Consider the following 57,671-nt stretch of genomic DNA (forward strand, 5'->3'; position numbering starts at 1 on the left):
GTATAACCTCCTTCGCCACGTAAATATGCATCTACAACTTTCTTTTTAAACTCATAACTGTATACAGCCATAAAAATACCGACCTCCAATCGTTAGATTTTTGGTCTAACTTTTGGGGGTCGGTACAGTGTGAAGTGTTTTTTTATTTATTCAGATAATCCAATACAAATTTTTTAAAGGCATCACTTAAAGGGGATAGCTCTCTGTTTTTATTGTATACGAAATAAAAATCCCTTTTAAAATTAAGCTCTTCTATGGGAAAAACCCTTAGTAATCCAAAGTGCTTTTCCACCTTAACAGCCTTTTCCGATACTATGGAAATTCCCAAACCTTTTTTTACCGCTTCCTTTATGGCTTCAGTACTTTGAAGATAGCATCTCACAGGTAAATCATCAATGGAGTAGCCAGATTCTAATAGAACTTTTTCCAATAGTATGCGCGTACCAGACCCTTTTTCTCTGAGAATAAGAGGGGTTTTGACCAATTGATCCAAAGTAAGAACGTCGGGCATATCTTTCCAATGACTGGGGGCAATAATAACCAATTGATCTTCCATTAGATTTTTATAAGCTAATCTTGAATGATCTAGTTTTGTTCCCACCATCCCAAATTCTAATTCATAATTACATATTTTTTCAATAGCTTCGGTGGAGCTAAAATGTTTAATATCAAAAACAACATCAGGATATTTTTTCTGAAAGGCAAAGATTAATTCAGGAAGTAAATATTGTTCAGGAATACTACTCGCTGCAAGGGTGAGAGTTCCTTTGATTTTTCCTTGATAGGCATCTAGAGAAAAAAGAGCCTTGTCCTTCAGGTCTAAAATATTTAATGCATATTGATATAAAATTTTCCCACCAGGGGTGAGGGTAATCTCTTTGCTAGAACGATTTAATAAGATCATGCCTAACTCTTTTTCAAGAGACTGTATATGACTAGTAATAGTAGGTTGAGTGAGAAAAAGCTTATCGGCAACCTTAGAAAAACTTTTTAGTTGGACAACATATACAAAGGTTTTAAGTTGTCGAAAATCCATGGTATCACCTCATAAAAATATAGTTAATAAACGTATTGAAGCTTTGCTTGTATAATATTTATCATTAATTTGCATTATATCATAGATATCATAAAAAAAAAGGATGTTTAATAAAAGAAAAGTAGGATAAAAATGAGAAAAATACTAAAAAAATATAAATAGTACACAGGAAAGAGGGGAAGAAAGAAATGGGTATAGTCATTATAGGAAATGGCATTGCAGGATTATCTGCTGCCGAAGAGATTCGCAAGGGGAATAGTGAGATATCTATAGATATTATTACCGATGAAAAATATCATACATACTATAGAACACAATTATCCCACTATTTGGGAAAGGATTTTAAAAGGGAGGATGTTTATGTACATCCAGAAAAATGGTATGAGGATAAAAATATTCAGGTTCACTTAAAGGAGAAGGTAAAAAGGATTGATAAGGTAGAGAAAGAAGTTTATTTAAATAGCGGAAAAAGCTTGAAGTATACCAAATTGTTATTAGCCAATGGTGCCCACAGCTTTATGCCTTCGGTAGAGGGCAGTGATAAAGAGGGGGTATTTGTTTTAAGAGATCTAGATGATGTACAAGCTATCCAACAATATGTAAAAAATCTTAAAGAAGGTATTGTGGTTGGTGGAGGTTTATTAGGTTTAGAAGCTGCCAGTTCATTACAAAGACTAGGCTTAAAGATTACTGTTATTGAATTTTTCCCTAGGCTATTACCCCGCCAATTAGATGAAGAGGGATCAGAAATTATTAAAAAAATTGTGCAGGATCAAGGTATAGATTTAATGTTAGGTGTTCAAGTGGAAAAGCTATTGGGTGAGAAAAGGGTTGAGGGTTTTAAAATTAAGGATGGCGAGATAGAGGAGACTTCCTTTGTCTTGTTTTCTGCTGGAGTACGCTCTAATATACAATTGGCTCAGGAGCTACAGTTAGAGGTGGACAGAGCGATAATAGTAGATCAGTACATGCAGACCAGTGAAAGAGATATCTATGCAGCCGGTGATGTCTGTGAATTTAATAAAATGAACTTTTCCATTTGGCCTATTGCTATAGAGCAGGGGAAAATAGCCGGAAAAAACATGTTGAAAAATAAAGAAACTTATCAAGCAATAACCCCTTCCAATATGCTAAATATTATGGGAAATAGCATTTTTTCCATAGGGGATATCGGAGAAGGAGAGGGAGAGTATTCTACATTAAAATATAAAGATTCTAAAAAGGATGTTTATAAGAAAATTTTCTTTAAAGATAACAAGGTGGTCGGGGCCATCTTAATTAACGATGTAACTATGGCAGGAAAATTAAAAAAACTGCTAAAATCTGAAAAAGATTATTCTGAACTTCTTGGTAAAAATCTTTCTGATGATGAAAAGATTCAACAATTATGAATATAGGAAATGAGAAAAAGTAGTCCTAGAATAAGGACTACTTTTTCTTATATGACACTAACACTTTGATTTAAACTATAAGGATGAAATAGTCCTTCTAAAAGCTCCAGTTCCCCCGAAAGGATTGCTGTAGCGTGGTGAAGAAAATCATCCTTTATAAAGTATCTTAAATCAGTAAAGGTCACATAATAATATCCATTTTTTTTCTGTATATCAATATGGTAAATAGGAGTAAAGCTTTGGAAAAACTTTCCTATGGCACTATTGGTGATTTCATCCATAAAAGGAATTTCTTTTTTTTCTAATTCTTTTAGGATTTTCAACTTATTGTTAAATATATTTATTTCTCCAACAATAGATTTTTCCTGACTATCAATAATGAAATGCCATTTATGCATGCCGATCATAGAAGGAAGTAAATTCACCCTCATAATGTGAATGTCCTTTCCAAACTTATCAATAATTTTATCATATATTCTATTTTTCATAATTATTCTAATGAAAAGATAAATCACAAAGATTAAACCTACCTTCATAGAAAGCAGGGTCTTGGGTTCCTTTGAAAATATCAGATATAGAGACAATATAATGACCATGGGATCGTACACCAGGAGCAAACTTCCTGAAAATCTTTTTTTGCTAAGAGGCCAAAATATCTGGGCCCCATAGGAGTTTAAAATATCCAATAGGGTATGGGACAATGTTCCCATAAAAGTCCATAACAATATCTGTCCAAAGGCAGTTGCAGGAAATATAAAATGTATAACGGTTGAAATAATCCCAGCAATACCAGCTAAAAAGGGAAGTGAATGTGACATTCCCCTATGATTTTTCAAATATGCATAGTGTCCCTTAGATTGCATTACGATATCCAAGTCTGGTGCCATGGCCCCTAAAGTAGTCCCTAAACTTACTGCACCCAATATAGGTTCACCACTAATAGTAGCAATAGCAAGACCAACCATTCCATGTGTTATAGGATCCATAGGAGTCCTCCTTTCGTCAACAACTACTCTCCATTATAACATATAATGCCCCATAATAAAGTAGTAATTTTATGTAAACCAATTTCCCAAGATTAGACAAAAATACATTTGCCCTTGAAAGAGATAAAAAAATTCCCTATTGCATTACACAAATAATTGTGCTAATATAGTAAAGTACTAATTATGAAGTGCCGAAGTGGTGGAATTGGCAGACGCGCTGGACTCAAAATCCAGTGGTAGCAATACCGTGTGGGTTCGAGTCCCACCTTCGGCACCATTTTTATTTTTTGAAGAAATAAAAAATAGAGATAATATTAAAAATTAATATAAATATATATAGGGTGGGAGGAGAACCCACTAAAGCCCGAGGTATATAGAAAAATTAAATAAAATAACTAGCCAGCAAAAAAATCTACTGTGCAAGAAGAATGGGAAAAAGCCCGTCGGGCACGACTTCGAGTCCCACCTTCGGCACCATTTTTATTTTTTGAAGAAATAAAAAATAGAGATAATATTAAAAATTAATATAAATATATATAGGGTGGGAGGAGAACCCACTAAAGCCCGAGGTATATAGAAAAATTAAATAAAATAACTAGCCAGCAAAAAAATCTACTGTGCAAGAAGAATGGGAAAAAGCCCGTCGGGCACGACTTCGAGTCCCACCTTCGGCACCATTTTTATTTTTTGTTCGAAGAGAGAATATATTATTTTACAATGAAGACAATAATATAGAATCTATCTATAGGAGGAGGGTTTATATCATGCGAGAAGGCTTAATACCAACCGCCTTAGGGACAGTAGTTACTGGAGCAGCTTTGGCATCTAGAATGTCAGATATGAAGAAAAAGGGTTTTAAAAATGAAGATATGAGTTCTATGGTTGCAACAGGGCTATTAGGATTTGGTCTGGCTCATGTGGTATTAGGAAGTATAGACTTAATTCAAGATAGATAGATTAGGCAGGGAGAAATCCCTGCTTTTTGTATAAATTTTCTCTAGATGAGCAAGTAAAAAATTTTAGATTTTATACTTACAAGAAAAATTAATTGAACAAGCCAAGAATTTAAGGTAATATAGAAAGAAACAGTGACTAGAGTCACTGTTTCTTTCTATATTAAAGCACGATTTAGAGAATTTAATACGAAAAAATATATAAGAGGTGAAGAGATAACCATGGAGATGAAGGTAAAAGAAATATTATTTTCACCAGAGGAAATTGCCAATACAGTGAAAGAATTAGGGGAAAAAATTACTAAGGATTATAAAGAAAAAAACCTACTGGTCATTTCAATACTTAAGGGAGGATTTATCTTTGCAGCAGACCTCGTAAGAAATATCAATCTACCCCTTAAACTAGAATTCATTTCCACTTCTAGTTATGGACATGACACAAAAAGTAGTGGACAAGTACAATTAAAAGTAGATATAGAGACTGATATATCAGGTTATGATGTATTAGTTGTAGATGATATTGCAGACTCAGGTCTTACCATGGATTTTATATTAAATCTTTTGAGAAAGAGAGAACCATCTAGCTTGAAATGCTGCACTCTTATTGACAAGCCCGAACGTCGAAAGGTAGACTTACAACCTGATTATATTGGTTTCACCATTCCTGATAAATTCATTGTTGGATATGGCCTTAACTATGGCGATTATTATCGAAACGTTCCCTATGTATTTGTTTGGGATACTGAAAAGTAAAATTTCAAATTATTCCTTTAGTTTAGTAGTCCATTGAATATGGGCTATTTTTTTTATGAAAAAGAGGGAAAATCCCAGTAATGAAGAAATGAGATAAGAAATACATTTATACAATAAGTGGGAACTTTTTAGGAGATTTTATCGTCAAAAGATTAAAGGAGGGAAATTAATGAATGACATGGAAAAGATGCTTATCCATCGTTGTAAAAAAGGGGATCTTACTGCCTACGAGATTCTTATTTCCAACTATGAGAAAAAAGTTTTCAATATCGTCTATGGCCTAATAGGCAATGAAGAGGATGCTAAAGATATTGCTCAAGAAACTTTTATTAAGGCTTATAGAAAAATAAAATCCTTTAAAGAGGAAAGTTCATTTTCTACCTGGATATATAGAATAACTGTAAACACCAGTAAAGACTTTCTGAAAAAAGATAAAGACACCCTGTCCATACATGAATTGGAAAATGAGATTGGGAGTAGGGCCATTGATAACCCTCAAGAACAATATGAACGCTTTGAAGAAGGACAGCAGATCCGAGAATTATTGGAAAATTTAAAAGAGGATTATAGAAATGTCATTGTACTCAGAGACATTCAAGGATTTTCCTATGAAGAAATTGCAAAAATTCTTGACATAAATCTAGGGACAGTAAAGTCAAGAATTAGTAGGGGAAGAGGTCAGCTTAAAGCCCTATTGATAAGCGGAAAGTATAAAATATAAATATTGAAAGGAGGAAAAAATATGCAATGTGAGCGTGTAGAAGAAATGATTTCCCTTTATATAGATAACCAACTAACCCCTGAGGAAAAAATGGAATTTGAAAAGCATATTAAGGAGTGCAAAAAATGTTATGATGAATATTTGTCCCTTCTAGAAATGGTCAATAGCATAAATAGCTTGGTAGAAAAACCCTTACCTTCTGGATTTAAAGAAGAATTGCGAAATAAATTGGAGAAAGTTCATAAGGAAAATAACAGGAATAGACCGACTAAAAAAATTTTTATAAAATGGGCATCTATAGCGGCGATATTTATCTTAGGAATGTTTATAGTAAGCCCAATTTTAAACTTCAATTCTCCACTAAATAAATTAGGCAGTAAGGATGCAGGACTATCGGTAGGAAAAGAAGAGAGTCCCAAGGAATACTTAGAAATGGCTTCAGATTCTATAGCAGCAGAAGATCAGCAAAATATAGAAGAAAGCGCGGTAGAAGATCAACAAAATGTAAAAGAAAGCAAAGAGAATTTTTCCTTTCAGAAAGATATGCAAGAGAAAATTATATACTCCGGCGGCATAACCTTGCAGGTAAAGGATACCAATAAAGTTCTGGATGAGATTACTCAATATACACAGGATATCGGTGGATTCATACAACATTCTTCCATGAATCATCCAGAAGCTAATAGCTCTAGTAGCAATCGTTCTACAGCAGGGGGAGGGTACATCTATTTGCGAGTACCTGCAGATAAATTTGATATAGCCATGGAGGAAATAGGGAAAATGGGCAATGTGCAGGAAAAGCAAAGGTCAGGTGAAAATATCACGGCCCAATATAGAGACATGGAGATAGAAGTAAAAAGTCTAGAAATACAAGAAGCAAGACTTTTAGATATCTTAAAAAAAGCCGATAAGGTACAGGATATCGTGGAAATTGAAAAGGAAATCAATCGTGTGCGGACAGAAATCAATCAACGAAAAACTATGTTAAAAAATTGGGATCAGATGGTAGACTATTCTTCTATAGAAGTAAATATTATACAGGAGAAAGTTCCTAGCACAAGTATAGAGGGCAATCCCTTTAAAGACTTAGGACAGAAAATTCAAAGAGGATTCACACAATCTATTAATTATATTGTAATAGGCGTAGCTAATATTGTTATATTTATTTTCAAAGCACTGCCTTTTATTGCGATTATTGTCATAGGATATATTGTTTACAGAAAATGGTTAAAAGATAGATTGATCAATAAAAATAAATAAATTTAATAAAAATAAAGACATAGCAGATGAAGGCATTTGTTATGTCTTTATTTTTGGTATAATATTATAGATGATATAATGACAATCTAAACAATAACCAATAATATAGAGGTGAATATAATGCCAAGAAAAAAGTGGATGATTATTGATGGGAATAGCTTAATTAATAGAACTTTTTATGCACTACCTCCTTTGACCAATTCAAAGGGCGTACATACTAATGCTGTTTACGGATTTGCATCTATTTTATTAAAAATTATTGAAGAAGAACATCCAGATTATGTCGGTGTAGCTTTTGATGTCAAAAGACCTACCTTCCGACATGAAAAGTTCCAGGAATACAAGGCAGGTAGATTAAAAATGCCTGAGGAATTAGCAAGCCAATTGCCCTTACTCCATGAGATGCTGGAGGCTTTTGGTATTCAAAAAATATCCCTAGAGGGTTATGAAGCAGATGATCTTATCGGGACTCTCTCCAAAATCGGAGAAGAAGAGGGAATTGCAGTGAATATTATTACCGGGGATAGGGATGCTTTTCAGTTAGCTTCCCCAACAACCTGCGTTTGGTATACCAAAAGAGGTATTACAGATTTAGACAAAATGGATGAAAAGGCAATCCTAGACCATTATGGGGTAACTCCTCAGCAGTTAATTGATGTAAAAGCTTTAATGGGGGATAAATCTGACAATATTCCAGGAGTACCAGGAATAGGCGAAAAAACAGCTCTAAAGTTAATTCAACAGTATAAAAATCTCGAGGAAGTATATAACCATATAGAAGAAATAAGGGGAAAAAAGGCAAGGGAAAACTTAGAGATGTATAGAGAGCAGGCTGTATTAAGCCAAAAATTAGCCACCATTGTTAGAAATATTCCTTTAGATATAAATATAGAGGATTTTAGATTAGATAATCCCTATAATGAGAGACTAATCCAACTATTCCAGGAACTAGAATTCCATTCTTTATTGGAAAAAGTAGGAGGGCAAAGCAGTGAACCAGTGGAAGAAAGAGAAGAGGTAGAGTTTAAAACCATTACAGAACTTTCACAATTACAGAAATTAATCCAAGACATTAAAAAGGATCAGATCTTATATTTGCAATGGCAATTAGAAGGTGCAGAACATTATAAAAGAGAACTTTTAGATTTGTCCATAGGGCTTAAAAATAAAGAATGTTTCTTTATTTCCTTTGATGAGTTGTCCTTGGATATTCTATTAAAGACAATGAAAGAAGTATTTGAAGATAAAACCATTAAAAAAATTGGGCACAATATGAAGGATCTATTTGTTTTCCTTCAAACTCAGAGCATACAGTTAGAAGGAATAGATTTCGACACTTATATTGCGGCTTATTTACTAGAGCCCTCTGATAACAACTATGACATTAGTGTATTATCTTCTAAGTACCTCAGTAAACAGTTAACTAGCGAAGAACAATTACTAGGTAAGGGAAAGAGCAAAAAATCCTTTAATGCCTTGACTATAGAAGAAAAAAGCCATTATCTTATGAGCAATCTCCAGGCATTAATTCGCTTGCATGAAGAATTTAGTGATAAAATAAAGCAACAGAAAATGGATAATTTATATTATGAAATAGAACTTCCCCTAATCACCGTGTTGGGCAGTATGGAAAACTTAGGTTTTAATGTGGACCAGCGGGAGTTGGAGGATCTTTCCAAAGAATTCGGGGAAAAAATTGATCAATTAACCATGGAAATTCATCAGTTTGCGGGAGAGAAGTTTAATATTAATTCCCCTAAACAATTGGGACAGATATTATTTGAAAAATTGGAACTGCCAATTATCAAAAAAACAAAAACAGGTTATTCTACTAATGTTGAGGTTCTAGAAAGATTAAAGGATAAACATCCTATTATTGAAAAAATAATGGATATTCGCCAACTCACAAAATTAAAATCTACCTATGTGGACGGTCTGATGACTATTATAGATAAGGATACTCATAATATCCACTCTAGCTTTAATCAAACCATCACCAGCACAGGACGCATTAGTAGTTCAGAACCCAATCTGCAAAACATTCCTATAAGATTGGAACTGGGAAGAAGAATAAGAAAGGTCTTTGTCCCACGAAAACCTGAGCATTATCTTGTAGATGCAGATTACTCTCAAATTGAATTAAGAATTTTGGCTCATATTTCCCAGGATAAAAACCTAATTGAGGCTTTCAATCATAACCAGGATATTCATACTAGAACAGCTTCCCAGGTTTTTGGAGTTCCGATGGAAGAAGTAACATCTTTAATGCGCAGCAGGGCCAAAGCAGTAAATTTTGGGATTGTCTATGGGATTAGTGACTTTGGTCTAGCTAAAGACTTAAATATTCCCCGTCAAGAGGCGAAGGAATATATTGATAGATATCTGGAAGAATATTCCGGAGTCAAATCCTATATGGAAAACATTGTGAAACAGGCTCAGAAAGATGGGTATGTCACCACTCTTTTTGGTAGGAGAAGATATTTACCAGAGCTCCAATCCAGGAATTTCAACATTCGATCTTTTGGTGAAAGGATTGCTCTAAATACTCCTATTCAGGGCACAGCAGCCGATGTAATCAAGATTGCTATGGTCAAAGTTTATGATAGATTAAAAAAGGAAAAACTAAAATCTCAGCTTATTTTGCAAGTGCATGATGAATTGATTGTAGAATCACCTCAGGAAGAATTAGAGCAGGTAAAAACCATCATGATAGAGGAAATGGAAAATGCCGCATCCTTAGATGTAATCCTAAAAGCCGATATCAATTGGGGAAAAAACTGGTATCAAACCAAGTAATAAGGACGGTGTGATAATGAAAGTCATAGGTTTAACGGGGGGCATTGCTAGTGGAAAGAGCACTGCCTCTTCCATACTGAGAAAATTCGGTGCCACCATTATCGATGCCGATCTATTAGCTCGTGAAGTAACTGAAAAGGGTCAACCAACCCTGGAAAAGATCATAAAAACCTTCGGAAGAGAAATTCTCAAGGATGATGGTACATTAAATAGAAAAGCTTTGGGAAAAATCGTATTTGATCATAGAGAAAAGCTATTAAAACTAAATGAAATAATACATCCAGCGGTTAATCAAAGGGCAAAAACATTATTTCAGCAAGAAAAAGAAAAGGGGAAAAAAAAGGTTGTCTATGATTGTCCCCTTTTGATGGAGGAAAATTTATATTCTATGGTGGATACTGTGTGGCTTATCTATGTAGATGAAACTACTCAGCTATCTCGTCTAATGAAAAGAGATGGATTTACTAGAGAAGAAGCCATCAAGAGAATAAAAAGCCAAATGCCCTTAGATGATAAATTGAAGTTAGCAAATATTGTTATTGAAAATAATGGAAGTGTAGAAGAGCTAGAGAAAAAATTAAGGAAGTACTGGCATGAAAAATAAGATTTTTACATAGGGTTCTATGAAGTCATTAATCTATTGGAGGTTCTTATTTGCAAAAGGGAAGATTTCTTATTTTATTGGTATTTTTTATCATAATTCTATATTTTTTACACCCCTGGATGATAAAAAAAATATTTCCCATTCCATATAAAGAGGAAATAATAAAATACAGTACAATATATGGGGTTGACCCTGATCTTGTAGCTGCTATTATTAAGACCGAAAGCAACTTCGATCCCTACGCGATCTCCAGAAAGGAAGCTAGAGGGTTGATGCAAATCAGTCCCATTACCGGCAAATGGGCGGCAAAAGAACTGAAACGTAAAAACTTTTATCTAGAGGAATTGTTTGTAACAGACATTAACATCCAAATGGGTTGCTGGTATGTACAAAAACTCAATCAGCAATTTGATGGTGACATTAGATTGATTCTAGCTGCCTACAATGGGGGTAGCGGCAATGTATCCAAATGGCTAATGGATAAAAGATACAGTACAAATGGAGAACAACTAGAATATATCCCCTTTCCCGAGACTAGAAATTATGTTGAAAAAGTTTTATTTTATCATAAATTATACAAGAGAATTCACCATTTATCGGAGATATTGTAAAGTAATTTTTTGAGGAGGAAATACCAATGAAAAAAGGGAGAAAACAGATAGTAATCCTAGTAATCATAGCACTTGCCCTTATGATTACATCCTGCACAAGTCAAGATATTGACCAACCAACCCAAGAACCAACTGAAAAGCAAGTTACCCCTGTAAAAGGGGGAGCCATATCCCTCTCCATCTTATCCCCTGATCATTTAAATCCTTTGCTAGATTTGCCTGAGGATACTTATCATTTAATGAAACTGATCGTTGAACCCCTATTTTCCCTTGATGAAACTTACAAGATAAAAGGGATGCTAGCGGAAAAATGGAATATTGAAAACCAAGGTGAAAAAGTAACCATAAATCTGCGTAAAGACGCATACTGGCATGATGGGGAACCCTTTACTGCTCAGGATGTAAAGTTTACTTTAGATGCTCTAAGACATAAGAATACCCTATCTCCTTATAAAAGCTACATTGAAAATATTTCTGGTTATCATGTTATCGATAATCACACCATTGAAATAAGTTTTGCTAATGGATATATTGGAAATTTAGAAGCCTTAATTTTCCCCATTATGCCTGCCCATAAGTATAATAAGCTAGAAGAGGTAATGAGTGCTCATAAATGGAGTCCTATAGGAACAGGACCCTATCAACTGCAAAGCATACAGCAAAATAAAGTAATCTCTTTACAGAGCAATGAAAAATACTGGGGGAAGATACCCTATATAGACAATATTACTGCAAAAATAATGAATAAAAGACAGGATCTTATTAAATCTTTTGAGGCTAAGGACGTAGACCTATTTAGGGCTATTAATAGAGACTGGAATAGATATGGTGAAGATGAGCAATTAAGCATATATCCTTATGATACACAAAAATACAATTTCTTAGCATTAAACTTGGAAAATGAATTGTTTAAAAATCATCAGGTAAGAAAGGCCCTCCAATTGGCTATAAATCGTCCAAAGATGTTGGAAGAAATACACTATAGACAGGGGGAAGTAGTAGACATTCCATTATCCCCTACTTCTTGGTTGTATGACAAAGAACAAAAAGTTCACCCCTACCAACCTGAGGAGGCAAAGGAAATATTAAAGCAGATGGGTTGGGTAGATACCAATAATAATGGTTTGGTAAATAAAGAAATAGAGAATAAAAAATATGAATTTACTTTTGAACTTATTACAAATGGAGATAACGAAAATAGAAAACAGGAAGCTGAAATAATTAAAGAGAATTTAAAAAAGGTAGACATAGGAGTAGACATAAAATACCTTCCCCAAGAAGAAATTATAAAGAGAATACAATCCAAAAAATTTCAAGCCATACTCACTGGGTGGAACTTATCCTTCAATCCTGATCTATCCTTTGCCTTTCACTCTAAGGAGATTGAAGAGGGAGATAACTTTATTTCTTACAGCAATGCTGAAATGGACAAACTATTCATAGAAGCTTTAAGAACTAATGAGGAAGAAAAAAGCAAAGAGATATATTCCAATATCCAAAGAAAATTATCCCAACAACTTCCATACATTAGTCTATATATGGAAAAGTCGGCGTTAATAACTAATAATAGAATTAAAGGTCCCATTAGCCCCACAGACTATAATATATTTAATAATATAGAACAATGGTATGTGGAATATAAATAAACAATGGGTGAATCTCAAGATAAGAGGAAATAGGATAAGGAGAATGAACAGATGAATATTCCAAAAAAATCATAAAAGCCTAAATCCTTACATTGACAATTTTGAAAAACCCCAATATAATATTATTTAGCAATAAAAAGTGCGAGGGTGGTGGAATTGGCAGACACGCAGGTTTGAGGGACCTGTGGCGCTAACGCTGTGTGGGTTCGAATCCCATCCCTCGCACCATTTTTTTATTAAAGCACAAATCAAACTATAAAATATAAAAAAAGGCTAAAGATAGGATATTAAAAGGGATGGGGTGAGAACCCACTATAGCCCGAGGTATATGATTAGATAAACTACATACATTAACCATCAGATAAATTTACAGTGCAAGGAGATCAAGGGAAAAAGCCTGTCGGGCACGACTTCGAATCCCATCCCTCGCACCATTTTTTTATTAAAGCACAAATCAAACTATAAAATATAAAAAAAGGCTAAAGATAGGATATTAAAAGGGATGGGGTGAGAACCCACTATAGCCCGAGGTATATGATAAGATAAACTACATACACTAACCATCAGATAAATTTACAGTGCAAGGAGATCAAGGGAAAAATCCTGTCGGGCACGACTTCGAATCCCATCCCTCGCACCATTTTTTTATTAAAGCACAAATCAAACTATAAAATATAAAAAAAGGCTAAAGATAGGATATTAAAAGGGATGGGGTGAGAACCCACTATAGCCCGAGGTATATGATAAGATAAACTACATACACTAACCATCAGATAAATCTACAGTGCAAGGAGATCAAGGGAAAAAGCCTGTCGGGCACGACTTCGAATCCCATCCCTCGCACCATTTTTTTTTATTAATATTTTTTCTTTTTTCCATTGATTACTAATGAATAAATTACCAGAATAGTTGCATGGAGTGTGGTAATACTAAGAGTAATCCAAAAGAAAAGGAGGGGAGAAAAAATGGCTAACAATAATACAGGAAGAAATAGAGTATTAGTTCCAGAAGCTAAAAAAGCATTAGATAGCTTTAAATTAGAAGTTGCTAATGAATTAGGAATTTCTAATTATGATTCAGTAGATAAAGGAAACCTAACAGCTCGTGAAAACGGCTATGTAGGTGGAACTATGGTTAAGAAAATGATAGAACAAGCTCAAAATCAAATGAAGTAACAACCATAGATAAAGCAGAAAAATGTAAATAACTTAACTAAAAATAAAAAGCTGTGGGTAAATAAAGCAATAATTTTACCTTGCAGCTTTTTATTTTGTGTGTGTGTGCTGTTGTTGAAAATTGTAGAAAATTGCAGAAAACTTTTAAAAAAAATTGAAAGAAAACTCTTTTTATTAAAGGTTTTTTTTCTAAAAAATAGAATTTTATTAGAATAGGGACAATCTTATAAAAACTAATTTTAAAAAGGAGTTTGCCATGAGATTCAATAGAATAAGACGTAATTTAGCACAGATAAATATAAAAAAAAATAATAAAATATTATTCTTTATAGTATTACCGGTTATGGCTATTGTATTTGGCTACAGCTTATCCAGATTTATTATTATCCCTGCATATTATTCTGATTTCTATGCTATAAACTCTAAAGAAAAAGCATCCACAGAAAAAACCTCGACAGAAAAAACCGCTACTTCTCATGTAGAATATGTTCATGCTGAAAGAGAAGTTCAATACTTTCAGTTGGGATCTTTTTCCACAAGAGAAAACGCCGAAGTATTTTGTAATGATTTAAAGAAAAAGGACATACCTTGCATTATAAGAGAAGAAAAAAAGTTTTTAGTACTAACAGGAGGAGCTTTAGAAGATTCCACAGCCAATAGAGTAAAAAAGCAGTTGGATGACCAAAGTATAGAGTTTTTCAGCAAGACCATGAAGCTTGCATCATGGAATACTACATTTACTCAAAATGAAGAAAAAGTAAAATTAGAGAAACAGATATCTGCAATATATGATTGGCTGGATAAAAGCTTGGAGTACATATGGAAAAATGAAAGGAAAGATGGAGACAAGGAGGAATTCCTCAACTCCATAGAAAAACTCAGAAAGGAAATGCAGGTAGAAATAAGCTTTGCTAGCGACAACAAACAATGGGATCAATTCACTAAAGGCTTAGACAAGGACTTAAAATCCATAGAGCAGCAATCAGAGGATCTTCATAAAGTCTATCAAAGTTATGATAAAATCTTTGAGAGTCTAGTCAAAGTATACAATTCATTTTAAGGGGGTGAAAAAATGCAGTTAAAAGAAGTCATGAACATTTTAGATGCCCAACTATTTTTAGGAGAAGAAAAATTAAAGGAACATGTATACTCTGCTTGTGGATGTGACCTTATGAGTGACGTCTTAAGTTATGCCAAGGAGAATGTAATACTACTGACAGGATTAGTCAATACCCATGTCATTCGAACTGCTGAAATGGCAGGTATCTATACTATTGTATTTGTTCGAGGGAAACAACCAACCAAAGAAATACTGGACCTTGCTGAGGAATTAGAAATATCCATATTTTCTACCAAACTACCTCTTTATGAGGCGTGTGGATATCTTTACACCAAGGGATTAGGCAGGGGGAAAGTTGAGAGGTGATAAACTATGGAAGAAAGTACAATGAAACTAAATTTTCCAGTAGATAGAGGAGAATTTGCTAGTGCGGGGAAAGCATCTAGTAGAATAAAAAAGATATTGCAAAATATAGGACTCAATAATGCATTTGTTCGCAAAGTGGCCATTGCTACCTACGAGGCCGAAATGAATCTCGTTATTCACTCATTAGGAGGACAAATTACCATTTCCATAGGAGAAGGCAAGGTCATTATAGAAGTAGAGGATAGAGGACCAGGAATAGAAAATATTGAATTAGCAATGACAGAAGGGTATTCAACGGCAACAGAAGTAATAAGAGAGATGGGATTTGGCGCAGGAATGGGACTACCAAATATAAAAAAATGTTCCGATGATTTATCTATACAATCCAAGGTAGGAGAGGGTACTAAAATGATAATGAGCTTTAATTATCAATAGAAATAGGTGATCAAATGGAAAACTATTTTCACTCAGTAACTTTAAATGATTCAAAATGCATGGGCTGTACCAATTGTATAAAAAGTTGTCCCACTCAAGCTATAAGAGTGAGAAACGGTAAGGCCATTATTATAAATGAAAAATGTATTGATTGTGGGGAGTGTATAAAAATCTGTCCCCATCATGCCAAAAATGCTATTACAGATTCTATGGATAAGGTAATGGAATATCCATATAAAGTAGCCTTGGTAGCCCCTTCTTTTCTCAGTCAGTTTCATGACGAAGTAAGTATAAATGCTATTTTAACTGCAATAAAAAATATGGGCTTTGATCAAGTATCCGAAGTAGCCTATAGTGCTGAGATACTAGGCAAAGTCATAAATGAAGAACTAAATAAAAAGGGGATGAAAAGACCTCTCATTTCTTCAGCCTGTCCTGCGATTACAAGGCTTATCCAGGTACGTTTTCCAGAGCTGATTCCCCAACTCGTTACCCTGGAATCCCCTATGGAAGTGGAAGCAAGATTGGTAAGAAAGCAATTAGTGGAAAGGGGATTAAAGGATAAAGAAATAGGGATATTTTTTCTCACTCCTTGTCCAGCTAAGGTTACCAGTATTAAAAAACCCATTGCTCCAAAGGGAAAAAAATCAGCCCTAAATGGGGCTCTTGCCATAAATAAAATTTATATGGAAGTGCTTAGCAACATAAAATCTTTAAAAAAGGTAGAAAATCTTCAGAGAGCCTCCAATATAGGAATAAGCTGGGCAAGAACAGGGGGAGAAAGTAGTTTTCTCAATAACTCCAACTATATCAATGTTGATGGGATACAGAGTGTAACGAGAGTATTAGAGGAAATAGAAAGAAATAAGTTAAAGGATATTGCTTTTTTTGAAGGATTGGCCTGTAGAGGAGGATGTGTAGGAGGTGCTCTCACTATAGAAAACACCTTTATTGCAAAGCAAAGGATTAATAGAAGAGCAGAAAACAGTAAATATGAAAATGACTTTGATCCTAGGGAAATAAAAAAATTATACTTTAGTGGCATTTTACACCATGAGGGTCCCATACTACCTCGACCAATGCCACCGTTGGACGAAAAAATTGCCGTAGCCATACAAAAGGCTGAAGAAATTGAAAAAATTACCCGTAGATTACCAGGGTTAGATTGTGGAGCTTGTGGTTCCCCAGGATGTGCTGCTTTAGCCGAGGATATTGTAAAGGGCAATGCTTTGGAAGTGGATTGTATTTTTTTATTAAGAGAGGAAATCCAAAAACTATCAAAGGAGATGTTCGCGCTTTCTGACAAAGTGCCACCGGTTATGCAAAATAAAGAAAAAGTTAAGGAGGAGAAAAATGAAGGTTAAGGACTTATGCAAAATGCCCCAGTTTACACTACTTACATCAGAAATAGATACAGAGGAAGTAATTACTGGAGGATATTGCGGAGACTTATTAAGTTGGGTAATGGCCCATGCTCAAAAGGGAAATGCATGGATTACGGTGCAAACCCATGTAAATATTATTGCTATTGCCACTCTATTAGAACTATCCTGTATTATTGTACCCGAGGATATAGAAGTAGATGAAGATACCCTCATCAAGGCTCAACAAGAAAGCATGCCCATATTGAGAAGTCACCTTAATTCCTTTGAAATTTCAAATTTATTGTATGAAGGGGGAATTAAATAAATGAAAAAGGTCCAATGGGCCTATGATCTTCACATTCATTCAGCACTTTCACCCTGTGGAGATAATGACATGACACCAAATAATATCATAAATATGGCTCGATTAAAGGGCCTAGATATTATCGCTGTCACTGATCATAATAGTACTAAAAATTTACCCGCTCTATTTAAAATTGGAGAAAAGCAGGATCTATTGATTGTTCCAGGAATAGAGGTGACAACTAAGGAAGAGGTACATATACTGTGTTATTTTCTTACTTTAGAAGATGCTTTAAAATTTGATGATGATATAAGTAAATATTTGCCTTCTATCTCTAATGATAATGAATTGTTTGGAGAACAGTTGATTTTAAATGAAAAAGATAAGGTTGTGGGGGAAATAAAGAATTTGCTGATTAGTGCCCTAGATTTATCTGTGGACGAAATATTTTTATTGGTACAAGAAAAAAAGGGAATAGCTATTCCAGCCCATGTAGATAAAACATCCTTTAGCATGATCTCCAATCTGGGCTTTATTCCACCCCATCTACCTATTAGCACCTTGGAAGTTTCAAGAAAGGTGCATATGAATCAAAAAGAAATGAAGAAGTCTTGGAAATTACTAAAAGATTATCATTTTATTCAATCTTCAGATGCTCACTATCTAGGGGATATTTTGGAAAGACAGTCATTTATTGCATTAGAGCATTTAAATATAAGAGAACTATTTCATACAATGAGATAAAAAACAATACTTTATACTGTGGAGAACGAAAAATTCTTTCTATGTATATTTTTTATCATGATATCTTGTATAGCCATATATGCATGGTATAATGTTGATAAAAAACTAACATAGTTTTAAAAGGCATAATCATTTTATTATTAAGGGGGTTGCAAATCATATGTCTCAAGTTGTAAAAACAGAGCAAGAAGAAATGAAGCAAAAACTTTTAGATCTCGTTAAAAAACACAAAGGGGAAAAAGGAGCTTTAATTCCTGTCCTACACGAGGCTCAGCAATTGTATGGCTATCTTCCTATAGAAGTGCAAGAAACCATCGCTGAAGAATTGGATATTCCATTAACAGAAGTGTACGGGGTAGCTACCTTTTACTCCCAATTTACTTTGAAACCCAAGGGAAAATATAAAATTGGTGTTTGTTTGGGAACCGCTTGTTATGTTAGAGGATCCCAACAAATTGTTGATCGACTTTGTGAGGAATTAGGGATAGCAATAGGAGAAACAACTGAAGATGGAAAATTTACTGTAGAGGCTACAAGATGTGTAGGGGCTTGCGGGTTAGCACCAGTACTCATGGTAAATGAAGATGTCTATGGTAGATTAGTAGAGGATGATATCCCTAAGATTTTGGAAAAGTACTAAGTCATGAAAGAACTATCCTTGCATATTCTAGATATTGCACAAAATTCTATTGAAGCAAAGGCCTGTGTGATTAGCCTAAAAATAAAGGAAAGTCTTAAAGAAAATCAATTGACAATATCCGTTGAAGATGATGGTGTAGGCATGGATAAGGAATTATTGTGTAGGGTGGAAAATCCCTTTACAACCACTAGAACCACTAGGAAGGTGGGTTTAGGCATCTCTCTTTTAAAATCTGCAGCGGAGAGATGCAATGGAGCTTTACATATTACTTCCAAAAAGGGTGTTGGCACAAAGGTAGAGGCATGCTTTCAATATGACCATATTGATCGAGCGCCTTTGGGGAACATGCCTGAGACAATAGCTAGTATTGTACTAAGTATGGAAAATTCTGAGTTGATATATGAACATAGTCTAGACCATAGTTTTTTTTATTTTGATACAAGAGAAGTAAAATCGGCTCTAGGTAGTGAAGTAAGCATTCGGGAAAATGAAGTAATCAGTTGGATAAAGGATTATATCAAAGAGGGGTTACAGAGTCTATATGGAGGTGTAAAATCATGAAATCTTTAAAAGAGTTAGAAGAAATTAGAAAAAAAACCTTGGAAAATATTAATTTACGTAAGGGTAGAGAAGGTTATCGTGTAGTTGTGGGGATGGCTACCTGTGGTATAGCAGCCGGAGCTAGACTAGTTCTCATGGCTATTATGGATGAAATAAAAAATCTTGAATTGACAAATGTGACTGTAGCACAAACAGGATGTATAGGAGCATGTAGGTTAGAACCTATAGTAGAAGTATATTCTCCAGAGGGAGAAAAAGTAACTTATATAAAGATGGATCCCCAAAAGGCAAAAGCAATGGTAGAATCTCATATAAAAAGCGGGAAGGTCATTGATGAGTACACCATGACAGTTATTGAGGGAAAAATAATTGATCCAGTGATCAAAGAAGATTAATTACAGAAAAGAATGTGAGGAGGCTTAATATGAATTTTTATCGTTCTCAAGTATTAATATGCGGTGGTACTGGATGCCATTCCTCGGGATCAGGCAAATTGGTAGATATCTTTAAAAAAGAATTTATAAAGCACGGATTAGAGGAAGAGATAGATTTAATCCTAACAGGGTGTTTTGGATTGTGTGAATTAGGACCTATAGTTATTGTATATCCCGAAGGGGCCTTTTATAGTCGAGTAGAAGAAAAAGACATCCCTGAATTGGTGGAAGAGCACTTGGTTAAGGGAAGGGTATTAAAGCGATTGGTATACCATGAATCCATGGACGATGATAAAGTAAGATCCCTTAATGAAGTGGATTTTTTCAAAAAGCAAAAGAGAATAGCTTTGAAAAACTGTGGAGTGATTAATCCAGAATGTATTGACGAATATCTTGCTTTTGATGGATATAAGGCATTAGAAAAAGTATTACTTTCTATGACACCTGATGAAGTAATCAACGAAATTATGGATTCAGGTCTAAGAGGTAGAGGGGGAGCAGGATTCCCTACTGCTCTAAAATGGAAATTTACTAAAAATGCCCTAGGAGATGAAAAATACGTAGTATGTAATGCGGACGAAGGAGATCCAGGAGCATTTATGGATAGAAGTCTTTTAGAGGGAGACCCTCATGCTTTAATAGAAGCTATGACCATTGCTGGTTATACTGTGGGATCTAATCAGGGCTATGTATATGTAAGAGCAGAGTATCCTATTGCCGTTAAGCGTTTAGCCATAGCGATAAACCAAGCTAGAGAATACGGTTTATTGGGTCAGAATATTTTTGGAACTGATTTTAGTTTTGATTTAGATATAAGATTAGGAGCAGGAGCTTTTGTATGTGGAGAAGAAACTGCCCTATTAAATTCTATAGAAGGTAAAAGAGGAGAACCAAGACCAAGGCCTCCTTTCCCAGCTAACAAAGGATTGTTTGGAAAACCTACCCTATTGAATAATGTGGAAACCTATGCAAATATTCCAGAAATTATAAATAAGGGTGCAGAGTGGTTTAAATCCATAGGTACAGAAAAATCTAAGGGAACAAAAGTCTTTGCTCTAGGGGGGAAAATCAATAACACTGGTTTATTAGAGATTCCAATGGGTACTACCCTTAGAGAAATTATTTTCGAGATTGGGGGAGGAATTCCCAACGGAAAGAAATTTAAAGCAGCGCAAACAGGGGGACCTTCAGGAGGATGTATACCTGTAGGACATTTAGATACCCCTATTGATTATGATTCTCTAATGGAAATAGGCTCAATGATGGGATCTGGCGGGCTTATCGTCATGGATGAGGACAATTGTATGGTGGACGTTGCAAGATTTTTCCTAGACTTTACTGTAGAGGAGTCCTGTGGTAAATGCCCACCTTGTAGAATAGGAACCAAAAGAATGCTGGAAATACTAGAAAGAATTACTCAAGGTAAAGGAGAAGAAGGGGATATAGAAAAATTAGAAGAGTTAGCAGCAAGCATTAAAGATAGCGCCTTATGTGGATTGGGGCAAACAGCTCCTAACCCTATACTATCCACCTTGAGATATTTTAGAGATGAATATGAAGCCCATATTAGAGATAAAAAATGTCCAGCAGGAACTTGCCAAGCCCTTCTTTCCTATGAAATTGTGGAAGACAAATGTAAGGCCTGTGGAATATGTGCTAAGAAATGTCCTGTATCTTGTATTTCTGGAAAACCAAAGACACCTTATGTCATTGATCAGTCAGAATGTATCAAATGTGGGGCCTGTATGGCAGCTTGCCCATTTGATGCCATAATAAAAGCTTAATTGGGGGGATGAAAATGAAGGAGATAACAATTACTATAGATGGTCAAAGGGTCACTGTACCTGAAGGCACAACAGTATTAGAAGCAGCAAGAAAAATCAATATTGATATTCCTACCCTATGCTATCTTAAGGATATCAATGAAATTGGTGCCTGTAGAATGTGCGTTGTAGAAGTAAAGGGAGCTAGAACCTTGCAAGCCTCTTGTGTATATCCTGTAACTGAAGGATTAGAGATATCAACTACTTCATCACGAGTAAGAAAAGCTAGAAAAGTAAATTTAGAACTTATTTTATCCAATCATAATAGAGAGTGTTTAACCTGTGTTCGTAGTGAAAATTGCGAATTGCAAAGATTAAGTAAGGATTTAAATGTTAAGGAAGTTTCCTTCCAAGGGCAGAACGATGTATTCCCATTGGATACCCTATCTCCATCTATGGTAAGGGATCAAAGCAAATGTATTTTATGTAAAAGATGTATTTCAGTTTGCCATGATGTCCAAGGAGTAGGCGTTTTGGGTGCTGCCAATAGAGGGTTTGATACTAAGATAGAACCTGTATTTGATAAATCCATCAATGATGTAGCCTGTATTTATTGTGGCCAATGTATTGTCAATTGCCCTGTAGGAGCATTAAAGGAAAAGGATGAAATTGACAAGGTATGGGATGTTATAGGAGATCCTAAAAAGCATGTTTTAGTGCAAACTGCGCCTGCAGTTAGAGCTGCCCTAGGAGAGGAATTTGGTTTGCCTATGGGTTCTAGAGTTACAGGAAAAATGGTGGCAGCTTTAAAAAGATTAGGTTTTGATAAGGTGTTTGACACAGATTTTGGTGCTGATTTAACCATTATGGAGGAAGGTACTGAATTATTAAATCGGCTACAAAATGATGGGAAACTACCTATGATTACCTCCTGTAGTCCAGGATGGGTGAAATATTGTGAGCATAATTATCCAGATTTATTAGAACATCTATCCAGCTGTAAATCCCCAGCCCATATGCTAGGGGCGGTTTTAAAGACCTACTATGCTGAACAAAACAGCATAAATCCTGAGGATATTACAGTGGTGTCTATCATGCCCTGTACATCTAAAAAGTTTGAAGCTCAAAGACCGGAGCATGAACATGAGGGGTTAAGGGATGTAGATATCTCCTTAACCACTAGAGAATTAGCCAGAATGATTAAAGAGGCAGGAATTACCTTTAATAATCTACCTGATGAAGATTTTGACCATTTCTTTGGCGATTATACGGGGGCGGGAGTTATCTTTGGTGCTACCGGTGGCGTTATGGAAGCAGCCCTGAGAACAGTGGCTGATGTATTAAAGGGAAAAGATGTAGAAAAACTTGAATACAAAGAAGTAAGAGGTGTAGAGGGAATAAAAGAAGCAGAGGTTCAAATTACGGATGATCTAAAGTTAAAAGTGGCTATAGCCAGTGGAGGGAAAAACTTAAAAGCTATAATGGATAAGGTAAGAAGTGGCGAAGCCGATTATCACTTTATTGAGTTAATGGCATGCCCAGGGGGTTGCGTATGTGGTGGAGGCCAACCCATCATAGATGCAAAAACAAAAATGGATATTGATCCGAGGGTAGAAAGGGCTAAAGCTTTATATGAGGAAGACGTCCTATTGCCATTGAGAAAGTCCCATTTAAACCCATCCATTCAGAGATTATATAAAGAATTTTTAGGAGAACCCAATAGCCATTTATCCCACGAATTACTTCATACAGAATACTATAAAAGAGAAAAAATAAAAAAATAAAACCTTAGGGGATGGTGCAAAACCATCCCTTTTGTTATTGGATTTAAAAACATTTGATAAATATCCCTTTGTTGTATTAATATAATAGATATCAACCAGCACAACAGATTAATTTATATATAGGAGGAAATGAGATGGCAGAATTTACCCATATCAATGAAGAGGGCAGAGCTAAAATGGTAGATGTTAGTGAAAAAATAGATACAAATCGTGAAGCCATTGCCTGTGGCTCAATATTTATGCAACCATCTACCTTAGCTAAAATCAAAGAAGGTAAGATGAAAAAAGGAGATGTACTTTCAGTAGCTCAAGTAGCTGGCATAATGGGAAGCAAAAAAACTAGTGAATTGATCCCCATGTGTCATAATATTTTTATTACCGGCAGCGATATACATTTTGAATTAAAAGAAGAAACAGGGGAAATTTATATGGAAGCAAGAGTGAAAAGTACAGGAAAGACTGGTGTTGAGATGGAAGCCCTAATGGCAGTGACTACAGCAGCTCTAACCATATACGACATGTGTAAGGCGGTGGATAAAGAAATGTATATTCATCAAATATATCTACTGGAGAAAAGGGGAGGAAAGTCAGGACATTATAAAAAACAAAAATAATTTTTTCAAAAAATACTATAGAAATTTAAAATAAAGTTTTATATAATAAAGCTGAGCGCCAATAGATCCACTTGATCGTTGGTGCATTTTCATGGGATGAATGAAGAATGGGCATAAAAACCTAGTATTACTATGTCCACAGATGACATATTTATACAAAAATCTAGTTTTTTGTTAATTATTTTTTAAAACAAAAGGATTTTGTATACAATATGTCGAATATACAGAGTTGTGGTTTAAATTTTATAAATTATGAAATAGAAAAGTTTACGTCTTTGCAAGCAAGAAAAACTTTTCTATTTCACGAGTGTAGAGTTAGCCGCTTCCTTGTGAAATGATTACAAAAATATAAAAATGAGGTGATAGAGAAATGGAAATAAAACAAGCTACTTTTCATGGGGGGATTCATCCTTCTTATTTTAAAGAATTTACTAGTCATAAGAAATTGATCCAATCCAACCCACCTTCCCAGGTAATTCTCCCTATGCAACAGCATATCGGTGCACCCTGTGAGCCTATAGTAAAAAAAGGTGATGTTGTAAAATTAGGTCAAAAAATTGGTGAACCAAAGGGCTTTGTATCTGCACCCATTCATGCCAGTGTTTCTGGAAAAGTTGTAGCTGTGGAGCCAAGATTACATCCTGATGGAAGAAAGGTATTATCAGTAGTCATAGAGTCGGATGGCTTAGATACTCTTCATGAGGATATTAAACCTCAAGGGAATTTAGAAAGCCTTTCTCCTGAAAAGATACGTGACATCGTTGGAGAAGCAGGGGTAGTAGGTTTAGGTGGTGCCACCTTCCCCACAAAGGTAAAACTCTCTCCTCCTCCAGAAAAAAAGATTGATGCTGTGATATTAAATGGAGCAGAATGTGAGCCCTATCTAACAGCTGACCACCGCATAATGGTGGAAAGGGCAGAAGATGTAGTTTATGGATTGAAAGCTCTTTTAAAGGCTTTAGATGTTCAAAAAGGGTATATTGGAATTGAAGACAATAAGCTTGATGCTATAGAAGCCGTAAAAAAAGCTGTAGGCAATGATGCTAATATTGAAATTTATTCTCTGCATACAAAATATCCCCAAGGCGCGGAGAAGCAGTTAATTTATGCAGTAACTGGACGGGAAGTTCCTTCCGGGGGATTACCCATGGATGCTGGAGCCGTAGTACAAAACGTTGGAACGGCGGTAGCCATTGCAGATGCTATAAAAATAGGTATGCCATTGGTGGAAAGAGTAGTTACTGTTACAGGCAGTGTCATAAAGGAACCACAAAATCTTTTGGTTAGATTGGGAACTCCCTTTAAAGAAATTATTGATCAATGTGGTGGATTTGCAAAAAATCCTGGAAAATTAATTATGGGTGGGCCTATGATGGGAATGGCCCAGTTTTCCATTGAAGTTCCTGTACTAAAAGGAACCTCGGGTATCTTGGCCCTAGATGAGGAGGAGGCTAACGTACCAGATCCAACACCATGTATTCGATGTGGGAAATGTGTGAACGTATGTCCTATAAATTTATTGCCTTTATACATTTCAGCATATTCATTAAATGATGCCTTTGATAAGGCTGAAGAGTACCATGCACTAGATTGTATCGAATGTGGTTCCTGCTCTTTTATCTGCCCTTCCAGAAGGCCTTTAGTTCCTTCCATTCGAGTGGCAAAAAGAGAAATACTTGCAAAAAAAAGAAAGGCTAAATGATAGGAGGTTGTGAAATGAGTGACATGTTTTTAACGGCATCTTCTTCCCCCCATGTGCGGTCTAAAGAAGATGTTAGTATAATTATGAGAGATGTTGTTATTGCTTTATTACCAGCATTTATATGCTCCATATACTTTTTTGGAATGAAAGCTCTTACTTTAACCCTTGTTGCAGTACTAGTAGCAGTAGGTACAGAGGCTTTAATACAAAAACTTATGAAAAAACCTATAACCATCAATGATTGGAGTGCTGTGGTGACTGGAGTTTTGCTTGCTTTCAACTTGCCTGCAGGCGCACCATGGTGGATTGCCTTGATTGGGTCTGTGTTTGCTATTGCTATTGTAAAACATGCCTTTGGTGGCATCGGACAAAATTTTATGAATCCAGCCTTAGCAGCAAGAGCCTTTTTGCTTGCTTCTTGGCCAACGAGAATGACAGCAGCAGCTTTTACATGGCCAGGAGGAGCAGATGCAGTAGCTACAGCTACACCCTTAGAACTTTTAAAGGGTGCTGAAGGGGTAGTAGGAGAGCTACCCAGTATAGCTAGTTTGTTTATGGGAAATGTGGCAGGAACTATTGGAGAAACTTCTGCTTTAGCCCTAATTATTGGAGGAGCCTATCTTTTATATCGCAAGGTTATTACTTGGAGAATCCCCACAATTTATATAGGTACAGTGGCGGTATTGACCTTTATCTTTGGACAAGATGGACTATTTACTGGAAATGTATTGTACCATTTATTTGCAGGAGGATTAATGTTAGGTGCTTTTTACATGGCAACCGATTACTCATCTTCACCTGTTACCCCAAGGGGTCAGATAATTTATGCATTAGGCTGCGGAATAATTACCAGTGCGATAAGATTATGGGGTGGCTATCCGGAAGGGGTTTCCTATTCTATTTTATTAATGAACGTAGCAGCTCCACTTATTGATAAATATACAATGCCTAAAATCTATGGGGAGGTGAAGGCTAATGCGTGAGATTGCTAAATTAGCAGGAGTTTTATTTGTCATTACAGCCCTTGCTGCGGTCATATTAGGTTTTACCAATATAGCCACAGCAGAGAAAATAGAAGCACAAGTAGAACAAGAAAACTTAGAAGCTAGACAGGAAGCCTTACCTATAGCAGACACCTTTGAAGAAGTAACAGACTCTGAAGTAGATAATGCTTTAAAGACACCAGACTTTAGCTCTATTACTGAAGTATATGTAGGGAAAAAAGGGGAGGAGATTGTGGGATATACTCTCAAGTCCACACCCGCAGGTTACGGCGGAGAAGTTGTGTTGATTACAGGTATTTCTGTAGAAGGCAAGGTGACAGGTATTAAGGTAGTAAGTCATCAAGAAACTCCTGGACTAGGAGCCAATGCCACAAATCCAGAATTTCAAAACAAATATATAGATAAATCCATTGATCAACCATTAGCAGTAGTAAAAACTGCACCTAGCAAGGATAATGAAATTGAAGCCATAACAGGTGCAACAATAACTTCTAGTGCAGTGACTACTGGTGTAAATACTTCTATTGATTTATACCATCAATATTTAAAGTGAGAGCGTTAACTATTTAGGAGGTGAAAGTTTTGAATTTCAGTAAAAATCTTATGAATGGTATTGTAACGGAAAATCCGACTTTTAGATTATTATTGGGAATGTGTCCTACACTTGCGGTCACAACAGCAGCAATTAATGGCGTAGGCATGGGCTTAGCTACAGCAGCGGTATTAATAGGATCCAATGTAGTTATATCTCTATTAAAAAATGTAATTCCTTCAAAGGTTCGTATTCCAGCCTATGTTGTTATTATTGCTTCCTTTGTCACAATGATAGGGATGCTCATGAAGGCATATGTTCCTGCTTTAGATAAGTCTTTAGGATTATTTATTCCCTTAATCGTTGTTAACTGTATTATTTTAGCCAGGGCAGAATCCTTTGCCTCTAAAAATGGAATCAAAGACTCTTTAGCGGATGGATTAGGAATGGGCCTTGGTTTTACTATTTCTCTAACCTTATTAGGAGCCATTAGAGAACTATTAGGTGCAGGAAGCATTTTTGGATTCCCAGTAATGGGAGCTGCCTTTGAACCAGCGATTATTATGATTCTACCACCGGGAGCATTTTTAACATTGGGATTATTATTGGGGCTAATGAATAAGATGTCCCAAAAAGCTCAGTAGGAAAGGAGAGAATAAACTTGTTTGCAAAGTTATTTATTATTTTACTCAGTGCAATTTTAGTCAACAACTTCGTACTCGCACGTTTTTTAGGCATATGTCCTTTCCTAGGGGTTTCAAAACAGGTAGAAACTGCAGTGGGAATGGGTATGGCCGTTACTTTTGTTATGGCACTGGCATCAGCAGTAACTTGGGTGATTCAAGAGTTAATACTAGTAAATCTTGGTATTGAATATTTACAGACCATTGCCTTTATTTTAGTTATTGCTTCGCTAGTACAACTTGTAGAAATGATTATTCAAAAAACAAGTCCAACTCTATACCAGGCATTGGGAGTTTATCTTCCATTGATTACGACAAACTGTGCTGTTTTAGGGGTTACTATCTTAAATATACAATATGAGTACAACTTAATTGAAACCATCATTCATGGGACAGGTGCTGCTCTAGGTTTTACATTGGCTATTGTACTATTTGCAGGTATTCGTGAACGTTTAGAATTGGCATCAGTACCTGAAGCACTAAAAGGTTTTCCGGTAGCTCTGATTACAGCAGGGCTTATGTCAATTGCATTTTTAGGTTTTCAGGGACTATTATAAGAGAGAGGTGACCAGCATATGATAGAACAAATCCTTTGGCCAGTAGTGAGTTTAGGTGGGATGGGTCTTCTGTTTGCAAGCGGTTTAGGATATGCTTCCAAGATATTTGCTATTGAAACTGACCCAAGAGTCCCCCAAGTAAGAGATGTATTACCAGGTGCCAATTGTGGTGGATGTGGATATCCTGGTTGTGATGCTTTTGCTGCAGCAGTTGTAGCAGGAGAGGCACCCACAGACGGATGTCCTGTAGGTGGTTCTGCTTGTGCAGCAAATGTGGGATCCATCATGGGAGTAGCTGCTTCCACTTCAGAAAGAATGATTGCAAGAGTAATATGTAATGGAACTTGTAATAATGCAAAGGAAAAATATAAATATGAAGGAATTCAAGACTGTAGAGCAGCGGCGGCAGTATCGGGAGGAAGCAAACAATGTTCTTACGGTTGTTTAGGACTTGGCACCTGTGAGAGGGTATGTCCCTTTGATGCCATTCATGTAAATGACGAAGGCATTGCAGAAGTGGATGCAGAAAAATGTACAGCTTGTGGAAAATGTATAGATGCCTGTCCTAAGGTTGTAATTAAATTAGTACCAGAATCTAAAGAAGTAAGGGTACTGTGTAATTCTATAGATAAGGGTAAAGAAGTAAAAAATAATTGTAGCGTAGGCTGCATTGGGTGCCAGATTTGTGTAAAGGCATGTCCCTTTGATGCTATGGAATTTAAAGACAATTTAGCCTATATCAACTATGAAAAATGTACAAATTGTATGATTTGCGCAGAGAAATGTCCAACAAAGGCCATATATGCAAATTTTGCTAATCGTAAAAAAGCCTATATCAATCAGGATAAATGTATAAAATGCACCATCTGTAAGAAAAATTGCCCAGTGGATGCCATAGAAGGTGCAGTTAAGCAAACTCATAATATTCTAGAGGATAAATGCGTCGGCTGCGGTATATGTGAAGAAAAGTGTCCTAAGGACGCGATTGATATGAAATAGAAGAAGGAAACTTCTTCTATTTTTTTTGTCCAAAGAAGAAAGTATTGTTTTCAATATATTTGAATGTTAAACTTATAGAAGATTGAGTAGGAGGCTGAATAATGAAAGAAAAATTTATTATTATTGTACTTATAGCAATGATTTTTACCCTAACATCTTGTAGTAATGCAAATAACAAAGATAATACCCATTCAGCAGAGCCCGTAAAAGGCACCCATAGTGGGATGGGTACCCTGATTGAATTTACTGTATATGGAGATAATGCCAAAGAGGCGATCAAAAAGGGAAAAGAAGTAATGAATGAAATTGAGCAAGAAATGAGCTTGAACATAAAAGATAGTGAGGTAAATAAAATAAATGCACAAGCAGGTAAAACAGCAGTTTCCGTAAGCCCAGAAACTTTTAGTGTTGTAAAAAGAGGAGTATATTTTTCAAAACTAACTGAAGGAAATTTTGATATTACCATTGCCCCCATTTCTCAATTATGGGATATCGGTCAGGATGATGCAAGGGTTCCTTCTCAGGATGAAATAGAAGCTTTATTACCCTTAGTGAATTATCGACATATCCAATTAGATGAAAAGAATACGAGTGTCCTATTGGAAGAAAAGGATATGAAAATAGATTTAGGAGGAATTGCTAAAGGCTATGCGGCTGATAGGGTGATCGATGTCTTTAAGGATATGGGCATAAAAAATGCATTGGTTAGTGTAGGAGGAAATATTAAAGTCATTGGAGAAAACCCCCAAAAGGGTCGTGCTTGGACAGTGGGTTTAAGACATCCTAGAAAAGCAAGAGGAAATTATTTTGCAACCATTCGTTTAAATGATGGGGAGACAGTGGTAACTTCTGGGGACTATGAAAGATATTTTATAAAGGATGACATAAGATATCACCATATCTTTAATGCTAAAGAGGGTCAACCTTCAAAAAGTGATATTATTGGAGCCACAATTATTACTCAAAACTCTATGGATGCGGATGGTTTATCTACCAGCCTCTTTGTATTAGGAAGTAATAAAGGGATGAAAATGATAGATGAATTAGAAGGAGTAGAGGCTGTTATTATTACAAGGGATTTAAAAGTGATGATGACAGAGGGAATAAAAGATAGAATAGATGTTGAAAGCATGCAATTAGAAGCTGAATAATGAATTAACTTAGAGGTGTTTGAAATGACAAAATGGGATAAAATTTTAATAACATTCATTATTATTATAAGTCTTGGATCTATAGGGGCCATTACTTATTATAAAAGCCAAGCAGAGACATTATATGGTATTATTGAGTTAGAGGGAAAGGAAATAGATAGGATAAATTTATTAACCGTTGAAAAACCTTATGAGATAAAATTGGAGAATGGTGAAGACTATAATATAGTAAGGGTAGAAAAAGGACGCATTGCTTTTATAGATGCAACTTGCCCCGATAAAGACTGTATCGAGATTGGGTGGCTTAGTGGACCAGGAGAAACATCGGTTTGCCTACCGAATAAAGCAATAATTAGAATAGAGAGCCCAAAGGTAGATAAGGAAGAAATAGATAGTACAACCTACTAAATTTGGAAAAAAAAATCTGCGAAATTCTTTGGTTCTACAATCAAACATTGGTATAATAATTGAGGATAGTTAAAATTAGGATAGGGGGAGACTAATGAAACTAAAAAAAAGTCCAGGGATTTTCATCGTGACCATGATAGCCACCATGCTGATCGGGACATTTGTTGGAAATTTTCTAAAAGAGTATATAGGTATCTTTGGATATAACTATCCAATAAGCATTTTAAATCCCCAGGGAAACCCTTGGAATATCCTTGATTTAGATGCAATTAAACTATCCTTTGGTTTAATGCTTCATGTAAATTTAGGCAGTATTTTGGGAATTGTCTTGGGACTATATATCTTTTACAAAAAATAGGTGGTATGATGAAAAAAATAATATTGGCATCTCAGTCCCCTAGAAGAAGGGAATTATTAAAACAAATAGGAGTTAGCTTTGAAGTTATTCCCAGTTATATGAAAGAGACCATAGATCCCAAAGAAACCATAACAGAAAAAATAGAAATGCTCGCTTTGGAAAAAGCAATAGATGTAGCTAAAGAGATTACAGAGGAAGCTTTGGTCATTGGTGCGGATACCGTGGTAGTACTAGATAAAATACTGGGAAAACCCAGTAGCCAACAGGAGGCTAGAAATATGCTACAAAGCCTGGCAGGTAAAACTCATCAGGTAATTAGCGGTATTTCTATAATAGATACCAAAACCCAAAGGCAATGTACTGCCCATCAAGTGACTTATGTAAAAATGAGGGAATATGGAGTAGAAGAGATTAATAATTATATTGCTTCAGGAGAATGTTGGGATAAGGCTGGATCATATGCTATACAAGGATTAGGAGCTCTATTCGTTGAGGAAATTAAAGGGGATTATTTTAATGTAGTTGGTTTGCCCCTTGGGCTATTAAATAATTTATTGAAAACCTTTGGAGTAAATATCTTAGCTTCATTCATTCAAGAAGAATCTTAAGAGTATTTAAGAAGTCTTTTCCCAGTAAAAATCAATGGGAGATGGTAGGGAAATGAAAGAATGTAGTCAAGAGCACTATACCATAAAGGAATTTCCTGAAGAGGAAAGACCTAGGGAAAAATTAATCAAGTATGGGGAAAAAAACCTATCGGATGCAGAACTATTGGCTATTCTATTGCGTACTGGCGGTAAAAATATGACAGCAATATCTCTTGCCCATCAGATTTTAAATCACAATAAAATTGGACTAAGACACTTTATCGATGCTCCTATTGAAGAATTAAGAAAAATAAAGGGCATTGGCATAGCAAAGTCAGCTCAATTAAAGGCAGCTATAGAATTGGGGCGGAGATTATCTAGGGAAGACCCTATCAATAGAAACATTAAAAGCCCTTTGGATGTCGTAGATTACCTCATGGAAGAAATGCGTTACCTATCACAAGAACATTTTAAGGTGGTTCTTCTAAATACTAAAAATTTTGTGATTAGCATTGACACCGTGACCATAGGAACGGTAAACGCTTCCTTGGTACACCCAAGAGAAGTTTTTAAAAATGCCATAAAAAAGAGCTGTACTTCCATCATACTTGTGCACAATCATCCCAGTGGGGACCCATACCCCAGTGTAGAAGATAAGTCCATCACTAAAAGGCTTATTGAAGCAGGTAATATTATTGGAATAAAAGTTCTAGATCATATCATTATAGGAGATGGAAAGTATTTAAGCTTTAATGAAAAAGGAATGATATAATAATTATCGGTTACATACACTAATCAATAAACCTAAAAAGATAAATTGTATTTTTGACAAAATAGAGGAGGAGCAAGAATGAGCAAGTTTGGTTTTTTTTCAAAGGATGTAGGCATTGATCTGGGAACGGCAAATACATTGGTATATGTCAGAGGTAAAGGTATTATGGTAAGGGAGCCTTCTGTAGTTGCCATAAATAAAAATATAAAAGCGGTCATGGCAGTAGGGGAAGAAGCGAAAAAAATGATTGGAAGGACCCCGGGAAATATAGTGGCCATCCGGCCCATGAAGGATGGGGTAATCGCAGACTTTGATATTACCCAAAATATGTTAAAATATTTTATTAAAAAAGCCTATAATAAAAACAAAATGGTTAAACCAAGGGTACTCGTTTGTGTGCCATCAGGAGTCACTGAAGTTGAAAAGAGGGCAGTAACTGAGGCAGCAGAACAGGCGGGAGCTAAGGAAGCCTACGTCATTGAAGAACCAATGGCGGCTGCTATTGGTGCAGGATTACCTGTAGGAGAGCCTACTGGGAGTATGGTAGTTGATATTGGTGGAGGTACTAGTGAAGTGGCTATCCTATCTCTAGGTGGAATTGTTACAAGTAAGTCAATTCGTGTAGGTGGTAATGAACTAGACGATGCGATTATCCAGTATATTAAAAAAGAGTATAACTTAATGATAGGAGAAAGAACTGCTGAAGAAATCAAGATAAATATAGGTTCAGCTTTCCCCTCTACAGAAAAGAAATATATGGATATTAAAGGTAGAGATTTAGTGTCAGGACTTCCAAAGACCTTAGAGATAAATTCTGAGGAAATATTAAGTGCATTAAAAGAACCAGTTAATGGCATTGTTGAGGCAGTAAAATACAGCCTAGAAAAAACTCCGCCGGAATTAGCTGCGGACATTATGGATAAAGGAATTATGCTAACTGGTGGAGGCGCATTACTAAATGGACTAGACGAGCTAATTAGAGCTGAGACAGGCATGCCTGTGGATATAGCGGAAGATCCTTTGGATTGTGTGGTAAAAGGAACAGGTATGGTACTTGATGATGTGGAGATGTTTAATAAGGTGATTGCCGCTTCTAAAAGAATCGGTTAGATAGATGGGGTGAAAACTTGAACTGGATTAAAAAATACAAATTTGGTATGATAGTAGCTTTAGCTACTATCATTCTTCTTATTTTCATTGGGTTTACTTCAGGGGGAAGAAACCAAGTGACTTATGTGGAGGGACTTATTAGTAAGTCTATTGCTCCTGTACAAAAAGTCCTATACTCTGGATCGCGTTACGTGCATAACTTCTTTACTTCTATTTTTGAAATAGGAACCTTGAAGGAGACCAATAAGGAATTGCAAAAAGAAATAAGTGAGCTAAAACAGAAACAGGCAAGCCTAGAGGATATACAAAATGAAAACACAAGATTATCTAAGTTGCTCGATTACCAAAAAGCCAATCCACAATATGACTATATTGTAGCGGATATTGTAGCGGTTGATCCTGAAGTATGGTTTAACGTCTTTACTATAGATAAGGGGTCAGACGATGGACTGAAAAGAAATATGCCTGTAGTAGTTAGCGAAGGATTGGTGGGGAAGATCGTAGAAGTATCCAAAGATACAGCAAAGGTTCTTTCTATTTCAGATGCCAGTAGTATGGTGAATGGGATAGCTTCGAGAACGGGAGATTACATTCGGATAAAAGGTAATGTAGATACTGTATTGGAAGGCAATATAACTCCTGATGTTAAACTAATGCCTGGTGATTTAATTGTAACTTCTGGTATGGGGGGAATATTTCCCGAGGGCATAATGATTGGAGAAGTAGAAAGTGTTACAAAAGAAAAAGGACTATTAGAAAAAAGTGTAATGATGAAACCGGCTGTTGAATTCAAAAAACTTAATGAGGTACTGGTATTAAAGAAAAAATAGTCAAGGAGTAGTTAGCGTGAGATTATTGATTTTAAGTCTATTGTTGGTTATTGAAATAATTATAGAATCAACTGTTTTTCCTTTTATTAAAATAGGAGGTGGATTTCCTAACCTAGTACTAATCACAATCATATCCTTTGGTTTGATCTATGGAAAAAAAGAGGGAATATTCCTTGGTTTAATAGGAGGGCTATTTTCAGATATTCTTTTTGGCACAGTAGTGGGTCTATATGCCCTTCCTTATATGATTATCGGATATATTATGGGGATTTTTAATGAGCGGGTTTTTAAAGAAAACAAAATTATTCCCTTTATCTTTACGATCATGGGCACACTATTTTTCCAAGGATTATTTTATTTAATCCAATATTTAAGGGGGGCAGGTGCTTTATATATAGGCCAGATAAAAAGCATTGCTACAATTTCCCTGATTTTAAATTCAATAATTATTGTGATTATTTATCCATACTTCTTGAAACTTAGTAATTGGCATGTCATAAAAGAAAAATAAAAATTTCCTATTGAAATAAAGGTGGTTACATGATAATAGAAAAAAACAAGCATCGTTTTACTTTTATATTTATTTTTATTACATTTGTTATCTCTGTTTTTCTTTTTCGACTTGCCCAATTGCAGATTGTGCAAGGAGAAGAAAATAGGGAAATTGCGGAAAACAAAATGTTGCAAAGAGTGGTTAGGCCGTCGGAAAGAGGGATTATATACACGAATGATGGATATGTACTTGCCTCGAATAGGGTGGGCTACTCAGTACAAATGGCCTACAAACAAATGGATGAGGTCGAAAGAAACAATATGATTTACAAGTTATCTAGCATATTGGATAAACATGGGGAGGAATATGAGGATGAATTCCCTATAGTATTTCAAGAAGATGGTACCCTTGCCTTCACCTTTGACATAGAAGAACAAGAGTGGAAAGAAGAGCATGATATTCCTAAAAATGCAACAGCAAAAGAAACCATTAATATTCTCAGAAAAAGGTATTTTGTAAAGGAGGATATTGGGGATGAATTAGCAATACAAGCTATTACCAAGGTGCACTTAAATACAAGCATTCCTATTTCATTAGATCCAAAACCTACCTTTATTTTTGAAAAAAGAGAAAATGACTGGAAGAAGTCTTACGGCTTTAAGGAAAAGGAATATGGTTTATCCGCTGAGGAAGTATTTAATAAACTAAAAGAACAAAGTAAGATTGATGAAAAATACTCCAAGGAACAAGCTAGAAAGATTTTAATGATCAGAGAAAAGATAAAGAAACAGGGATTTCGTTCTTGGGAAGCCGTTGAAATTGTCAATGATATTAAGCAGGAAACCATGGCAGAAATCATTGCTCATAACGATGAAATGCAAGGGGTAGTAGTAAATCCTAAGCCTATTCGTCATTATCCTGAAGGAGAATTGGCTGCTCATGTATTGGGATACATCAGTAAAGTTAATGAAACCGATGTAAAGGAAAAAGATTATAAAATGCAGGACCTAAAAGGAGCCCAAGGTTTAGAGGCTGTTTATGAGTCTGATCTACGGGGTGAGGATGGAGAAAGCTTAATTATAACGGATTATAGGGGCAGACCTAAAAGTGATTTTGTAGATCAGGAAAAGAATCCTGTTCCCGGCAACAACTTATTCCTTACGATAGATTATGATGTGCAAAGAGCAGCGGAAAAGGCTTTAGAAGAAGCCATTAATGACCTCCAAACAGGAGCAAAAGGTAGACAAGCTAAAAAAGCCAAGTCAGGTGCTGTAGTAGCCATAGATGTCAATACAGGGGGGATTTTAGCCTTGACAAGCTATCCTTCCTTTGATCCAAACCTTTTTTCTAAAGGGATTTCAAAGGAAGACTGGGAAAAATATAATGTTATAACCAATGACCCCATTTCCCCTAAGCCTCTTTACAATAATGCTACCATGGCAGCACTACCACCGGGTTCGATTTACAAGATGGTGGTGGGGGTTACTGCCCTAGAGGAAAAGAAAATCCGTATCCAAGACTATGTATATGATGGAGGAAGATATCCAGGTTTTGGGGGAGACAGATTTCGGTGTTGGTTACGTAGTGGTCATGGCAATGAAAATATTAAAGAGGCCATAAGAGACTCCTGTAATGTTTATTTTTATGAAGTAGGGAACAGATCAGGAATTGACAATATCGAAAAATACTCTAGAGCTTTTGGACTAGGAGAAAAAACAGGTATAGAAATATCAGAATCTGCGGGTATACTTGCCTCTAAAGAGTCCAAAGAAACCACGTGGCTATATACCACTTCCAATTATTTGCGCAATACTATGGGCATTACGGGTAATAGTGTTATCCAGAACGAACAAGGGGAGGATCAAGAGGTTTATACCTCCTACGCCATTGCTAAAGAACTATTTGATGGAGTAAGAGCCATAGAAGGAAACAATTATAACCAAGTGTATCAGAAAGTAGCAGAAATTCTACAGAACCATGGAGTTAAAGATTCTCAACATATTTATCAAATATATCAATACATCATCGCTGGTAGATGGACGGTTGCCGATACACTCAATACATCTATTGGTCAGGGGGGAACCTCCCTTACACCTATTCAAATGGCTAATTATGTTGCAACCCTTGCAAATGGAGGTACCCACTATGAGCCTTATTTAGTACAAAAAGTTGTTGATTCCAATGGTAAAATTGTAGAAGAAAAGAAACCTAAGGTGAAAGATAAAATAGAGATTGATCCTAAAAATCTGGAAGCTATTAAAGAAGGAATGAAAATGGTTGTTGCCCCTGGGGGTACAGCTGCAAGTGATTTTATAGGATTCCCTCATGATACTATCGGAGTGGCTGGTAAAACTGGTTCAGCTCAGTACGGTAGCGAAGATACAGAAGCTATGGCCTGGTTTGTAGGATTTGCCCCCTATGATAAACCTCAGATTGCAGTAGCGGCTTTGATTATAGAGGGAGAGCATGGAAATTGGTCTGCACCAATAGCTAGGGCTGTTATCGATGAATATTTAAATCTTGGAGAAGAAAAAGAAGAACCTCAAAATAAAATAATAGATAATCAATTATATGAATAAAAATCTTTGATTGAAAGAAAGCTATAAATATATTGACCCTATTGTATCGGTTGAATATAATCTTCAATGATGATAATGAGAAATCAACCGATGCAAAGGGTTATATCAAATGTTTTCTTTTAATCAAAGGAGGAGTATTGATGCAATTCAAAAAAACAATGCTACTATGTTTAACACTATTACTTACTTTTTCTCTTATGGTAGGATGTGCTAGAAATCAAAATCAACAGCCTAATCAACAGGAAAATAACAACCAAAATGAACAACCTCAACAACCCCCACAAAACAACCAAGAAACTAATTTAGAAGATGGTATCTACACGGACAAAGGCGAGCAGGATGAGCGAGGCTGGACGCCCATAATTACGATAATTGTAAGAGATGGGAAAATGGATAATGTATTCTATGATGAAATAGATGAAGAGGGAGAGGACTTAAAGAGTTTTGATGCTGAATATGCAATCAATATGAAGGAAAAGTCAGGGGAACTTCCCTATACAGCTGGAAGAAAGTTAGCTGATTCATTAAAGGCTACTGGAAATCCTGATCAAGTAGACAACATTAGCGGCGCTACGGGTACCAGTGAGAGCTTTAAAAATCTTGCTCAGGAAGCTCTGGAAAAGAACCCAAAACCATTGGGAGAAACTTTCCCAGATGGCATCTATAAAGCAGAATCTGAGGAAGATGAACGGGGATATAAGAGTCTTGCGGCAATAGTGATTAATGAAGGGAAAGTATCTACTATAGAATATGACGAGTATCATGAGCAAAATAATTCCTTTAAAACTGAAGATGAGGAATATGCAAAGAATATGAAAGAAAAATCAGGAGTGACTCCTGAAGAGGCTGTGGAGAATCTCATATCTCAATTAAGAGAAAAGGAAGACCCCAAGGATGTTGATGATGTTGCAGGTGCAACGGGGACTTCCAACGGATTTAAAGATTTAATGACCAAAGTCTTTTCCTATATTAAAAAATAAATAAATCCCTTGCTATAAATTAGCAAGGGATTTATTTATTTTTTTTAGGTTTAAAAGAAGGATTTATTAAGAATGTGAAGAATTTACTTATATATCAACTATTGTCCCTTGGAGGTAAAATGCAAAGATGACAGATAAGGTTATTACATTTAAAGGCAGCAGAGATGGTTTATATCTCATTATCAATAATGAATATGAATTAGAAGAAATAAAGGAAAAAATTCAAGACAAGATTGCTTCAGCACAATCATTTTTTCAAGGCAATCAAAATATAAAGATTAAGGGGACAAGTCTTTCAGAAAAAGATTTAGAGGAATTAATCCATTGGATGGAAAAGACCCATCAACTTGTAGTTACACTGGAAAAAGGAGAAGCAGAAAAGGAGTTTTTCTCCAAGCCAAATCCGATTTCCCAAGCACCTATTGAAGAAGGGAAAACAAAATTTGTATATACCACATTAAGATCTGGTAACAGGGTACAATTTGATGGTAATATTGTCATTGTGGGAGATGTAAATCCTGGAGCTGAAGTAATTGCCACTGGAAACATTATTATCATGGGTGCTCTAAGAGGGATTGCCCATGCAGGGGCTGCAGGGAATCAATATGCTATAGTGGTAGCATTTTCTTTACAGCCAACACAATTGCGTATTGCAGATATTATTACAAGAGCTCCAGATCAGCAATCTTTTAAGCCAACTTGTCCAGAGAAGGCTTGTATAAGTGGAGAGAAAATAATTATTCTACCATACTACAAAAATATATAAATCGTGATAATAGGAGGTTAAAACATGGGTGAAGTTATTGTAATTACATCAGGAAAAGGCGGGGTAGGAAAAACAACCACCGCTGCAAATATTGGAACGGCACTGGCTTTAATGGGTAAAAGTGTGGTAATCGTTGATGCAGATATTGGCCTTAGAAACTTAGATGTTGTTATGGGATTAGAAAACAGAATAGTGTACGATGTTGTTGATGTAGCAGAGGGGATTTGTAGGCTAAAACAAGCCTTAATAAAAGACAAACGTTTTGATGGTCTATATCTATTACCTGCTGCTCAAACTAAAGATAAAACAGCTATAAATCCAAAGCAAATGCAAGAATTAAATGAAGATTTAAAGAAAGAATTTGACTATGTTATTATTGATTGCCCAGCTGGTATAGAGCAAGGATTTAAAAATGCTATTGCTGGTGCAGACAAGGCCATAGTTGTAACAGCCCCAGAAGTATCCGCTGTTAGAGATGCTGATCGTATTATCGGCTTATTAGAGGCCAATGAAATACATAATCCTCAACTTGTGATCAATAAACTTCGAATTGATATGGTAAAAAAAGGGGATATGATGAATATCGATGATATGATTGATATTTTAGCCATAGAACTATTAGGTGTTATTCCCGATGATCAGAGTATTGTCATATCTACTAACAGAGGGGAGCCTGCAGTTGTTGACAACAACTCCTTAGCTGGTAATGCCTATCGTAATGTGGCAGAAAGAATTACTGGAAAAGAAGTACCCTTTATGGACCTCGAAGTAAATGATGGATTTATCAAAAAACTAGCAAAAAAACTAGGGATAAAATTAACATAATCAATTAAGGAGGGAATACTTTGTTTAATTTTTTTAATAAAGGTGGAAATAAGAGTAAAAATGTAGCAAAGGAAAGGCTGAAATTGGTATTGGTTCATGATCGCGCTAATGTCTCTCCTCAATTTTTAGATATGATTAAAGGAGATATCATTGAAGTAATTAAAGACTATATTGAAGTAGATGAATGTGGTATAGAAATAAACCTAACTAAAACCAAGAGGGAAGAAGACGATGCGATGGTACCAGCACTAGTTGCTAATATACCCATCAAAAAAATGTTAAAAAGAGCATAATCCTTTTACCTTTTTCAAAAAAAGCGGCAATTGCCGCTTTTTTGTTGGAGAAAATTTGTAAAGGGGGAGAATAGTAACTAAGAATTATTTATGTTATAATGCTACTAGTAATTAAGATGAGGTGGAACAAATGATTGATAAAAAAATTTTCAGAAACTTTGACATTCCTTTATTTATAAATGTATTGGCCTTAGTTGCCATAGGCATGGTTTTTATTTATACTGCAACCCAAACCTTTGGTCCCCAACAATCCTTAAAATTTGTCATGACCCAGGGTATTGCCTTTATATTGGGATTAATTGCTATGATGCTCATCCTGTTTATAGACTATAATCAGTTTTCTATGTATTGGAAAAGTATTTATGTCCTTTCCATTTTTCTATTAATCATTGTATTGATACCGGGTATTGGAAAAGTGAATAAAGGAGCTAGAAGCTGGATAGATCTTGGGTTTTTCGAATTGCAAACTGCTGAGTTTGCTAAAATAGGAATTATTATTACCTTTGCTAAACTGCTTGAAAAGCGGGAGGATAAATTAGACACCTTAAAAGATTTACTTATGCCTGCCATTCATATAGGCATACCGGCACTCCTTGTTTTCGTTCAGCCTGACTTAGGTACTTCTTTGGTCTTTATCATTATTGCAGTAGGTATGATGTTTGTAGCAGGGCTTAATCTTAAATATATATATATTAGCGTTATTGGGTTAGTGGCATCGCTTCCAATACTTTGGAACTTCATTCTACTCCCCCATCAGAAGAATCGCCTCATTACCTTTATCAATCCCTACAATGACCCCCTAGGAAAGGGCTACCATGTCATACAGTCTATGGTGGCGGTGGGATCTGGACAGATTAGAGGAAAGGGATTATTTGCAGAGGAAACCATGACAAATCTAAATTTTCTCCCTGCGCAATGGACAGACTTTATATTTTCAGTAATCTCTGAACTGAGTGGGTTTATCGGAGCATCCATAGTTGTTATTCTGCTTGGACTGTTTCTATATAGATTGTTATATCTCTCCAGAATAGCCAAAGATCAATTTGGTACATTGATCATTGTAGGAGTATTTTTCATGTTTTTATTCCAAATCGTTGAAAATGTTGGGATGACCATGGGATTAATGCCTATTACAGGAATTACTCTCCCCTTTTTAAGTTATGGTGGGAGCTCCATGATCACAAATATGATGGCTGTAGGCTTAGTATTAAATGTAACCATGAGAAGACATAAAATTAAATTTTAGATCATCTTATGCAAAAGCGTCTCTTAATATTTTTTATTAAGAAATAGAGTTGCTTCCCTATATAGAATAAAGCAAACAAAAAGAAAGTGCCTCGCACTTTCTTTTTGTTTGCTTTAAGAAAAGTTTAGTATGATAAATCCATAGATTGTAAATTCCTTAATAAAGTAATAAAAGTGAACTATGAAAAATATATTATATTAAATTAGCAACAAAAGGAAAAGGTAAAAAGAAGGGAGGACTAACCGTGGATGATGAAAAACTGAAGGTTGAAAGTAGAAGGATCCGTCTGGAACCCAAAATAAGGGGAAGAAGGCTTAACAAAGAAGAAAAAGTTGAGGACTGGGAAGACATTGATATCCAGACCTTTGACTTAGAAAAATTCATAAGAAAAAATATTATTCGATTAGTAGTATCGGTGATTATCTTTGCCTTGGTGTTTACCATAAGAGCACTCCCACTTTCTCTAGCACAAAAAATAAATGAGGGAGTAAAATGGTCCCTTTCCTATCAAATGGATTGGAAAGATAACATTTTAGAAAGAAGAAATATTATACCTGTAATGGGTAATCAGATTAAAAATTTTATCAGCCCCAAGGATAAGGAAGAAGATAAAAATAGGGATAAGAAATATTTACCACCTGTAGAGGGAGTTGTTACCGTTCCCTTTGGCGAAGGAATACATCCTGTATTTAAAACTAAGATTGAGGCTAGAGGCATCGAAATAAGTGGGGATCCAGGAGGGACAATACAGGCTATAGAAGCGGGGAAAATAGTACAGATTAAGGAAAGTACCTATGGAGGAAAGAGAGTTGTCTTAAGTCATCAATCCAACCTAAAAAGTGTTTACGAGGGATGCTATGAGACTTCTGTAGAATTAAACCAGGAAATAAAACAAGGGGATCCCTTAGGAAAAACAAAAACAGGGGAAGGAATAGAGAGTTCTATATTTTATTTTGAATTATGGGAAGGAGATAAGGCAGTGAACCCACAGAATTATATGAATCTAGAGTTACAATCAGCAAATTAAAGGACGTGAACCCAGGGTGAAGAAAATAAGAATATATGGTACTATTCTTTCCATAAACCTTTTATTTTTTCCCATTATTTTTTTATTGTATTACCTAGGTTATGGCAAGGAAATGGTAATTTTAATTAGCATCATCTTTATTCATGAACTATCCCATGGAATAGCTGCCATGATTCTAGGAATAAAAATTAGAGAAATACAATTGCTCCCCTTTGGAGGAGTGATAAAACTGGACAAAAATTTAAGTTTTACCCTTGGAGAGGAAATATTTATTTCAGCAGCGGGGCCAATATCCAACATGGTACTTTCCGCTACTGTATTTTTTTTGAAAGAATATTTTGGATGGGTAAGTAGTGATTTGGATTTTGTGTTTTACAGCAGTCTTATGATAGGTATTTTTAACTTAATTCCTGCTCTACCTCTAGATGGGGGCAGAATATTTAGGAGTATGTTATCATTTTTTATATCCTATAAAAATGCAACCAAAGTAATTGCAGTATTTTCTATGTTAATAGGAGTTTTGCTTATTGCCTTTAATATCTATATTTTTTCCTTTGAAAAATATAACTTTGCCTATGCATTCATTGGAGTACTCATCATCTATCAATCTCACAGGGAACAAAAAATGGCAACCTATGCTACAATGAGGGATATCGCATCAAAAAAGGAAAATTTAAATAAATCAGGTTCCATGGAGTCCCAGCATATTACTGTATTGCCTCAAACAAGTCTAGGAATAATCTTTAAACAATTTACACCCAAAAAATTTCATATCATATATGTTTTGGATGAGGAATATGCACTAAAGGGCATTATCACAGAAGATCAGATTTTAAATGCTATATTATTACATGGAATGCATGCAAAAGTAAAAATAATATTGGAAAAAAGACATGAATATTGATAAAATGTTAATGTTCTTGAAATAACTATACATGGATATAGATGAAAAGGTGATTAAGTTGAAAAGTAAACTAATGAATAAAATACTGCCTACAGTAAAAAATCCAATACAATATATTGGTAAGGAATTAAATAGTGTTCACAAGGAAATTAAATCAGATACAATAAGGTATGCCTTTGCATTTCCAGATATATATGAGATCGGCATGTCTCATCTAGGGATGAAAATATTGTATCATTTGCTAAATGAGCAAGAGGATATCTATTGTGAAAGAGTATTTGCTCCTATGGTAGACATGGAAGAGAAAATGCGTAGAGAAAACATTCCACTATTTGCTTGGGAAACAATGGATGCCATTACTCATTTTGATTTTATAGGATTTACCTTACAGTATGAAATGAGCTATAGCAATATTATCAATATGTTAGATCTAGGGGAAGTCCCTCTTTTGGCAGCAGAGAGGACAAAGGAACATCCTTTTGTCATGGTGGGAGGACCCTGTGCCTATAACCCAGAACCCTTGGCAGACTTTGTAGATATTGTCATCTTAGGAGAGGCGGAAGAAGTTATATTAGAAGTAATGGAAGCCTATAGAAAATGGAAAAAATCAGAGGGGAGTAGAAAAGACTTTCTACACTCCATAGCTTCTATTACCGGCGTATATATTCCAGCTTTTTATCAAGTGGAGTATGATGAGGAAGGAAAAATTACAAGCTTTCAGCCTATTTCTTCAGCCTATCCTTCCACAGTACAAAAAAGAATAATTAAGGATTTAGACAAGACTTATTATCCAGATAAAGTAGTGGTACCCTATACCAATATAGTACATGATCGTATTATGTTGGAGCTTTTCAGAGGATGCACAAGAGGATGTCGTTTTTGTCAAGCAGGTATGATTTATAGACCGGTTAGAGAAAAGACACCAGAAACCCTAAAAAGTATTGCAGAAAAATTAGTCAAAAATACAGGGTATGAAGACATATCCTTAGCTTCTTTAAGTACAAGTGACTATACCCAGTTAGTTCCTTTGGTAAAAAATCTGATGGAAGAATACAAAGATAAAGGGGTAGGACTTTCCCTTCCTTCCCTTAGAATTGATTCCTTTTCTATAAAACTTGCAGAGGAAATACAAAAAGTCAGAAAAACCGGGCTCACTTTTGCCCCAGAGGCAGGCACCCAAAAATTAAGGAATGTGATAAACAAGGGCGTTACAGAAGAAAATCTTATGGAAGCTACTAGACAAGCTTTTGAAGCCGGTTGGGGTACTATAAAACTTTATTTCATGATTGGCCTCCCTACAGAGACTAATGAAGATATAGAAGGCATTGGGGATTTGGGTAAAAAAGTAGTACAACAATATTTTCAAGTAGAAAAAGAAAAAAGAAATAAAGCCCTTAGAGTGACAGTAAGCACTTCTTCCTTTGTGCCAAAGCCCTTCACGCCTTTTCAATGGGAACCTCAAAATACTATGGAAGAATTAAAGGAAAAACAACAGTATTTAAAGAATATTATTAGAGATAGGAAGATTTCCTATAGCTGGCATGAACCTAAAATTAGTTTTTTAGAGGCTATATTTGCTAGGGGAGATAGAAGATTAGGTAAAGTATTATTAAAAGCCTGGGAAAAAGGATGTAAATTTGATGGATGGGATGAACATTTTAAATTTAACAGCTGGATGGAAGCCTTTGAAGAATGTCATATAGATCCCTCCTTTTATGCCCATAGAAAAAGAGAGTATGAAGAAAAACTACCTTGGGATTTTATAGATATAGGGGTAAGTAAAAGCTTCCTTATTCGAGAACACAAAAATGCTCTTAAGGAAAGGGTCACTCCTTTTTGCAGGGAAAACTGTGTGAATTGTGGAGTGGAAAATTTTGATGGGGGATGGACATGTTATGTGGATTGCTAGACTAAAACTGATCATGGGAGAAGAAGTACGTTATATCTCCCATTTAGACTTACAAAGAGCTTTTCAAAGGGCCTTAAGAAGGGCTGAAATTGATGTGGCCTATTCCCAAGGGTTTAATCCCCATCCAAAGACCTCATTTGCCATGGCCTTAGCTGTAGGGATGACCAGTGAGGGGGAATATATAGACGTTGAATTAAATACAAAAATTCAGCCGGAAGAATTGATGACAAGATTGAATAATTCTTTGCCCCAGGGATTACAGGTAGTTCAGTGCAAATTGAGAGATAAGCCTCATCCTTCCCTAATGTCACAGATCGATAAAGCGATATATACTATAGAAATCTTAACCCAAGGGAAAAATGATTATTTAGATATACAGCTTTTAATAGAATTTTTTATGCAACAAGATGAAATCATAGTAGAAAGGGTAAATAAAAAGGGGAAGAAATCCAGCAAGAATATAAGACCTTTCATTGACTTTATACAATTAGAAGAAGTACAAGATCAATTGATTATCCTAAAAACAAGGCTTGCTACAGGGAGTAAAAATAATGTGAAGCCTGAAAATATGATTGAGAAGTTAATTGCCTTTGGAGGAAAAAAGATAAACTATGAAGGGTTAAAAATACATCGAATTGATTTATTAACCCAAGAGGGGAAAAAACTAATCAGCCCAATAGAAAATTTTTAAGGGGTTATCGGGGAGCTGAAAGATAGTGAAAAGAATTATTGTGGATATTAACCATGCCCAATCTAGAATAGCCTTGGCGGACAATGAGGAATTAATAGAATTTTATATTGAAAGACCAAAGGATAAAAGAATAGTAGGAAATATCTATAAGGGCAAAGTGGAAAATGTATTACCAGGAATGCAAGCAGCTTTTATCAATATCGGGATTGAAAAAAATGCCTTCTTGTATGTTAAGGATACCTTGACCCTATTAAACCAACAGGATAGAGATGAAGACGAACTTCCGCCTATTAATCAAATTTTAAAAAGAGGACAGGAAATCATGGTGCAGGTGATAAAGGAACCCATAGATCAAAAAGGAGCTAGGGTTTCAGCTGACATTACTATCCCTGGACGGTATCTGGTGTTAATGCCAACAGTGGATTATATCGGCATATCCCGAAGAATACAAGATGACCATGAAAGGGAAAGACTTAAAAGTATTGCTCAGGAAATTATTCCTTCAAATATGGGAGTCATTATTCGAACAGAGGCAAAGGACATTGAAAAAGAAGAATTTGTTCAAGACTTAAATTTTCTTTTAAAAATGTGGGAGAAGATAGATTATCAATACAAACTTGTACTGGCTCCAAGAGCACTACACGAGGAATTAGAACTTATCTATAGGACAGTACGGGATTTATTTACTAAAGAAATAGATGAATTTATCATTAACGAAAAAGATCACTATAAAAAGGTTTTAGAAATGGTGGACATGATATCTCCTACCTTAAAGGATAAAGTACACTACTATAAAGAGGATTTGGATATTTTTAGTCATTATCATATCCGATCCCAAATCGACGAAATGCTCAGCAATAAAGTATGGTTAGACTCTGGAGGGTATATCGTCATTGATCGAACGGAAGCCCTAACCGTAGTGGATGTAAATACGGGGAAATTTGTTGGAAGTATTAATTTACAGGATACTGTATTAAAGACAAATCTAGAGGCGGCTCAAGAGATTGCAAAGCAGCTGAGACTACGAAATATTGGTGGTATCATTATTATTGACTTTATTGATATGAAAAGCCCCCAGGATGAAGAAAAGGTATTGAGCAAACTAAAAGATGCCTTAAAAAAAGATAAGACGAGAACCAACGTATTGGGGATTACCTCCCTAGGATTAGTAGAAATGACTCGGAAAAAAGTCAGAAAATCCATAGGAAAAATCTTACAAGAACCCTGTCCCCTTTGCAATGGTACAGGTCAAGTGTTATCCATAGATAGTATACTGGTGGAAATAGACGAATTTTTCATGAGAAATCCTCATTTCAAAGAAGAGAAAACCATGTACCTCCACCTCAACCCTCATATTGCTTTAATGCTTGAGCAGGAAGAGGATCATTCCTTAGAACAATTAGAAAATAAATATCATATGATTTTTAAAATTGTAGCCAATGACGCCCTATCTCATGATCAGGTTAGAGTCCTAAAACATGAATAAAAATTGTATAAACATCCAAGGATATTTATATTAATCTCTGGGGAAAAATGATAAAGTCTAAACGACATTGACAACTACTGGAACCCATGTAATAATATATGAAAAGTGAGTATGCTTAAGCATGAATATGTGAGCAGCATAGGGACTAAAAAGTCCTACACGAACGGTCAAAACCCTTCGGAGTCACAGATATCTGTGATTTCGTGGGTTTTTTTATTAGAAAGGAAGGATATAGGTGATAAAACCAAAAAGATTACAGGAAGGCTCAAAGATTGCTATTATTTCTCCTTCAAATGGATTACCTTTCTTATTCCCTGACATTTATGAATTAGGGCTGAAAAATTTAAGAGAAATCATAGGCTTAGAGATCATAGAAATGCCAGGAGCAAGATTATCCCCCGATGAACTTTATAAAAATCCAAAGCTTCGGGCACAAGACATCAATAATGCCTTTGAAGATGATCGTATTGATGGCATAATCACTTCCATTGGTGGATATGAATCCATAAGAATTCTACCCTATTTGAATACCGATAGGATAGTAAAAAATCCAAAATTTATCATGGGATTTTCAGATGCTACAACTTTTCTTGCCTATCTAAATTATCTTGGTATGGTAACCTTTTATGGACCTTCTGTAATGGCAGGATTTGCCCAACTTAAATCTCTGCCCCCTCAGTTTATTGAACATATAAAAACTATTTTCTTTTCTAATGATTATCCTTACTTATATCCTTCATATACTCATTGGACCAATGGGTATAAGGACTGGAAAAATCTCAATACTTTAGGGGAGTGTACTAGAGTTTACGAAAATGAAAATGGCTGGATATTTTTACAGGGCAAGAAAAATGTAGAAGGCAGATTATGGGGAGGCTGCATTGAAGTTTTGGAGTTTATGAAATCCACAGATTACTGGCCAGATAAAGACTTTTGGCAGGATAAAATACTTTTCTTTGAGATCTCTGAAGAAAAGCCATTGCCCGATCAAGTAGGATATATGCTTCGAAACTATGGAATGCAAGGGGTTTTTCATAAGGCGAAGGGTATTGTTTTTGGCCGACCTAAGGATTATTCCCATAAGGAAAAAGAGGAACTTAATCATATGATTATAAAAATAGTAAAAGAGGAATTTAATGCCTCAGATATCCCAATCGTAGTTGATATGGATTTTGGGCATACCGATCCAAAAATCATATTGCCCTTAGGATGTAAAGTGAAATTAAATGCTAAGGCAAAAGAGTGTACATTATTAGAAAGTCCCTTTAGGTGATTATGAGCTAGAGGGACTTTCTAAAGATAGTTTCTAAGCATAAAGAAATAAAGAAATAAAGAACCTTTGGAGGGAATTAAAAATGACACAAGTCTCATTAAAGGATGGAAGTATAATAACAATCAGAAAAGCAGTCTCATCTGATGCAAAAGAGGTATTAGAATATATTCATAAAATTAGCAGCGAATCAGATTTTTTGACCTTTGGAGAAGGGGAGTTTCATCGGACGATAGAACAACAGAAAAACTTTATTTATGATATTGCAAAAAGAAAGAATGCCTTATTCATTGTTGCAGAAATAGATGGAAAAATAGTAGGGAATCTAAATTTTTCTGGAGGATTAAGGCCAAGGATGGCCCATACTGGAGAATTCGGGCTTAGCGTTTTACAAGAATACTGGGGGAAAGGTATAGGAACAAAACTAATAAAAAATCTAATCCAGTGGTGCAAGAAATCAGAAACAATAAGAAAAATTAATTTAAAAGTCAGAAACGACAACCACTTAGCAATTCATCTATATAAAAAACTTGGATTTAAACAGGAAGGAATAATAACAAGGGATTTCCTAGTGGATAATCGATTTTATGATTCTATATTTATGGGATTAACTATAGATTGATATACTTATATTGGATAATATTATTATATTATTGGGTATTAGTAGTTTTATATGAAACAAAGATTATTTAGATTAGTAGAGGGGGATTAAATGAAAAGATCAGAAAAACAAAAAAGAAGTTTATCACTTGTTTGGGCTACTCTTACATTATGTACTGGGTGTATAGGTTATTTACTATCAAGGCAATGGTTATTTTTAATGGGTGGTATTGCAGGATTTACTTTAATAACAACACTTAAAAAATAAGCATAATTTATGGTCCATTATTTATCAATTGTGTCATAAGAACAAATTAAGATGAAATCATTATATTTATAGGGGGATACATATGTTTAAAGATATGAGAAGAAAAGATAGAAAGCTAGGGAATGCAGAAACATTAGAAATATTAAAAAATGGGGAGTATGGTATTTTGTCTACAATAAGTGAAAATGGATATCCATATGCAGTGCCATTAAGTTATATTTATATGAATGATTCAATATATTTTGACTGTTCTCTAGAAGGACAAAAATTAGATAATATAAAACATGACGATAAAGTATCCTTTTGTGTAATAGGTAAGACCCATGTTTTACCAGATAAATTTACTACGAACTATGAAAGTGCAATGATAGTTGGAAGAGCAAGTGAAGTTTTGGATGAGGAAAAAAACAAAGTACTTTTAGAATTATTACATAAATACTCACCGAATGACATAGAGAAAGGAAAAGAATATATTAAGAAGTCAGATAGAGCAACGAAAATAATAAAAATAAACATTGAGCATATTTCAGGCAAGGCTAGGAAATAAATTCAATATATTTTTAATGGAATGAATAAATTTTTTTGAAATCGTGATTATACTACCGGAGGGGTTAATGCTATGTGTGAATGGGCATTAAAGCAACCTTCGGTAATTAAAATAGTGGCAGAGACTGAAAAAGAGAATGTACCATCTCAAAGGGTATTAAAAAAATGTAATATGAAGATTTACAAAGAAATTGAAGAATGTTATTGGTGGGAATTAACTAAGAAAATCACACTTGTATAATATATATAGCTATGGATGATATAATTCATATTTTAAAAATAGGTATAATCATAAAGCAAGTTGAACCAATAACTATCAGCAATTTCAAAAAGGGGAGGTTTGTATGAATATGGGTAAAAAATATACAGAAATAAATTCTAAAATTTTTGATCAATGGGTTGAGGAAGGTTGGGAATGGGGTCAACCCATTAGCCACCAAGTTTTTAAAAAAGCCAAAGCCAATGATTGGTTTGTGTTGTTAACTCCTACCAAGCCTGTACCAAAGGAATGGTTTTGTCAGATGAAGGATGCTGAAATACTAGGCTTGGCTTCTGGGGGCGGTCAGCAAATGCCTATATTTGCAGCTTTAGGAGCAAAGTGTACGGTATTGGATTATTCAGAAAAACAATTGCTAAGTGAAAAAGAGGTAGCAGAAAGAGAGAATTATGAGATCAAAATAGTAAAAGCAGATATGACAAATCCTTTGCCCTTTAAGGATGAATCCTTCGATTTAATCTTTCACCCTGTTTCCAATTGTTATGTGGAAGATGTTCTTCCTATTTGGAAAGAGTGTTATAGAGTATTAAAAAAAGGGGGAATTTTATTAGCGGGACTTGATAATGGTATGAACTATATTTTCAATGACGAGGAAACAATGGTAACCTATAAATTACCATTTAATCCTCTAAAAAACAAAAAACAATATGAAGATTCCATAAAAAACGACTGGGGGATTCAATTTTCCCATACCATTGAAGAACAAATTGGAGGACAATTGCAAGTAGGCTTTACCCTTACGGATATATACCAAGATACCAATGGTACAGGCAGGCTCCATGAATTTAATATCCCATCCTTTTATGCAACAAGAGCTATTAAAAAGTGAGATGAATTGTATATTTTATGAAGTCTTATATATATTTATTTTAGATAGTACAGAAAATCAGGAGGTGAAAATAGATGAATCATTCAATGAAACAAAGATGTGAACTATTTGTAAGAAATCGGGATATCATGAAATCTAACTTCAAATGGGATAATTCAGCTTTACATCCATTAAGTGCCTGTCTTTATACCGAACAAGGATTGGAAATTGATGTAGAAAAAATTAAATCAAGTAAAATAATCATTAAAAATGATGCAGGGGTTTTCTCTACTTTTAGAAGCACTGCTTTTTTCATTTTAGCCACCATGTTTTCATTAGACAAGTTTCCAGAGGATAAGTTTCACAAAACATTAAAGGCCTATGAAATATTGAAACAAGAATTTTGGTCCTCTCAATATCTGCCCTTGTCTGCCTTTGTAATGGCCAATAGGATAGAGCCCTTTGAATATGAAAGAGTGGCTCAGAAATCTAAAGAGATCTATCAAAGAATGAAAAAGGAGCATCCATTCCTAACCTCAGGGGAGGATTATGGTTTTGCTATAATGTTTGCTCTTAGTGATGTAACCATAGACAAAGCTATTGATGAGATGGAAAGATGCTATCAGCGATTAAAGGGCAATTTCTTTTCTGCCAATGGGGTACAATCCCTTAGTCATACCCTGGCATTGGGGGAAGAAAATACTGATGAAAAGTGCAATAGAGTAATGGGGATTTTTAAGGGCTTAAAGGAAAAGAACTGCAAATTTGGAACAGGTATGGAATTATCCACATTAGGTGTGCTGGCTTTAATCCCAGAGGATATGGACCAGACCATAAAGGACATCATAGAAGTCAATGAATATCTTCTTTCTTGCAAAGGATTTGGTGCATTGGGTACGGGCAAGGTACAACGACTAATGTATTCCGCAATCTTAGTTGCTCAGGAATATAAGAAATACTGTATAGAACACTTAATGAATATGACATCAATAAACAGCGTAACAAGTATTATTATTGCACAACAAATTGCTATTTCAGTGGTGATTGCGGCAAGTATTACCACTTCGACCCATAGTAATTAGATGAAATTCTTTAAAAACGGGATAAATTGATAAACCCTATTGACATTATATGGAATACATGTAATAATACATAAAAAGTGAGTATGCTTAAGCCATCAGGTGAGCAGCATAGGGACCTAGTAGTCTTACACGAATGGTTAAAACCCTTCGGAGTCACAGATATCTGTGATTCCGTGGGGCTTTTTTATTTAATAATAAAGATAATATCTTTATTATTAAATAAAAAAGAGGGGTTGTAGGGGAAAATCCCCTGCCGATCTAGGAGGGTGCTCTAGAATAGCGGTTTTTGCCATCGCCGAAGGGAACCTAGGGTTCCCTAGCGGAAGCAGCTTTGCTGCTTTTTATATTTATAAGGAGGAATATTCATGATTAAATTACTTACTCAGGCTGACAAAGAAATGATTTTAGAATACCTCGAGAGAAATGAAATTGATACATCCTTTCTCTATGCCAATATTGTTGAATTCGGCATTGACAATAGAAAGGAAATTAGGCGATGTGGAGATTATTACGGGTTTTTCCACAAGGAAATGTTAAGGGGGATATTGCCTTTTTACAATCTAGGAAGTTGCATACCCCATTATGAGGTAGAGGAAGCCATCCTTCCCTTTGCAAAGCTCATGAAAGAAAGACAATTCCAGCATTTGATAGGCATGCGTAAAGTCATAAAACCCTTATATGAAGAGATAAAAGATCATAAGGAAATTTTCTCCTATGAAGAATGCTCTTATTTTGTAAATAAAGACTTTACCCCCTTTATAGTAGAGGACATAAGGTTTATAGAAGCTAATAAAGATATTGTGGATGAGGTAGTGGATTTTGTGTTAACTGCCCGGGCCAAAGGATTTAACGATATTAGTACAAGGGAAGACATAAAAAAATCCTTATTACAACGGGGAGACCAAGAGGACTTTATCATTGCCCAAAGGGATGGAGAAATGATAGCCCAAGCTTGTATACAGACTTACACCCCTCAGATCAATCAGATTGGTAGTGTTTATACCAAGGAAGAAGAGAGAGGCAAGGGTTATTGTAAGGCAATTGTATCTGAAATCTGCAGAAGGATTATTGCCAAAGGGAAAACACCAACCCTTTCGGTAAAGAAAAATAATACACCTGCCATAAGAGCTTATACTTCTCTAGGATTTGAACATTACGAAGATTATTTGATCGTAAAAGTTCAATAGGAGGGGATATTGATATGCATAAAGAGTTTTTTAAAGTAGTAGAATTAAAAAACTATCAGAAATTGATCATCCGAAAGCCAGTGGTACAAGATGCTGAAAGAATGATTGAATATCTTAATGCTGTAGGTGGGGAAAGTGACAATCTATTATTCGGGAAAGATGAATTTCATCTTTCCCTGGAACAAGAAAGAGAATATATCAAAAACTTGTATAGCAATCCTCACACCCTTATGTTACTAGGAATAATAGAAGATAAGATTGTTAGTATTGTACAAATTAGTAGTTCTAGCAGAAAGAGAATAGCCCATAATAGTGAAATCGCTATTTCAGTAAAAAAGGAATATTGGAGAAGGGGTATAGGCAGTGCAATGATGGAAGAATTAATCAGATTTGCAAGGGAGCATAGCACCATAAAAACCATAAGTCTTGGAGTAAGAGCTGGAAATCAAAATGCCATTAAGCTCTATGAAAAATTTGGATTTGAGCAGGTGGGAATCCATAAGAATTATTTTAACATTAGGGGAACCTTTGAAAATGGAATCCTTATGGATTTATATCTTTAATGATGAGCACACATTTAAAATACTAATAAGAATAAAGGATTTTATTAATTAGATCTCATTTGAAAATTATGATTAGTATATATTAGTACAATGATATCCTAGAATCGCACTAGGTTGTAGCATTCGATAGAAAGTTATTGAATTTGAATGGAGGATAATTATGGTCAAATTAGAAAAAATGAGTCAGCAGGATTTTGGTGATTACCTCTCTAACGCTATAGTTGAATATGCAAAGGAAAAGATTAAAGCAGGTACTTGGGCTGAAAAAGAGGCATACAAATTATCGGAAGAAGCATTTAATAAACTACTTCCGGATGGTGTAAATACAGAAAAACAGTATCTCTTCTCTATTATGAATATTAATGAGCAAATAAAGATTGGATATTTGTGGTTTCAGTATTCTGAAAGTTTGATCGGTAAAGAGGCCTTTATATATGATTTCTATATTTTTGAAGAATTCCGTGGCAAGGGATACGGTATAGAGTCTATGAAAGCTCTTGATACAGAGGTAAGAAAGCTTAAAATAGATAAAATATCACTACATGTATTTTCGCATAATAAAAGAGCTATATCGCTATATCGAAAGGTTGGCTTCGTGGACAAAGACCTACTTATGTCTAAATATATTTAACAAAAGCTTGTTTTTATATACCATTTGTAATAGTGCGTAGTAGTAAAAAAATATGCATTAAAAGACTTATTCTAGGAGGGAAAGAATGGTGGAGTTAAAGGAATATAATATTTTAGATGATGGAGAAATTGATGTTATTCTATATAAGAAGAGTAATGGCGATGCCTTAAAGGATTTTTCACCAGAATATAAATTTCATATTTTATTGCATGAGTCAGATATTGTCATCGGACATATCAACTTCAGATTAGGAGATACTGAAAAAATATTAAAATATATTGGTCATATTGGATATGGCATAGATGAACAATATCGTGGAAATAAATACGCCGCAAAGGCTTGTAAAATTATTAGAAAAGTTGCTAAAGAACACGGAATGGAAAAGGTGATTATTACATGTAATCCAGATAACTATGCCTCAAGAAAAACCTGCGAAACTATTGGTGCAAGATTTATTGAAGTAGTTGATATTCCTGAAACGTCAGATGTATATTCTTTAAATGAAACCCAAAAATGTCGATATGAATGGGAATTATAGGGGGATATTTATTTCCAAATTGTTTTATTTTTATAATGAGAAAGGATGGGAATATGCTAAACCACCAAGGGACAATTCAATTGGAAACAAAAAGATTATTACTTAGACGATTTACCATGGATGATGGAGAAGATATGTTTAATCACTGGGCTGGGGATTATGATATATGTAAATATATGAGATGGCAGGCTCATAGGAGTGTAGAGGAAACCAAGGATGTAATAAATAGCTGGATTTTTTCCTATGATGAATCCCCCTTTTATTTATGGGCCATTGAATTTAAGGAAACCCAAGAACTTATAGGCTCTATTAGTCTGTTTGTAATCAATGAAAATGACCTTTGTGGAGATGTTGGTTACTGTGTAGGGAAAAGATACTGGGGGCAAGGAATTGCCACTGAGGCCCTTAAGACAGTATTAGATTTTGCTTTTATGAATATTGGCTTCAATCGTATAGAAACCTATCATTCTACTAGCAATCCTGCATCAGGTCGAGTCATGCAAAAATGTGGAATGATCTTTGAAGGCCTTGCAAGACAAAAGTATAAAAGTATTATTGGCTTTGAAAATAGTAATATGTATGCCTTGTTGAAGGAAGATTACATAAATAATCTATGTCATAAGGTATAGGTTAAAAACACAAGTAAAGGATTGTTTTGTAAAGTTTTATATTGAATATGGGGTGCAAATGATGATAAGAGCCTTAAAAAAAGATGATTTTCAACAACTTAGAGTTTTATATGAGCAAATTCAAGATATTCATGTTAAAAATAGGTCTGATGTATATAAGGATATCAATCCCCTTAATCATGAATATTTTCAATTTTTACTCTCAGACAAAAACACATTAACTACTGTTTATGAAGAGGATAGTAAACTCATTGGATTCTGTGTAGTTACCATAAAGGAAATTAAAGACCATCCTGTTATGCAAGATAGAAAGACAGCATTTATGGAAGGATTATGTGTACAAGAAAACTATAGATGCCAGGGGATCGGTAAACAGTTGTTTGAAGATATAAAAGGTAGACTAAAGGAAAAAGATATAAGTAAGCTAGAATTAATGGTTTGGAATTTTAACGAAAGTGCAATTAATTTTTATAAAAATGAAGGAATGAAAACCAGAAGTGAAATTATGGAATTATCTCTGTAGATAAATATAAAATAAAGAAAGGAGATAAAAACTATGAAAATTAATAAGGGGACAAAAGTTGGGATCATAATTGAAATTATCGCAATTATTATCATGCTTCTTCTAGCCTTATTTAATAAGACTGTTCCATCGATAATAGTGTGGATTTTTAGTATAGGCATGCTAATTGCTCTGGGTGGATCATTAATAGAATTATCAAAAAACAAGAGGGATAATTCGAGATTGAGAGCACCGTAATAGATCATTTTAAATTCGTATTCTTTATATATTATATAAAACAGTAATAAAATACAGAATATAGATTATATATTTTTTTCATAGAAGGATGGGAGGGAATGATTTTGAAACTGGTATTTTTAATCGGAAATTTAGCTGTGGGAAAAATGACAGTGGGACAAGAGTTTGCAAAAATTACAGATTTGCGTTTATTCCATAATCATATGGCCATTGAACCAGTCATTGAAATATTTGGGTATTTTAATGGGAAAGTAATTAATAAATTAAGAGATGTAATTTTTGAAGAATTCGCTGTATCTGATCATTATGGATTAATATTTACATATATGTGGGCTTTCGACCAAAAATCTGATTGAGATTATGTTGAGCATGTAAGCAATATTTTTAGAAAAAACAATGCTGATGTTTATTATGTGGAACTTGTATCCCCTCAATCAATAAGGCTACAAAGAAATACTAGTGAAAATCGTTTAAAGTATAAGGCTTCAAAACAAGATATAGAAACCTCTAATCAAAGACTTATCAATGATGACAAGAAATATCGTTGCGTTAGCAACCAGGATGAAATACAGTTTGACAACTATATCAAAATTGACAATTCCAATCTTTCGGCAGAACT

Annotated in this window: 64 protein-coding genes, 2 tRNA genes and 1 pseudogene (1 of these 67 running past the window's edge); 65 read left to right on the forward strand and 2 right to left on the reverse strand. The window is 35.0% G+C overall.

From position 1 onward, the window contains the following. Nucleotides 1-142 precede the first annotated feature (142 nt). Nucleotides 143-1,036 carry a selenium metabolism-associated LysR family transcriptional regulator gene (locus NSA47_RS12885; RefSeq protein ID WP_257532620.1) on the reverse strand — a complete coding sequence of 298 codons (894 nt, stop codon included), beginning with the start codon at nucleotides 1,034-1,036 and terminating at the stop codon, nucleotides 143-145. Nucleotides 1,037-1,224: 188 nt separating this feature from the next. On the opposite strand from NSA47_RS12885, the gene NSA47_RS12890 reads away from it, so the two are divergent. After that, nucleotides 1,225-2,427 carry an NAD(P)/FAD-dependent oxidoreductase gene (locus tag NSA47_RS12890; protein ID WP_257532622.1) on the forward strand — a complete coding sequence of 401 codons (1,203 nt, stop codon included), beginning with the start codon at nucleotides 1,225-1,227 and terminating at the stop codon, nucleotides 2,425-2,427. Between the two features lie 47 nt (nucleotides 2,428-2,474). Here NSA47_RS12890 and NSA47_RS12895 read toward each other — a convergent pair whose 3' ends face one another. Further along, on the reverse strand, nucleotides 2,475-3,413 hold the full coding sequence (locus NSA47_RS12895) for a metal-dependent hydrolase (protein WP_257532625.1): 939 nt from the start codon (nucleotides 3,411-3,413) through the stop codon (nucleotides 2,475-2,477). A 190-nt stretch (nucleotides 3,414-3,603) separates the two neighbouring features. On the opposite strand from NSA47_RS12895, the gene NSA47_RS12900 reads away from it, so the two are divergent. The 64 genes and pseudogenes from NSA47_RS12900 to NSA47_RS13215 all read left to right on the forward strand — a co-directional run. Beyond that, nucleotides 3,604-3,690 (forward strand) — tRNA-Leu (locus NSA47_RS12900). A 487-nt stretch (nucleotides 3,691-4,177) separates the two neighbouring features. Next, nucleotides 4,178-4,369, forward strand: coding sequence for an asparagine synthase (locus NSA47_RS12905; protein WP_169838780.1), 192 nt, complete (start codon nucleotides 4,178-4,180; stop codon nucleotides 4,367-4,369). Between the two features lie 219 nt (nucleotides 4,370-4,588). Continuing rightward, nucleotides 4,589-5,119: a hypoxanthine phosphoribosyltransferase gene (gene hpt, locus NSA47_RS12910; protein ID WP_257532627.1), complete on the forward strand. Its 531-nt coding sequence runs from the start codon at nucleotides 4,589-4,591 to the stop codon at nucleotides 5,117-5,119. 169 nt (nucleotides 5,120-5,288) lie between these two features. Beyond that, nucleotides 5,289-5,840: a sigma-70 family RNA polymerase sigma factor gene (locus NSA47_RS12915; RefSeq protein ID WP_257532630.1), complete on the forward strand. Its 552-nt coding sequence runs from the start codon at nucleotides 5,289-5,291 to the stop codon at nucleotides 5,838-5,840. Nucleotides 5,841-5,861: 21 nt separating this feature from the next. Continuing rightward, nucleotides 5,862-7,100, forward strand: a complete 1,239-nt coding sequence (locus tag NSA47_RS12920) for a DUF4349 domain-containing protein (RefSeq protein ID WP_257532632.1) — start codon at nucleotides 5,862-5,864, stop codon at nucleotides 7,098-7,100. Between the two features lie 120 nt (nucleotides 7,101-7,220). After that, nucleotides 7,221-9,896, forward strand: a complete 2,676-nt coding sequence (gene polA / locus NSA47_RS12925; protein ID WP_257532634.1) for a DNA polymerase I — start codon at nucleotides 7,221-7,223, stop codon at nucleotides 9,894-9,896. A 16-nt stretch (nucleotides 9,897-9,912) separates the two neighbouring features. Beyond that, nucleotides 9,913-10,500 (forward strand): dephospho-CoA kinase, encoded by a 588-nt coding sequence (coaE, locus tag NSA47_RS12930; RefSeq protein ID WP_257532636.1) that lies wholly within the window; start codon nucleotides 9,913-9,915, stop codon nucleotides 10,498-10,500. 50 nt (nucleotides 10,501-10,550) lie between these two features. Then, nucleotides 10,551-11,111 (forward strand): lytic transglycosylase domain-containing protein, encoded by a 561-nt coding sequence (locus NSA47_RS12935; RefSeq protein WP_257532637.1) that lies wholly within the window; start codon nucleotides 10,551-10,553, stop codon nucleotides 11,109-11,111. Nucleotides 11,112-11,137: 26 nt separating this feature from the next. Beyond that, complete coding sequence (locus tag NSA47_RS12940; RefSeq protein ID WP_257532641.1) at nucleotides 11,138-12,757, forward strand: ABC transporter substrate-binding protein; 1,620 nt, start codon at nucleotides 11,138-11,140, stop codon at nucleotides 12,755-12,757. A gap of 141 nt (nucleotides 12,758-12,898) precedes the next feature. Continuing rightward, nucleotides 12,899-12,985 (forward strand) — tRNA-Leu (locus NSA47_RS12945). A gap of 737 nt (nucleotides 12,986-13,722) precedes the next feature. Further along, nucleotides 13,723-13,932 (forward strand): alpha/beta-type small acid-soluble spore protein, encoded by a 210-nt coding sequence (locus tag NSA47_RS12950; protein WP_257532642.1) that lies wholly within the window; start codon nucleotides 13,723-13,725, stop codon nucleotides 13,930-13,932. Nucleotides 13,933-14,188: 256 nt separating this feature from the next. After that, nucleotides 14,189-14,992 carry an SPOR domain-containing protein gene (locus tag NSA47_RS12955; protein WP_257532644.1) on the forward strand — a complete coding sequence of 268 codons (804 nt, stop codon included), beginning with the start codon at nucleotides 14,189-14,191 and terminating at the stop codon, nucleotides 14,990-14,992. Nucleotides 14,993-15,004: 12 nt separating this feature from the next. After that, the gene (locus tag NSA47_RS12960) at nucleotides 15,005-15,358 is read left to right on the forward strand and encodes a DRTGG domain-containing protein (RefSeq protein WP_257532646.1); all 354 of its coding nucleotides are present in this window, start codon (nucleotides 15,005-15,007) and stop codon (nucleotides 15,356-15,358) included. Nucleotides 15,359-15,379: 21 nt separating this feature from the next. Next, the gene (locus NSA47_RS12965) at nucleotides 15,380-15,793 is read left to right on the forward strand and encodes an ATP-binding protein (protein WP_257532649.1); all 414 of its coding nucleotides are present in this window, start codon (nucleotides 15,380-15,382) and stop codon (nucleotides 15,791-15,793) included. Between the two features lie 14 nt (nucleotides 15,794-15,807). After that, the gene (locus tag NSA47_RS12970; RefSeq protein WP_257532652.1) at nucleotides 15,808-17,157 is read left to right on the forward strand and encodes a [Fe-Fe] hydrogenase large subunit C-terminal domain-containing protein; all 1,350 of its coding nucleotides are present in this window, start codon (nucleotides 15,808-15,810) and stop codon (nucleotides 17,155-17,157) included. Then, nucleotides 17,147-17,482 (forward strand): AraC family transcriptional regulator, encoded by a 336-nt coding sequence (locus NSA47_RS12975; protein ID WP_257532654.1) that lies wholly within the window; start codon nucleotides 17,147-17,149, stop codon nucleotides 17,480-17,482. Before NSA47_RS12970 ends, NSA47_RS12975 begins: the two co-directional genes overlap by 11 nt. Then, nucleotides 17,483-18,205 (forward strand): PHP domain-containing protein, encoded by a 723-nt coding sequence (locus tag NSA47_RS12980; RefSeq protein ID WP_257532656.1) that lies wholly within the window; start codon nucleotides 17,483-17,485, stop codon nucleotides 18,203-18,205. Nucleotides 18,206-18,365: 160 nt separating this feature from the next. Then, complete coding sequence (gene nuoE, locus NSA47_RS12985) at nucleotides 18,366-18,845, forward strand: NADH-quinone oxidoreductase subunit NuoE (protein ID WP_257532658.1); 480 nt, start codon at nucleotides 18,366-18,368, stop codon at nucleotides 18,843-18,845. Between the two features lie 3 nt (nucleotides 18,846-18,848). Then, a complete protein-coding gene (locus NSA47_RS12990; RefSeq protein ID WP_257532660.1) occupies nucleotides 18,849-19,406 on the forward strand; it encodes an ATP-binding protein in 558 nt (185 codons plus the stop codon). After that, nucleotides 19,403-19,801: a (2Fe-2S) ferredoxin domain-containing protein gene (locus NSA47_RS12995; protein WP_257532662.1), complete on the forward strand. Its 399-nt coding sequence runs from the start codon at nucleotides 19,403-19,405 to the stop codon at nucleotides 19,799-19,801. The genes NSA47_RS12990 and NSA47_RS12995 overlap by 4 nt, the downstream gene beginning before the upstream one ends. Nucleotides 19,802-19,830: 29 nt before the next feature. Further along, complete coding sequence (gene nuoF, locus NSA47_RS13000; RefSeq protein ID WP_257532664.1) at nucleotides 19,831-21,624, forward strand: NADH-quinone oxidoreductase subunit NuoF; 1,794 nt, start codon at nucleotides 19,831-19,833, stop codon at nucleotides 21,622-21,624. Between the two features lie 14 nt (nucleotides 21,625-21,638). Continuing rightward, complete coding sequence (locus NSA47_RS13005; protein WP_257532667.1) at nucleotides 21,639-23,387, forward strand: NADH-dependent [FeFe] hydrogenase, group A6; 1,749 nt, start codon at nucleotides 21,639-21,641, stop codon at nucleotides 23,385-23,387. Nucleotides 23,388-23,521: 134 nt separating this feature from the next. Beyond that, nucleotides 23,522-24,001, forward strand: a complete 480-nt coding sequence (gene moaC / locus NSA47_RS13010) for a cyclic pyranopterin monophosphate synthase MoaC (protein ID WP_257532669.1) — start codon at nucleotides 23,522-23,524, stop codon at nucleotides 23,999-24,001. A 376-nt stretch (nucleotides 24,002-24,377) separates the two neighbouring features. After that, nucleotides 24,378-25,703, forward strand: coding sequence for an electron transport complex subunit RsxC (rsxC, locus tag NSA47_RS13015; protein ID WP_257532748.1), 1,326 nt, complete (start codon nucleotides 24,378-24,380; stop codon nucleotides 25,701-25,703). A 14-nt stretch (nucleotides 25,704-25,717) separates the two neighbouring features. Continuing rightward, nucleotides 25,718-26,686, forward strand: a complete 969-nt coding sequence (locus NSA47_RS13020) for an RnfABCDGE type electron transport complex subunit D (RefSeq protein ID WP_257532671.1) — start codon at nucleotides 25,718-25,720, stop codon at nucleotides 26,684-26,686. After that, nucleotides 26,679-27,260, forward strand: coding sequence for an RnfABCDGE type electron transport complex subunit G (locus tag NSA47_RS13025; protein ID WP_257532673.1), 582 nt, complete (start codon nucleotides 26,679-26,681; stop codon nucleotides 27,258-27,260). The genes NSA47_RS13020 and NSA47_RS13025 overlap by 8 nt, the downstream gene beginning before the upstream one ends. A gap of 29 nt (nucleotides 27,261-27,289) precedes the next feature. Continuing rightward, nucleotides 27,290-27,883 carry an electron transport complex subunit RsxE gene (rsxE, locus tag NSA47_RS13030; RefSeq protein WP_257532675.1) on the forward strand — a complete coding sequence of 198 codons (594 nt, stop codon included), beginning with the start codon at nucleotides 27,290-27,292 and terminating at the stop codon, nucleotides 27,881-27,883. An 11-nt stretch (nucleotides 27,884-27,894) separates the two neighbouring features. Continuing rightward, nucleotides 27,895-28,479 carry an electron transport complex subunit RsxA gene (gene rsxA / locus NSA47_RS13035; RefSeq protein ID WP_373370330.1) on the forward strand — a complete coding sequence of 195 codons (585 nt, stop codon included), beginning with the start codon at nucleotides 27,895-27,897 and terminating at the stop codon, nucleotides 28,477-28,479. Between the two features lie 18 nt (nucleotides 28,480-28,497). Beyond that, nucleotides 28,498-29,478: an RnfABCDGE type electron transport complex subunit B gene (locus tag NSA47_RS13040; RefSeq protein ID WP_257532679.1), complete on the forward strand. Its 981-nt coding sequence runs from the start codon at nucleotides 28,498-28,500 to the stop codon at nucleotides 29,476-29,478. Nucleotides 29,479-29,579: 101 nt separating this feature from the next. Beyond that, nucleotides 29,580-30,629 (forward strand): FAD:protein FMN transferase, encoded by a 1,050-nt coding sequence (locus NSA47_RS13045; RefSeq protein ID WP_257532681.1) that lies wholly within the window; start codon nucleotides 29,580-29,582, stop codon nucleotides 30,627-30,629. A 24-nt stretch (nucleotides 30,630-30,653) separates the two neighbouring features. Further along, nucleotides 30,654-31,037 (forward strand): NusG domain II-containing protein, encoded by a 384-nt coding sequence (locus NSA47_RS13050; RefSeq protein ID WP_257532682.1) that lies wholly within the window; start codon nucleotides 30,654-30,656, stop codon nucleotides 31,035-31,037. A 94-nt stretch (nucleotides 31,038-31,131) separates the two neighbouring features. Continuing rightward, a complete protein-coding gene (locus NSA47_RS13055) occupies nucleotides 31,132-31,395 on the forward strand; it encodes a DUF4321 domain-containing protein (protein ID WP_257532684.1) in 264 nt (87 codons plus the stop codon). Between the two features lie 8 nt (nucleotides 31,396-31,403). Continuing rightward, nucleotides 31,404-32,003, forward strand: coding sequence for a Maf family protein (locus tag NSA47_RS13060; RefSeq protein WP_257532686.1), 600 nt, complete (start codon nucleotides 31,404-31,406; stop codon nucleotides 32,001-32,003). A gap of 52 nt (nucleotides 32,004-32,055) precedes the next feature. Further along, entirely contained in the window at nucleotides 32,056-32,754 is a 699-nt protein-coding gene (gene radC, locus NSA47_RS13065) for a RadC family protein (protein WP_257532687.1), read from the forward strand. 78 nt (nucleotides 32,755-32,832) lie between these two features. After that, a complete protein-coding gene (locus NSA47_RS13070; RefSeq protein WP_257532690.1) occupies nucleotides 32,833-33,864 on the forward strand; it encodes a rod shape-determining protein in 1,032 nt (343 codons plus the stop codon). 17 nt (nucleotides 33,865-33,881) lie between these two features. Then, nucleotides 33,882-34,694, forward strand: coding sequence for a rod shape-determining protein MreC (gene mreC / locus NSA47_RS13075; protein ID WP_257532692.1), 813 nt, complete (start codon nucleotides 33,882-33,884; stop codon nucleotides 34,692-34,694). Between the two features lie 16 nt (nucleotides 34,695-34,710). After that, nucleotides 34,711-35,205: a rod shape-determining protein MreD gene (mreD, locus tag NSA47_RS13080; RefSeq protein WP_257532693.1), complete on the forward strand. Its 495-nt coding sequence runs from the start codon at nucleotides 34,711-34,713 to the stop codon at nucleotides 35,203-35,205. Nucleotides 35,206-35,234: 29 nt separating this feature from the next. Beyond that, on the forward strand, nucleotides 35,235-37,766 hold the full coding sequence (gene mrdA / locus NSA47_RS13085) for a penicillin-binding protein 2 (RefSeq protein ID WP_257532695.1): 2,532 nt from the start codon (nucleotides 35,235-35,237) through the stop codon (nucleotides 37,764-37,766). Between the two features lie 140 nt (nucleotides 37,767-37,906). Then, complete coding sequence (locus NSA47_RS13090) at nucleotides 37,907-38,746, forward strand: FMN-binding protein (RefSeq protein WP_257532697.1); 840 nt, start codon at nucleotides 37,907-37,909, stop codon at nucleotides 38,744-38,746. A gap of 127 nt (nucleotides 38,747-38,873) precedes the next feature. Then, nucleotides 38,874-39,512, forward strand: a complete 639-nt coding sequence (gene minC, locus NSA47_RS13095; RefSeq protein ID WP_257532699.1) for a septum site-determining protein MinC — start codon at nucleotides 38,874-38,876, stop codon at nucleotides 39,510-39,512. Nucleotides 39,513-39,536: 24 nt separating this feature from the next. Further along, entirely contained in the window at nucleotides 39,537-40,337 is an 801-nt protein-coding gene (gene minD / locus NSA47_RS13100; RefSeq protein WP_257532701.1) for a septum site-determining protein MinD, read from the forward strand. Between the two features lie 20 nt (nucleotides 40,338-40,357). Beyond that, a complete protein-coding gene (gene minE / locus NSA47_RS13105; RefSeq protein ID WP_257532702.1) occupies nucleotides 40,358-40,630 on the forward strand; it encodes a cell division topological specificity factor MinE in 273 nt (90 codons plus the stop codon). 130 nt (nucleotides 40,631-40,760) lie between these two features. Continuing rightward, entirely contained in the window at nucleotides 40,761-41,876 is a 1,116-nt protein-coding gene (rodA, locus tag NSA47_RS13110; protein WP_257532705.1) for a rod shape-determining protein RodA, read from the forward strand. A gap of 244 nt (nucleotides 41,877-42,120) precedes the next feature. Beyond that, nucleotides 42,121-42,903 (forward strand): murein hydrolase activator EnvC family protein, encoded by a 783-nt coding sequence (locus tag NSA47_RS15470; RefSeq protein ID WP_257532707.1) that lies wholly within the window; start codon nucleotides 42,121-42,123, stop codon nucleotides 42,901-42,903. A gap of 16 nt (nucleotides 42,904-42,919) precedes the next feature. Next, a complete protein-coding gene (locus NSA47_RS13120) occupies nucleotides 42,920-43,807 on the forward strand; it encodes a site-2 protease family protein (RefSeq protein WP_257532709.1) in 888 nt (295 codons plus the stop codon). A 73-nt stretch (nucleotides 43,808-43,880) separates the two neighbouring features. Beyond that, nucleotides 43,881-45,716: a TIGR03960 family B12-binding radical SAM protein gene (locus tag NSA47_RS13125; RefSeq protein WP_506323681.1), complete on the forward strand. Its 1,836-nt coding sequence runs from the start codon at nucleotides 43,881-43,883 to the stop codon at nucleotides 45,714-45,716. Next, on the forward strand, nucleotides 45,703-46,407 hold the full coding sequence (locus tag NSA47_RS13130) for a TIGR03936 family radical SAM-associated protein (protein ID WP_257532710.1): 705 nt from the start codon (nucleotides 45,703-45,705) through the stop codon (nucleotides 46,405-46,407). The genes NSA47_RS13125 and NSA47_RS13130 overlap by 14 nt, the downstream gene beginning before the upstream one ends. 25 nt (nucleotides 46,408-46,432) lie before the next feature. Next, nucleotides 46,433-47,893, forward strand: coding sequence for an Rne/Rng family ribonuclease (locus NSA47_RS13135; protein ID WP_257532712.1), 1,461 nt, complete (start codon nucleotides 46,433-46,435; stop codon nucleotides 47,891-47,893). Nucleotides 47,894-48,128: 235 nt separating this feature from the next. After that, nucleotides 48,129-49,166 (forward strand): S66 family peptidase, encoded by a 1,038-nt coding sequence (locus tag NSA47_RS15475; protein ID WP_257532714.1) that lies wholly within the window; start codon nucleotides 48,129-48,131, stop codon nucleotides 49,164-49,166. Between the two features lie 82 nt (nucleotides 49,167-49,248). Continuing rightward, complete coding sequence (locus tag NSA47_RS13145) at nucleotides 49,249-49,785, forward strand: GNAT family N-acetyltransferase (protein ID WP_257532716.1); 537 nt, start codon at nucleotides 49,249-49,251, stop codon at nucleotides 49,783-49,785. A 90-nt stretch (nucleotides 49,786-49,875) separates the two neighbouring features. Next, complete coding sequence (locus NSA47_RS13150) at nucleotides 49,876-50,031, forward strand: hypothetical protein (protein WP_257532718.1); 156 nt, start codon at nucleotides 49,876-49,878, stop codon at nucleotides 50,029-50,031. 82 nt (nucleotides 50,032-50,113) lie between these two features. Then, entirely contained in the window at nucleotides 50,114-50,578 is a 465-nt protein-coding gene (locus tag NSA47_RS13155) for a pyridoxamine 5'-phosphate oxidase family protein (protein WP_257532719.1), read from the forward strand. A 54-nt stretch (nucleotides 50,579-50,632) separates the two neighbouring features. Further along, nucleotides 50,633-50,818, forward strand: a pseudogene (locus NSA47_RS13160) (GNAT family N-acetyltransferase); the annotation flags it as partial. A gap of 109 nt (nucleotides 50,819-50,927) precedes the next feature. Beyond that, complete coding sequence (locus NSA47_RS13165; RefSeq protein WP_257532721.1) at nucleotides 50,928-51,683, forward strand: class I SAM-dependent methyltransferase; 756 nt, start codon at nucleotides 50,928-50,930, stop codon at nucleotides 51,681-51,683. A 74-nt stretch (nucleotides 51,684-51,757) separates the two neighbouring features. Further along, complete coding sequence (locus tag NSA47_RS13170; RefSeq protein ID WP_257532723.1) at nucleotides 51,758-52,744, forward strand: DUF4003 family protein; 987 nt, start codon at nucleotides 51,758-51,760, stop codon at nucleotides 52,742-52,744. A gap of 365 nt (nucleotides 52,745-53,109) precedes the next feature. Next, nucleotides 53,110-53,931, forward strand: coding sequence for a GNAT family N-acetyltransferase (locus NSA47_RS13175; RefSeq protein WP_257532725.1), 822 nt, complete (start codon nucleotides 53,110-53,112; stop codon nucleotides 53,929-53,931). Nucleotides 53,932-53,945: 14 nt separating this feature from the next. After that, nucleotides 53,946-54,494, forward strand: a complete 549-nt coding sequence (locus tag NSA47_RS13180) for a GNAT family N-acetyltransferase (RefSeq protein ID WP_257532727.1) — start codon at nucleotides 53,946-53,948, stop codon at nucleotides 54,492-54,494. A gap of 160 nt (nucleotides 54,495-54,654) precedes the next feature. After that, nucleotides 54,655-55,125, forward strand: a complete 471-nt coding sequence (locus NSA47_RS13185) for a GNAT family N-acetyltransferase (protein ID WP_257532729.1) — start codon at nucleotides 54,655-54,657, stop codon at nucleotides 55,123-55,125. A gap of 85 nt (nucleotides 55,126-55,210) precedes the next feature. After that, entirely contained in the window at nucleotides 55,211-55,663 is a 453-nt protein-coding gene (locus NSA47_RS13190) for a GNAT family N-acetyltransferase (RefSeq protein ID WP_257532731.1), read from the forward strand. Between the two features lie 35 nt (nucleotides 55,664-55,698). Then, complete coding sequence (locus tag NSA47_RS13195; RefSeq protein WP_257532733.1) at nucleotides 55,699-56,292, forward strand: GNAT family N-acetyltransferase; 594 nt, start codon at nucleotides 55,699-55,701, stop codon at nucleotides 56,290-56,292. Between the two features lie 61 nt (nucleotides 56,293-56,353). Continuing rightward, on the forward strand, nucleotides 56,354-56,815 hold the full coding sequence (locus NSA47_RS13200; RefSeq protein WP_257532735.1) for a GNAT family N-acetyltransferase: 462 nt from the start codon (nucleotides 56,354-56,356) through the stop codon (nucleotides 56,813-56,815). 33 nt (nucleotides 56,816-56,848) lie between these two features. After that, on the forward strand, nucleotides 56,849-57,052 hold the full coding sequence (locus NSA47_RS13205; protein ID WP_257532737.1) for a hypothetical protein: 204 nt from the start codon (nucleotides 56,849-56,851) through the stop codon (nucleotides 57,050-57,052). Nucleotides 57,053-57,156: 104 nt separating this feature from the next. After that, entirely contained in the window at nucleotides 57,157-57,408 is a 252-nt protein-coding gene (locus NSA47_RS13210; protein WP_257532739.1) for a hypothetical protein, read from the forward strand. A gap of 57 nt (nucleotides 57,409-57,465) precedes the next feature. Then, nucleotides 57,466-57,671: the 5' portion of a hypothetical protein gene (locus tag NSA47_RS13215; protein WP_257532742.1), read on the forward strand. 37 nt of this gene lie beyond the right edge of the window; 206 of the gene's 243 nt are visible here — the first part of the coding sequence; its start codon is at nucleotides 57,466-57,468; its stop codon lies off the right edge, out of view.

This window comes from Irregularibacter muris (assembly GCF_024622505.1).
Taxonomy (GTDB): domain Bacteria; phylum Bacillota; class Clostridia; order Eubacteriales; family Garciellaceae; genus Irregularibacter; species Irregularibacter muris.

What these genes read in the sequence shown, in the direction of transcription:
- NSA47_RS12905 (WP_169838780.1), top strand. Translation starts at nt 4,178, where the DNA reads ATGCGAGAAGGCTTAATACCAACCGCCTTAGGGACAGTAGTTACTGGA.
- nuoE (WP_257532658.1), top strand. Translation starts at nt 18,366, where the DNA reads ATGTCTCAAGTTGTAAAAACAGAGCAAGAAGAAATGAAGCAAAAACTT.
- NSA47_RS13070 (WP_257532690.1), top strand. Translation starts at nt 32,833, where the DNA reads ATGAGCAAGTTTGGTTTTTTTTCAAAGGATGTAGGCATTGATCTGGGA.
- nuoF (WP_257532664.1), top strand. Translation starts at nt 19,831, where the DNA reads ATGAATTTTTATCGTTCTCAAGTATTAATATGCGGTGGTACTGGATGC.
- NSA47_RS13060 (WP_257532686.1), top strand. Translation starts at nt 31,404, where the DNA reads ATGAAAAAAATAATATTGGCATCTCAGTCCCCTAGAAGAAGGGAATTA.
- radC (WP_257532687.1), top strand. Translation starts at nt 32,056, where the DNA reads ATGAAAGAATGTAGTCAAGAGCACTATACCATAAAGGAATTTCCTGAA.
- NSA47_RS13005 (WP_257532667.1), top strand. Translation starts at nt 21,639, where the DNA reads ATGAAGGAGATAACAATTACTATAGATGGTCAAAGGGTCACTGTACCT.
- NSA47_RS13125 (WP_506323681.1), top strand. Translation starts at nt 43,881, where the DNA reads ATGAATAAAATACTGCCTACAGTAAAAAATCCAATACAATATATTGGT.
- polA (WP_257532634.1), top strand. Translation starts at nt 7,221, where the DNA reads ATGCCAAGAAAAAAGTGGATGATTATTGATGGGAATAGCTTAATTAAT.
- NSA47_RS13155 (WP_257532719.1), top strand. Translation starts at nt 50,114, where the DNA reads ATGTTTAAAGATATGAGAAGAAAAGATAGAAAGCTAGGGAATGCAGAA.
- NSA47_RS13040 (WP_257532679.1), top strand. Translation starts at nt 28,498, where the DNA reads ATGATAGAACAAATCCTTTGGCCAGTAGTGAGTTTAGGTGGGATGGGT.
- NSA47_RS13045 (WP_257532681.1), top strand. Translation starts at nt 29,580, where the DNA reads ATGAAAGAAAAATTTATTATTATTGTACTTATAGCAATGATTTTTACC.
- moaC (WP_257532669.1), top strand. Translation starts at nt 23,522, where the DNA reads ATGGCAGAATTTACCCATATCAATGAAGAGGGCAGAGCTAAAATGGTA.
- mrdA (WP_257532695.1), top strand. Translation starts at nt 35,235, where the DNA reads ATGATAATAGAAAAAAACAAGCATCGTTTTACTTTTATATTTATTTTT.
- rodA (WP_257532705.1), top strand. Translation starts at nt 40,761, where the DNA reads ATGATTGATAAAAAAATTTTCAGAAACTTTGACATTCCTTTATTTATA.
- NSA47_RS13050 (WP_257532682.1), top strand. Translation starts at nt 30,654, where the DNA reads ATGACAAAATGGGATAAAATTTTAATAACATTCATTATTATTATAAGT.
- NSA47_RS13025 (WP_257532673.1), top strand. Translation starts at nt 26,679, where the DNA reads ATGCGTGAGATTGCTAAATTAGCAGGAGTTTTATTTGTCATTACAGCC.
- NSA47_RS12940 (WP_257532641.1), top strand. Translation starts at nt 11,138, where the DNA reads ATGAAAAAAGGGAGAAAACAGATAGTAATCCTAGTAATCATAGCACTT.
- NSA47_RS13020 (WP_257532671.1), top strand. Translation starts at nt 25,718, where the DNA reads ATGAGTGACATGTTTTTAACGGCATCTTCTTCCCCCCATGTGCGGTCT.
- NSA47_RS12965 (WP_257532649.1), top strand. Translation starts at nt 15,380, where the DNA reads ATGAAACTAAATTTTCCAGTAGATAGAGGAGAATTTGCTAGTGCGGGG.
- NSA47_RS12955 (WP_257532644.1), top strand. Translation starts at nt 14,189, where the DNA reads ATGAGATTCAATAGAATAAGACGTAATTTAGCACAGATAAATATAAAA.
- NSA47_RS13185 (WP_257532729.1), top strand. Translation starts at nt 54,655, where the DNA reads ATGGTCAAATTAGAAAAAATGAGTCAGCAGGATTTTGGTGATTACCTC.
- minD (WP_257532701.1), top strand. Translation starts at nt 39,537, where the DNA reads ATGGGTGAAGTTATTGTAATTACATCAGGAAAAGGCGGGGTAGGAAAA.
- NSA47_RS12975 (WP_257532654.1), top strand. Translation starts at nt 17,147, where the DNA reads ATGAAGGTTAAGGACTTATGCAAAATGCCCCAGTTTACACTACTTACA.
- NSA47_RS13130 (WP_257532710.1), top strand. Translation starts at nt 45,703, where the DNA reads ATGTGGATTGCTAGACTAAAACTGATCATGGGAGAAGAAGTACGTTAT.
- NSA47_RS12970 (WP_257532652.1), top strand. Translation starts at nt 15,808, where the DNA reads ATGGAAAACTATTTTCACTCAGTAACTTTAAATGATTCAAAATGCATG.
- NSA47_RS13195 (WP_257532733.1), top strand. Translation starts at nt 55,699, where the DNA reads ATGAGAAAGGATGGGAATATGCTAAACCACCAAGGGACAATTCAATTG.
- NSA47_RS12895 (WP_257532625.1), bottom strand. Translation starts at nt 3,413, where the DNA reads ATGGATCCTATAACACATGGAATGGTTGGTCTTGCTATTGCTACTATT.
- NSA47_RS13190 (WP_257532731.1), top strand. Translation starts at nt 55,211, where the DNA reads ATGGTGGAGTTAAAGGAATATAATATTTTAGATGATGGAGAAATTGAT.
- minC (WP_257532699.1), top strand. Translation starts at nt 38,874, where the DNA reads ATGACAGATAAGGTTATTACATTTAAAGGCAGCAGAGATGGTTTATAT.
- NSA47_RS12885 (WP_257532620.1), bottom strand. Translation starts at nt 1,036, where the DNA reads ATGGATTTTCGACAACTTAAAACCTTTGTATATGTTGTCCAACTAAAA.
- NSA47_RS13090 (WP_257532697.1), top strand. Translation starts at nt 37,907, where the DNA reads ATGCAATTCAAAAAAACAATGCTACTATGTTTAACACTATTACTTACT.
- NSA47_RS12950 (WP_257532642.1), top strand. Translation starts at nt 13,723, where the DNA reads ATGGCTAACAATAATACAGGAAGAAATAGAGTATTAGTTCCAGAAGCT.
- NSA47_RS12960 (WP_257532646.1), top strand. Translation starts at nt 15,005, where the DNA reads ATGCAGTTAAAAGAAGTCATGAACATTTTAGATGCCCAACTATTTTTA.
- NSA47_RS12920 (WP_257532632.1), top strand. Translation starts at nt 5,862, where the DNA reads ATGCAATGTGAGCGTGTAGAAGAAATGATTTCCCTTTATATAGATAAC.
- NSA47_RS13205 (WP_257532737.1), top strand. Translation starts at nt 56,849, where the DNA reads ATGAAAATTAATAAGGGGACAAAAGTTGGGATCATAATTGAAATTATC.
- NSA47_RS13170 (WP_257532723.1), top strand. Translation starts at nt 51,758, where the DNA reads ATGAATCATTCAATGAAACAAAGATGTGAACTATTTGTAAGAAATCGG.
- coaE (WP_257532636.1), top strand. Translation starts at nt 9,913, where the DNA reads ATGAAAGTCATAGGTTTAACGGGGGGCATTGCTAGTGGAAAGAGCACT.
- NSA47_RS12980 (WP_257532656.1), top strand. Translation starts at nt 17,483, where the DNA reads ATGAAAAAGGTCCAATGGGCCTATGATCTTCACATTCATTCAGCACTT.
- hpt (WP_257532627.1), top strand. Translation starts at nt 4,589, where the DNA reads ATGGAGATGAAGGTAAAAGAAATATTATTTTCACCAGAGGAAATTGCC.
- NSA47_RS13200 (WP_257532735.1), top strand. Translation starts at nt 56,354, where the DNA reads ATGATAAGAGCCTTAAAAAAAGATGATTTTCAACAACTTAGAGTTTTA.
- NSA47_RS13175 (WP_257532725.1), top strand. Translation starts at nt 53,110, where the DNA reads ATGATTAAATTACTTACTCAGGCTGACAAAGAAATGATTTTAGAATAC.
- NSA47_RS12995 (WP_257532662.1), top strand. Translation starts at nt 19,403, where the DNA reads ATGAAATCTTTAAAAGAGTTAGAAGAAATTAGAAAAAAAACCTTGGAA.
- NSA47_RS13165 (WP_257532721.1), top strand. Translation starts at nt 50,928, where the DNA reads ATGGGTAAAAAATATACAGAAATAAATTCTAAAATTTTTGATCAATGG.
- NSA47_RS12990 (WP_257532660.1), top strand. Translation starts at nt 18,849, where the DNA reads ATGAAAGAACTATCCTTGCATATTCTAGATATTGCACAAAATTCTATT.
- NSA47_RS12915 (WP_257532630.1), top strand. Translation starts at nt 5,289, where the DNA reads ATGAATGACATGGAAAAGATGCTTATCCATCGTTGTAAAAAAGGGGAT.
- NSA47_RS13180 (WP_257532727.1), top strand. Translation starts at nt 53,946, where the DNA reads ATGCATAAAGAGTTTTTTAAAGTAGTAGAATTAAAAAACTATCAGAAA.
- NSA47_RS13145 (WP_257532716.1), top strand. Translation starts at nt 49,249, where the DNA reads ATGACACAAGTCTCATTAAAGGATGGAAGTATAATAACAATCAGAAAA.
- NSA47_RS13055 (WP_257532684.1), top strand. Translation starts at nt 31,132, where the DNA reads ATGAAACTAAAAAAAAGTCCAGGGATTTTCATCGTGACCATGATAGCC.
- NSA47_RS12890 (WP_257532622.1), top strand. Translation starts at nt 1,225, where the DNA reads ATGGGTATAGTCATTATAGGAAATGGCATTGCAGGATTATCTGCTGCC.
- NSA47_RS13150 (WP_257532718.1), top strand. Translation starts at nt 49,876, where the DNA reads ATGAAAAGATCAGAAAAACAAAAAAGAAGTTTATCACTTGTTTGGGCT.